Origin of the sequence: Chengkuizengella sediminis, from assembly GCF_010078385.1 — a bacterium.
Taxonomy (GTDB): domain Bacteria; phylum Bacillota; class Bacilli; order Paenibacillales; family KCTC-33759; genus Chengkuizengella; species Chengkuizengella sediminis.
The window spans coordinates 115,344-173,014 of sequence record NZ_SIJC01000008.1; the positions used below are offsets into that span (position 1 = coordinate 115,344).

Consider the following 57,671-nt stretch of genomic DNA (forward strand, 5'->3'; position numbering starts at 1 on the left):
AACATTTATCCAAAAGTAAAGAAAAAGTATTATTTGGTACAAAATTTTGAAACCGATTTTTATGCACACGGCCAATCAACGAAGATATATGCAAACAGAACTTATAATTCTTTCAACAACTTGAAATATCTAACGATATCCAAGTGGTGCTCTAGTTGGTTATATGAAAAATACAAGAAACAATCAAAATATGTTCCAAACGGAATTGATCTTGCTATCTTTAAGTATAAAAAAAGAAATTTTAAAGAGAAAAAAATAAAAATTTTAATAGAAGGTAACTCCGAAGACAATGGTAAAAATGTAGATGAGAGTTTTAAGATTAGTAATCAATTAGATAGAGATAAATATGAAATATGGTATTTATCATATAAAGGAAAACCAAAAGATTGGTATATGGTTGATAAATTGTTTCATCAGATTCCTAATGATGAGGTCTATAAAATATATCAAGAATGTCATTTATTGATTAAATCAAGTATATTAGAGAGTTTTTCATATCCACCTCTTGAGATGATGGCAACTGGTGGTATTGTACTTGTTGCTCCTAATGAGGGCAACAAAGAATATCTAAAAGATCGAGAAAATTGTCTTATGTATAACCAAGGTGATATTAACATGGCTATCAGTTTAATTGAAGAGGTTATTTCTGATGAGTCTTTAAGGGGAAAATTGATTTGTTCTGGTCTAGAAACATCAAAAGGAAGAGAGTGGAATTGTATGAAAGATCGTATTGTTGAATTGTATGATTAAAATTGATCAATAAGTTAAAATGTTCTTCTATTGTAGTATTTGTGCCTATAGGAGTATGTTTCAAAACAAATGTCTGTTAAAGTTCCATAGAGGGGGATAGACATCCCTTTTTTCTATAACATCGGCATGTGTCAGCATGCCGATGTGTATGGTTCGAACTTTTCTGTATATAAATCAAATCCCTATCTGTTTTAAGGTGGGGATCATTTGACGTTTACGTTTTCTCCAATATACACTATGAGGATCAATTCTAATAAGTGGCTCATTTATTTTGTTTTGTTGACGAAAATCATGCACCGCTGGTTTACATGTTGGTAATTCGTAATCATCAATAATTATAAATCCATCTGGAGAAACCTTATGATAAAGATTTGTTAAGCTATCCATGGTAGATTCATATAAGTCACCATCCAGTCTAGCGATAGCAATTTTACCAAAGGGTGCCGATGGTAAGGTATCTTTAAACCAACCTTTTAGAAATTTCACTTGATCATCAAGTAAATCATATTTTCTAAAATTTTGTTGAACTTGTTCTAAAGAAACACTTAAGTAATCACTGGTCCATAGTATATCACCTGCATCATGTGGATATTTCTCTTCATTAGGTACAGGTAATCCTTTAAATGAATCAGCGACCCAAACATTACGGTTTTGTATACTGTAAGCTTTTAAAAATCCACGCATGAAAATGCAACTTCCCCCCCTCCAGACACCTGTTTCAATGAAATCTCCTTTAATGTTATCTTTTATAACACTTTCCATTGCGTCGTGTAATTGATCCATTCGGGGGCGTCCAATCATGCTATGTGCAATGGTAGGCCAATTGTGAGAATTTAAGAATTCATTTAATTCTGAAGGTATGGGACGGCCTGTAGGTGAATATATTTCTTTTTTTGACCAAATCTCAAACAATATTGTCTTTTTTAGTAACTCAAGATATAAATTTATTTCACGCTTTGCTTTCATTAATATTCTCCCCTTTAGCATTCGAACATCAGTTCGATAATTTCACTCATGCTTAAACATGTATACTTCTTATATTATTATTTTTCGTTATAAATTGTGACAAATGAAAGAAGATGAGCATTTGCACTCATGAAATCTGAAAATGTTAAAAAGTCTCACTGGAATCGAACAAGATGAATTTGGAGAGAAATTCTTAAGTTATAATTAACACTTTTTAGATATTAAATCTCCTTAATATGATTTTCCTTGGGAAAATAAAGATATATATGGATATTCGCCTCATTTGGAACTCTATTCCATCATTTTTCATATATATAACAACATACATTTGAGAATGAAATTGTATCTTAAGGATATGATTTTATTGTTTTGTCAAAAGTGAAATCATGGTTTAGAGGCAGGGGAAGATAATATGACTATGGCAACAATAAGTCTTTGTATGATAGTGAGAGATGAAGAGGAAGTACTTGATCGATGTTTAGCATCAATTGCTGACTTAGTAGATGAAATCATAATTGTAGATACAGGTTCAACCGATCAAACGAAAGAGATTGCTAAGAAGTATACCGACAAGATTTTTGATTTTGAGTGGATAGATGATTTTTCAGCAGCGAGAAATTTCTCTTTTTCAAAAGCAACAAGTGAATTTATTATGTGGCTCGACGCAGATGATATTGTACCTGAAGAAAGTCGCAAACAAATTTTAAAACTGAAAGGCAAACTTATTCCACATAACATGGAGTGTGTCATGATGGAATATGAATACTCCTATGATGAGGAGGGGAACCCCACATTTGCTCATCGTCGCGAACGTATTGTAAAAAAAGAGTGCAATTTTCAATGGGTTGGATTAGTTCATGAAATACTTGAAGTTACAGGGGTTGTTTTCGTAACGAATATTGTTATAAAACATTTAAAAACCAAACCAAATACAGATCGAAACATAAAAATTTATGAAAAAGCGATTGAAGAGGGCAAGGACTTAACTGCAAGAGACGTGTTGCATTATGCGAATGAATGTTTTGATCATAAAAAACATAGAGAAGCGATAGAATGGTACCAGAAATTTTTGAAAGAAGATTCTGAGAACGTTGATGAGCGAATTTATGCATATTTAAAACTTGTTGATTGTTATATTCATTTTCAACAATATGATCAAGCGTTGAAGTATGGTTTGTACACGTTTCAATTGGATACGCCTAGGGCGGAGATTTGTTGTAGATTAGGTTACATTTACGAATTTAAAAAAGAAATAGAAAAAGCAATTAGCTGGTACAAAATAGCTACTGTCATTGATATTCCAGGGCAGAGTGTGTATGTGCAACAACCATGTTATACATGGCTTCCACATATACAAATCTGTGCCTGTTACATGTCTTTGGGTAATCTTGAAAAAGCAAAAAAACATAATGACATGGCAGCAAAGTATATTCCTAATAGTTCTTACGTAACTAATAATGAAAAGATTTTAGAAGAAATGAAATCAAAAAACAATGCAGCCACATAGTGAGTGAGATGTGTGAAAAATATGATTATAAATCATTTGATTTCGTTTTGGTTTGATGATGGGTAACCTATAAGGGTTACCCTATTTGAACGTTGGGGAATACTAAATTTGTTCATTTCTTGTAATTTGACAGGTGGATATGGCAAAATTAAGCTGTAGAATTCCACTATTATCAGTGACATCAGTTATATAACAATCCCATCTCTTGGGCATATTGTGTAACAAGTGAGATTGAGTACATTAAACAAAAGGAATATGAAAATATATGAGAAATGAAAAAATTAAACACCTATGCATTTCTGGTTTAGACGGAACTTTATTAAATAATAAAACACAACTATCTGAGCCTTCTTGTCACCAATTGAATATACTCATACGTAATGGTTTGCTCTTTACAGTTGCGAGTGCAAGAAGTATTTTTTCCATTCGACAAACTTTAAAGGGTTTATCTCTTACATTACCGGTAATAGAGTTTGGTGGAGCTTTGATAACAGATATGGATACGGGACATCACCATGTAATAAACAACATTGAACCAAATTTAACGAATGAGTTATATCATTTATTTTCTGAAAGCGGATTTACACCTCTAATTACCAGTTTTAATGGAAAAGAAGATTGTCTATATTATGAAACCATCTCAAATGAAGGGGTAAATTGGTATATAATAAATAGACAACAAATGAAGGATACCCGCTTAAAGAAAGTTGAATTAAAGAGTATAATGAAGGATCAAATTGTATGTTTTACAATTATTGAACATTATGAAATATTAAGAGAACTTAGAAATAAGATCCTTGATATGTATTCCAATCATGTAGAAGTATACTTAAAAGAAAATCCCTTTACAAAAGGATGGTTTTGGTTAACCGTTCATGATAAAAAAGCAACAAAAGAACACGCAATCCACTACTTATTAAAAGAATATGGAGTTAACAAAGAACAACTAACTGTTTTTGGCAGTAAAACGAGTGATCTAAACATGTTCAAAATTGCAAAAAATCGGATCGCAGTTTCTAATGCAAAACCAGAACTAAAAGAGGCTGCTACAAAGGTCATAGGAAGCAATAATGAAGATAGCGTGGTGAATTACATCTTAAATAGTGTATAAGCCTCGGGCGATTAATCTAAAAACGTATAAATAAATATATCATAATTTTACTTGGAGGTTTGTATGAATCGAATTGCAATTATATCTGATATTCATGGCAATATTCCTGCTCTTGATGCAGTAATGAATGACATAACAAAAAGAGATATACATAAAATCTATTGTTTAGGAGATATGGTAGGAAAAGGACCTCATTCAGAAATAGCGGTTGATCGAGTTAGAGAACATTGTGATGTGGTCATTAAAGGAAATTGGGATGATTCTATAACTTTGAAACATGAGCATGAAACAATGTTATGGCATCAGAAACGATTAGGAGTACATAGGTTAGATTATTTAAGGAGTTTACCTTTTTCAATTCATTTTTGGATGAGTGGGAAGTTAGTTCGATTATTTCATGCATCTGCAGAAAGTGTGTATAAAAGGGTTCAACCTTGGGATTCAATGGAAGAAAGGCTTGCTATGTTTAATAATACGGAAAGTACGGGTTTTCCTGAAATAGAACCTGATATGGTAGGATACGGAGACATTCATAATGCTTACATTCAAAACTATAGAGGCAAAACATTGTTTAATGTAGGAAGTGTCGGTAATCCTTTAGATCTTAAACTAGCATCATATGCAATTATTGAAGGAGAATTAGATAGTGGAGACCAGGGTTCGGTTTCAACCCAAATTGTAAGAGTTCCTTATGATATTGAACTTTCAATAAAACAAGCTGTTGATGAAAACATGCCTGAACTTGAAGCTTATATTAAAGAATTAAGAACTGGTAAGTATAGAGGGTTAAAGGATTAGTAAGAACTTTTATTAAAAGGGGAGATAACTTTGAAGAAACTAACTGAACATTGGAATGGGATATACAAAAAAACGGAAGATGAAAATTTAGGGTGGTATGAGGAAGGTTTTTCACAAACATTAAAGATATTAAATCTAATCCCAACATGGAAAGAATCTAAAATGTTTGTTTCAGGTGTTGGAACATCGGGTTTAGTGGATGAACTTTTACAATCTAAGGCAGATTTAGTATTAAATGATTTAAGTTCAGAAGCAATTGAGAAATTAAAACTCAAATATATGGATATGGGTAACCGTATTGAATGGCTGTGTCAGGACATTTCTGAACCACTGCCAACAGATTTGAAAGAGATAGATATTTGGATCGATAGAGCAGTGCTGCACTTTTTAACGGATGATGTTTCTATTGGGCAGTATTTCAAAAATGTAACCACTAGTCTGAACGTTGGAGGTTATGCAATTTTTGCTGAGTTCTCAAAAAAGGGTGCAACTAAATGTGCGGGTCTTGATGTTAGAAGATATGATATTCAAGATTTAAAAGAATATCTTCCTTCTTTTGAATGTATTGCAGAAGAAGAATATACATTTATCAATCCTAAGGGGGACACACGTCCTTACATATATGCTTTATTTAGTAAAATTAAATAAGGAGATTCAATAATTTATATTCAACTTTAAAACAAACGTTAGAATAGGAGCAGATGATATATCATCTGAGTGATTTACTTATGATTTTTTTTGATATAGACGAAACGATTTTAGATTTTAAGGGAGCGGAATATCAAGCAGTAAAAGAATTTTATAACAAATTTACTGATATTTTTAAAATTACAGAAGATGAATTTTATGATCAATGGTGTACAATTGGTAAAAATCATTTTACTAGATTTTTAAAAGGTGAATTGACATTCGAGGAACAAAAAATAGAAAGAATCAAAGATATTTTTCATTTAGTTGAATCAACACTTGATGATTTAAAAGCTGAACAATATTTTCAAATCTACTTAACTTACTTTGAAGAAAGTTGGAAAGTTTTTGATGATGTTTTTCCATGTTTAGATCAATTAAAAGATTATCGATTAGGGATTATAACCAATGGAGATGCACAGCAGCAAATTCAAAAACTTAAAAAAATTGGAGTTTATGATTACTTTGAAATCATAATATCTGCTGGGGATTTAGGAATAGCAAAACCTAACACAGAAATTTTTAAAATAGCTTGTAACAAAGCCAATACTAGACCCTCAGAGTGTTTTTATGTTGGAGATGATTTAAATACGGACATACTGGCTTGTGAAAAAGTGAAAATGAGAGGAATTTGGCTAAATCGAAAAAATCAGAAAGTTGAAACTCAAGTATCTTGGATAAACAACTTGTATGAATTAAAAGATAAAATAAAAGAATTAGAACTTGAAAGAATACATGAAGAGGTTTATAAAAAAATGGAAATGGAGGAATAATATGCAAACAATTGAAACAAAACGTGGTTTTGGATTCATGTACATCATAATTCTTATATTTCTAATGTTTCCAATTAATGTGTTGGCTTATTATAAGATAGAAGTATTACCAATGATATTCAATGGTTCATTTCCTATTTTGATTAGTCTATCAAAATTATGGAGTTTTATCGTATTAATTGATTTTATTTTAATGCCTATTATTATAATGCTTTCCTTTGTTATTATAGTTTTATTTTTTAAACGAAGTAAGTATGTACCAAAATTAATAACTTTGACACTTATCGGATATTTAATATTACTATTAATAGATTTGGCAGCTAATAACTTTCTGTCTAATTATGCAAATGGAGAATATTTGAGTGCAGTAAACGATAGAATTCTAAAAAGTATTTTTAGAACTTTTTTATACATATTAGTTACTATTCCGTATCTGTTTATTTCTAAAAAAACAAAAGAAATATTTATACGATAAATGATCAGAATAAAAGGGGGATCAATATGAAAATAAACAAAAAGAATGCTGAACATTATATTTGGGAATCGAGATCCTCCCTAACACTCCTCATCAAATGATGAACAATTCCTCTAGTAATGTTGAATTCTTGGTTTACCAACAAGTAAAGGTGATAGAGTTGCGGTTGATATAGCTAAGTGAACAAACGCTAATTAGAATCGGGATTATTTATAGAAAACTGCTTAAATGATATTCAAAGAGCAAATTTATTATCAATGTTGGTTATATCATGGAAATAAATTCATTTTTACTTAGGAGTTAAAAATTATGGGAAAACAGAATATAGTAATTTGTAATCTTGATAAAGGTGATGGCCCTTATTTATATGAGCTTGACAAATTGGTATGGAATGAAGAAAATTCACCAATGGTTTTTAATTTGGATAGCTTAGAAGAATTTGAAAATATCATCCATTCAGATAAATATTTTGGATTCTTGGTTGTTGAGAAAGATTGTATAAATTGATTCCATAAAAACCTGTATGTAAGAATCCCTGTAAAAATTATAAGGACGTTGTTTTTCGACACAAAAAGGGAGGATATGAATGATAAAATCCGTGATTTTTGATTTAGATGGTACATTACTTAACAGAAACGAATCATTAAGACGTTTTATTGACGATCAATATAATAAAATAGATGCATTGAAGAAAATAGACAAACAAACTTATATTCAACGGTTTATTGATTTAGATGATCATGGATATGTTTGGAAAGATAAAGTCTATGGCCAACTGATAAAAGAATATCATTTGTCTATAACTGTAGAAGAGTTGTTGGAAGACTATATCAACTCCTTTCAACATCATTGCATTGGTTTTCCTGGACTTATGGAAATGTTAGCTGCATTAAAAAACAAAGGGTTAAAGTTAGCAATTATTTCAAACGGTTATGGAATGTTTCAATATCAAAATATACAAGCACTAGAAATAGAAAACTATTTTGATTTCATTGTTATTTCTGAATGGGAGGGCATAAAAAAACCAGAGCCTGAAATATTTCGAAATACATTAAAAAAATTAGGTGTAAAGGCAGATGAAGCTATATATTTCGGGGATCATCCAGATAATGATGTTATTGCAAGTCGAAATGTAGGTATGAGGGCATTATGGAAGGAAAGTAATTTGTATGACGTTCCATCAGAAAATGATGGGATTATTCGTGATCTGTTAGATGTGAACAAGATTATTAATGAGTTACAAAAACAAAATGATTGATTATTTGCAAATAATGAATTATGGGGTGAAAGAATATGCAAATACGTTCTTTAAAACCAACTGATTATGAAATAATTAGTCCATTAATAGACGAATGGTGGGGTGGACGAAAGATGAGGCACTTACTACCAAAACTATTTTTTAATCATTTTAATCAGACTAGTTTCATTGTAGAAAAGGATGAAGAAATTATTGGATTTTTAATCGGATTTTTATCACAAACATTTTCTGACAAAGCCTATATTCATTTTGTTGGTGTTCATCCAGAATATAGAAAATGTAATGTAGGGAAACAACTTTATAATGTTTTTTTTGATATAGCAAAACATTACGATCGTAATACTGTACATTGCTTAACCTCACCTGTTAATAAAACTTCCATTTCATTTCATCAAAAAATGGGGTTTAATATCGAAGAAGGTAACATTGAAATTGAGGGTGTATCTATACATACAAATTATGATGGGACGGGTCAAGATCGGGTTTTATTTGTTAAAAAGATATAAAGAAATATTAATTATTTTGGTGTGTGATTTGATAGTTTTGAAAGAATTAAGGAGAAAAGTTAATGGTTGAATCTTTGATAACGATGTTAAGCCATGCGGAAAAGACATTTGAATTTAAAACGAACTGCTATAAAGAAGTTAATGGGGGTTGGTTAAATAAAAAGTGGTGTATCTCTACAAATAAAGGAGACTTTTTGATAAAACAGTTCAGTAATCAACGATACAATCAACAAAGTTTTACTTTTATTGAACTTGCATTGCAAAGACAGCTTAATTTGAGAAATCATGGCGTTAACTGTCCCTATATCTATACAAATAACACTCAAATTATTCAAACCCCTACACTTGAACTATGGTACATGTTAATGGAATATTGTGAAGGTTCTTCTATGAGTCCTGATTCAATCAAAGAGGATCATATGTATTACTTGGGTAAAACATGTGCGATGATGCATAAACAATTTAAAGAGATATCTACAGAAAAAGAAATATTTCATTTTGAAAACAGTCGTGAAGTGTTATTTAAACACTATCAAACACAATTAGAAAATGTTGAAAAACTTAATCAGATCCAACATATTCATTTGATAAAAAAGTTAGAAGCCATTATTAAAAGTTTTGATGATCAGTTTTTTAAACAAATTCCAAAAGGGTTTACCCATTCTGATTTTGCATCTGACAATGTATTGTTTAACAATAATGATGTGATTGTTTTGGATTTTGACCGCAATTGTTATTCATATCAATGGCATGATGTAGGAAGAGCAATCATGTCCTACGCATTTAACAATGATTCAATTGATATATCCCTTTTAACTTCATTTGTTAAGGGCTATAACTCCATTTATTCGTTATCTATTTCAGAAATTGTTAAAGCAATTAAACTTGTTTGGATAGTAGAAGTTACTTGGTGGATCAAATCGGACTTATTGTTGCAAGAGAAAGCACTAAAAGTAAAAAGATTCATAGAGGAATTAACATGGCTGACAAATCATTGGTTTGATCTAGAATCCTATCTTATGGTTACTGAGCCCTGATTTATGGTGGATATTTAAACATTCTATAATTGAATAGAATCATTCTATAATACTTTACTCCAAAAAAGCATTATAATTAAAACCGTAATGTTTAGAATGCTTGAAGGGAGTGATAAAAGTGAATAAAACGATAGGAATTATCGGCGGAATGGGACCCATGGCAACCGTTGATTTAATGGAAAAAATTATTAAGAATACGCCTGCAAAAGATGATCAAGAACATATCCATGTTATAGCTGACAATAATGCACAAATACCAGATCGTTCTTCTGCTATTCTGGGCAAAGGAGAAGACCCAACTCCATTATTAGTACAATCAGCACAACGATTACAAAATGCAGGAGCCGATTTACTTGTTATTGCATGTAATACGGCACACTTTTTTTATAATGCTGTAAAGAAGACAATACAAATTCCGATCTTACACATTCCTCTTGAGACAGCTTATCATTTAAAAAAGAATAATTTTAATAAGGTTGGATTATTAGCAACAGAAGGAACAGTCAAATCAAAATTGTACCAGAGATATTTTCAAAAGTATGATATTGAATTTATTCGAACTGATTATACATTACAGGAAAAAGTAATGCAGGGAATATACGATATCAAAGGTGGGAAGCTAGATACAGGTTATATGCACCTTTCGTTCGTGGCTGAACAATTGAAAAAAAGTGGAGCTGAAGCCATTGTAGCTGGTTGTACTGAAGTTCCTTTGGTATTGAAATCAACAGAGGAAATGTGTGTGATTGATCCAACAGATATCATTGCCAAAAAAGTCATAGAAGTAGCTACTGGAATCGATAAAGAGAGATTTAAAATTTCAATATAACTTTATAACTTATTTGTTATTCATAAGTTCCAATAATGCATGCTAACTTATCACTATTCCACACGTTTTGATATAAAGGGAGATTTCTCTCATTGTATATCATATTTAAGTTATTACTAACTTTTAATCAGGTGTGAGATATAGTAAAATCAATTCAAGTAGGTGAGTATGTAAAGGAGTAAATTATGAATATCGAAAATATTGAGGCATTTATTTATGTCTGTCAGTTAGGAAGTTTTAATAAAGCAGCAGAAGCCCTATTTTTAACTCAGCCTTCTGTCACCGCTAGAATTCAATCACTTGAACGTGAAATGAACTTAAAGCTTTTTAACCGGAATGGAAAGAATATTTCATTAACAGATAAGGGTGAGTATTTTTTTCCTCATGCTCAAAAAATATTGCAGTCCTATCAGGATGCAAAGTATGGCATGCAGCAAGTAGTTTTACCAAATGAATTAAATATAGGCAGTGCACTATCTATTTCTAACAATGTTTTGCCTTCAATATTACCTGAAATAAAATCAGAATTTAACAATGTGCGAATTAAGATTGTTACAGGTCACTCTAAAGACATACTGAATAAAGTCATAAACAAAGAAGTGGATTTTGGTATCGTTAGAACAGAAACACATCCTCAAGTAGAGTCTATTTTGTTATATGAAGATCCAATTCATTTGTTTGTTCCTCCAGGTCATGAATTGTTAAATCAAAATAAAGTAACATTAGAAAATGTCGGGAAACAACCGCTTATTTTTTTTGATTATGGTTCAATGGACTGGTTATATATCCATCGTCTATTTTCAAGTAATCATATAACGCCTAATATCGCGTTAGAGGTAGACAATATGGAAACAGCAAAAAATTTGCTGTTGCAGGGAATGGGAATTAGTTTCTTACCCGAACATTGTGTAAAAAAAGAGCTTGAAAAAGGTCAACTTTTTCGAGTTGCTTTGACACCGCCTATTAAAATGAATATCAATATTGATTTAATTTATTTGAAAGGGCGTTCAAAAACTATTTTTATAGATTTTTTTAAAAATAAATTTAAAATATAGCTAACACTTGATGTAACAACGATTTCAGCAAGTATAAATATACAAAAAAGTTTGTTATTAATCACTAAATCATATTTTTTCATTGACAATGAATATTTTATTATATTAAACTAAACTAGCATTGCGCGTAATACTACAAACTCCGTCTTACAGAGTCTTATAGCCAAGCTAGCTTAAGACAAAACATAATAATAATTAAAGAGGTGAATTTATGTCATTAACAAAAAAAATATTAATCGGTATGGTTTTTGGTATTATTGTTGGTTTATTATTTAATTTTGCCATTCCACAATGGTTTGATGTAGCAGAAACATATATTTTAAATCCACTTGGAAAAATCTTTATCGGATTAATTAAATTATTAGTAGTTCCCATTGTTGTTATTTCCATTATTTTAGGTACTGCTGGAATAAGTGATCCAAAAAAATTAGGTCGAATTGGAATTAAAACCGTAATCTTCTTCTTGATTACTACTTCTATTGCTTTAATGATTGCATTATCTGTAGGTAATATTATTGAACCTGGCTATGTAGATGGATTAAATTTTGATACTGATTCTACAATAGAAAGAAAAGAAGCACCTCCAGTAATGGAAACATTGATAAATATTATCCCTACGAATGCATTCCAATCTATGGTTGAGGGCAACATGTTGCAAATTATCTTTTTCTCCATATTATTTGGATTTGCGTTAACTCAATTGCAAGGCAAAGTAGAAGCTGTCAAAACATTTATTGAAGAAGTAAATAAAATCTTAATGTTCTTAGTTGATGTTGTTATGAAACTGGCTCCGATTGGTGCATTTGCATTAATTGCAATTGCAATTGGTGGACAAGGGGTCGAAGCAATAAAGGCAATGGGTTTTTATTTTGGTGCTGTACTACTCGCATTATTTATACATTTAGGTTTTACTTACGGTTCAGTGATATACTTTTTAGGCAAGATGAATCCGTTTACATTCATTAAGAACTTTTTCCCTGCGATTGCAGTCGCTTTTAGTACATCAAGCAGTTCAGCAACATTACCTGTATCTATGGATACGGCACAGAAGAATTTGAAAATACCAAAAAGTATTAGTGGTTTTGTTCAACCATTAGGTGCAACGATCAATATGGATGGAACAGCAATTATGCAGGGTGTTGCAACTGTATTTATTGCACAACTATATGGTGTTGACTTATCCATGGCTGATTTGGCAACAATAGTTCTAACAGCAACGTTAGCTAGTATTGGTACTGCAGGTGTTCCAGGTGTAGGTATTATCATGTTAACGATGGTATTAACTTCAGTTGGATTAAGCTTAGATGCAATAGCGCTTGTACTTGGAGTAGATAGATTACTTGATATGACAAGAACAGCAGTGAATATCACTGGAGATGCTGCGTGTGCACAATACATTGCGAAATCAGAAGAAAAGTATGACAAAAGTGCTGCAACAACTGGTAAAACCGCTACAAAAACAGTTTAATTTAAATAGCCGACCTTTATGGTTGGCTATTCTATAGAATAATAGTCAAAACTATTTATTAAAGAATGCAAAAGCTCCAGTTGGGGCTTTTGTTATTGACCCACATATGATCATAATAGGAAACCATTTTAAAGGGGAATAGAGAAATGTCAACAAAACAATTTCGTACAGAAAAAGATTTTCTTGGTACAAAAGAAGTGCCTGTAGAAGCTTATTATGGGATTCAAACCTTACGTGCGGTGGAGAATTTTCCAATTACTGGACACCGAATGGATGTTGAATTAATTCGTTCAATTGCTGTTGTGAAAAAGGCAGCTGCGATGACAAATATGAATATTAAACGTTTACAGCCTCAGCATGCTAATGCTATTGTGCAAGCAGCAGATGAAGTGTATGAAGGGAAATTCGATGATCAGTTCATCGTTGATTCTATTCAGGGGGGCGCAGGTACATCCTTTAACATGAATGCGAATGAAGTGATTGCCAATCGTGCGATAGAACTTATTGGGGGATTAAAAGGAGATTATACGGTTTTAAGTCCAAACAGTCATGTGAATATGGCTCAATCTACCAATGATGTTATGCCTACTGCCATTCGTATTTCAGTACTTACTTTGATGAATAAGCTTTTATCAACGATGGAAAATCTACAGAAGGGTTTTGTTGCAAAAGAAGAGCAATTTGATCATGTTATTAAAATGGGTCGAACACATTTACAAGACGGGGTTCCAATTAGACTAGGACAAGAATTTGCAGCCTATGCGCGAGTTTTGAAAAGAGATATTGAGCGTATCACTCGTACTCGTTCACATATGTATGAGGTAAATATGGGCGCTACTGCTGTAGGTACTGGTTTAAATGCAGATCCTCGTTATATTTCCGAAGTAGTAGAAAGATTAGCTGAGTACACTGGATTTTCCCTAAAAAGTGCCGAAGACTTGGTGGATGCGACTCAAAATACGGATGTATTAACTGAAGTATCTGCATCGTTAAAAGTTTGTATGATTAATATGTCTAAAATAGCTAATGATCTTCGTCTCTTAGCTTCCGGACCTATTACAGGAATAAATGAAATTTCTTTACCTCCACGTCAGCCTGGTTCATCTATTATGCCTGGAAAAGTAAATCCTGTTATGTGTGAGGTTGTGAATCAAGTAGCATTCCAAGTAATCGGAAACGATCATACGATTAATCTGGCTTCTCAAGCAGGACAATTAGAATTAAATGTGATGCAACCTGTACTCGTATTTAATCTTTTACAGTCTCTAAGAATTATGAATCAAGTCTTTACAGTATTTAAGGACTATTGTCTTGATGATATAGAAGCCAATGAAGATATTTGCCGAGAAAATGTAGAAAAAAGTGTAGGTGTCATTACAGCTTTGAATCCTCATTTAGGATATGAAATTGTATCAAGGATTGCTAGACAAGCAATTGAAGGAGATCGTTCAGTTCGTGAATTATGTTTACTTCATGACGTGTTAACTGAAGATGAGCTTAATGTTATTCTTGATCCTTACGAAATGACAAATCCGGGAATAGCAGGAGCGCATTTATTGGAAGATGAGTATCAAATGAAAATGTCGAATAAACCGCAAGGTGTAAAAAAATAATAAGCCATGTTTTTAATAAATAATATATTGTTTTACTTAAAAGGATAAAGCGAAGCTACAGGTTGAAATAATGGACCTGTGGCTTTTTTGGTCGCTTATGAATCCAGAAATGTACTACAAGCCTTGAAATACATAAAAGGTTAGGATTGTAAATCAAAGGATCGATAGGTATTCAATTTTAGATGGTTTTTCTTATGGTAAATTTGATTATAAATTATTTTTTCTATTTATAAAAAACAAGTAATCATCTATTATTTTAATAAACCTAACAAAGAAGTGATAGTATTATATTCATTGTCATAATGACAGGAATAAACTCGTTAAAGAGGCAAAATTATTATCTCCATATATTAAATAAAGTACCTTTGTCTTTTTATTTTTTGAAATATTAGTTAATATGAAAAGAGTAATAAAAATGAGAAAGCTAGATCAGTTGAGAGGTGAAAGAAATGATCAGACTGATATTAGAAAAAGACTACCCACAAGTTTTTCCATTACATGAATATGCATTCCAATACCAATTAACTGAAGAGAAGAAAAAAATAAAACAAAAACGTAAAATGATTGGCTATTTTAATGACAATAAACTGTTGGCAAAGCTTGAAATGATCGACTTTAAAGTATGGATAGATGATAAAGTGTGGAGTATGGGAGGTGTTGCTGGAGTAGCTACATGGCCAGAACATAGACGTGGTAATAAAGTAAAGGAATTATTACATATCTCATTACAAATGTTGAGGGATCAAAAAATTTCAATATCATTTTTACACCCATTTCAAATTGGATTTTATAGAAAGTATGGATGGGAGTTATTTTGCAATGAGTTGCAAATCAATATCCCTGTAAATGATCTTACATTTTTGAATCTTGTAGAAAGAGAAGGGCATGTAACAAGAGTAGATGTAACTGAAAACTTATTGATTTTGAATGAAGTTTATGAGCAATTTGCTAAAAAGTACAACGGTATGCTTGAAAGAAGTAAAGAGTGGTGGAAAGATTCAGTTTTACCAGATCAAAACTGCGCTGGTTATTATAATCATGATAGTCAACTAATGGGTTACATTTTATACGAGATAAATAATGGAAAATTGATTGTTCAAGAATTCATTTCACTCAACGTAGAAGCAAAAAAAGGGTTATGGAATTTTATCTGTCAACATGATTCTATGATTACTGAAGTGGAACTTACATGTTCAAATCATGATAACATATTATTTATGCTTCCTAATCCAAAGGTAAGATCAAGACTGGACCCCTATTTTATGGCTCGTATTGTGGATATTGAATTATTTTTAAGTCAATACCATTTTAATGAATGTGATGAGTCGGTGATCATTCATTTAACAGATGATTTTGCATTATGGAATCAAGGAACCGTTATCATAAAAAAGGGTAATGCCACATTCTATCCTGTTAAAGAAGGAAGCAATTGTACTCATCCTCCCAAAAAAGGACTTCATATTAATATTGGTCCTTTCACCGCACTTCTTTTGGGATATAAAACTGCATTTGAGCTAAGTGAAATAGGTATGATTCATGGAACTGATAAGGAGATGGGCATACTGCAATCTGTAATTACTAAGAATAAAACATTTTTCTATGATTACTTTTAATAATTAATTTAGTAAATGGAAAGGGAGAGATATCATGCAATTTTCTGAATACACGTATACACGACCAAATATGGAAGAAATTACTTCGAAATTTGATAAAGAGCTAAAACAATTTTCAAATGCAACATCATGGCAAGAGCAGAATGAAACTATGAGGGACATATATATTATTCATAATGATTTTTATTCCATGTTTGAATTAGGAAGTATTCGTCATTCTATAAATACAAAGGATGAGTTTTATAAAACAGAGCAGAATTATTTAGATGAGGTGGAACCTCTATTTAAAGAGTTGTTTACCAAATTCTATAAAGCATTGATAGGGTCAAAATATTGTGAAGAACTAAAAAAGAAATGGGGAAGTCATTTATTTGACCTAGCTGAAGTAGAAATCAAATCCATGTCCTCTGAAATTGTAAAAGATTTACAGAAGGAAAATAAATATACAACAAGGTATTCTGAGCTTATTGCTTCTGCTGAAATTCCTTTTGATGAAAAAAAATACACTTTAGCTCAATTGTTTCCTTTCACCATATCTGATGATCGAGAAATAAGGAAAAGAGCAAATGAAGCAAAATACAAGTTTTTCTCAGAAAACGAAGAAGAGTTAGATCAACTTTATGATGATCTTGTGAAGATACGAACAAAAATTGCTAAAAAGCTAGGGTTCAAAAATTTTGTAGAGTTAGGTTATGCTCGTTTAAAACGCACAGATTATGATGCTAGGGAGGTTGCTGCTTTTAGAGAACAGGTGCATCAATATATAGTCCCCATCGCTACACAATTGAAAAGACGTCAGCAAAATAGATTAGAACTGCAGCATCTAAAATATTATGATGAAAATTATAAATTCAAATCTGGTAATGCGACACCAAAAGGAAACCCTGATTGGATTGTGGATAATGGTCAAACGATGTATGAACAATTATCTAAGGAATCGGATGAATTTTACCGTTTTATGAAAGAACGAGATCTCATGGACTTATTAGCAAAAGATGGGAAAATGGCAGGGGGTTACTGTACGTATGTACCTAATTACAAATCTCCTTATATTTTTGCAAATTTTAATGGTACTTCGGGTGACATTGATGTTTTAACGCACGAAGCAGGTCATGCATTTCAAGTGTATAACAGTCGTCATTTTGAAAATCCTGAATATGTATGGCCCACCTATGAAGCTTGTGAAATTCACTCTATGAGCATGGAGTTTTTTACTTGGCCTTGGATGGAGTTATTTTTCAAAGAAGATACGGATAAGTATAAATTTTCACATTTAAGCTCAGCATTATTGTTCATACCATACGGTGTAGTTGTAGATGAGTTTCAACATTTCGTTTATGAAAACCCAGAGTCTACGCCAAAAGAACGTAAACAAATGTGGAGAGAAATTGAAAAGAAATATTTACCTCATCGTGATTATGATGGAAATAATTATCTAGAACAAGGTGGATTTTGGCATCAACAAGGTCATATTTTCGAGGACCCATTTTATTATATTGATTATACGTTGGCTCAGGTTTGTGCATTTCAATTTTGGAAAAAGATGCAAGAAGATAGAAATCGTGCTTGGGATGATTATATTCATCTTTGTAAGCTAGGGGGTAGTTTACCATTTTTGCAACTCGTTAAAGAGGCTAAATTACATTCACCATTTGATGAAGGGACGATACAATCCGCGGTAGATGAAATTGAGTCATGGTTAAATCATGTTGATGATAAAGCGTTTTAAATAATAAGTATTATATTTTAAAAAAACACACTCACTCCTTTTTTAGGGATGAGTGTGTTTTTTGATGTTATAGATTAGACCAGTTTTAAACCATTGGTAATAAGATTTTTTAATGATAAATCTCGTTCTTTTAAATCAATTAAATCTTTACGCAACTTTTCTTGTTCTTGTTGATGTATGTCATGTTCTGATAATATTTCTAATACTTCTAATCGTAACAACCAATCATTAGGATAGGAATGATTCAGTTCGGCCACAACTTCTAGTAGAGTTTCTCCAACGATCATGATGTCGTATTTTGATTCTCGTAAATCACGTACTTTTTTATAAAGTTTTTCTAATGGTTTTAATGAGATTGGTTGCTTTTCCTCTATTACTTCTTCTTCTACTGTAAAATAAGCTTCAGGATCAGCTGCTCCTGCATAGACGGATGTAATACTTGCTCCTACAGCCATATCATACATACCCCACTCAGGTTTGAATAGGTCAACATGATCATATGTTACTACAGCATTCTTAAGACGAATGAGAGTAATTGTATTGTTTTTTCTAACTACTTCGTGAACTAATCCTGTTACTGTGACACCGCTTTCATATTGAAGGTTGCTCTGTTGTCCTACAACAATGCCACATTGAACTAATTCAATGTTCGAAAACTCTTCTAGAGGTTTTTTCTCACCCTTCAATAGTCCAATCGGTGAACCAAATCCATCAGCATGAACATCTTTACCATGGCTTTCTAGTACCTGATTATCATTTGATAATGTAGTTGCACCAGACGTTTGTAAATAGATGGCTTCCTGATTTTGATCTTTGATGATTTTAGAGATCGTTCCAGTGACTTGTAAACCAGAGCTATATTCAGCCGTTGCTGTTGCACCAGATCCTATTGCTTTCTCTAAGCTTTCAGTACCACCAACGGTAAACGCCATACGTTTTGCATATTCTTTAACTGCATCGATTAATTGATCGAAGTCTTTACATACAAACAATTGGGGTTGTTTTGTCGTTATATCAAAGCCTGTAGAAATTACCTGCTCTAATTCAAATGGTATTTTTTTAACTTCATCTGTTAAACAACTACTACTTTCGCCTACTGATGATAATAAACCAGCACCGTAAATTTTAGGGTTTGATACATCCCCAATTAAACCGTACTCCACTGTCCACCAGTATAGTCTAGAAATCTCTTCAGCCTCAGATAAATGTTTAACAGCTCGTTGTTTTTCTTCAAGTACTCGTTCGGCTTCAGCAATTTCTTCTTTAGTAGAGCTGCCTTTTTCTAACAGATTAGATAATGTACGAACAGCTTCAAATACTTCATGCTCTTCTTTAGTAGCAATCGCTCTGCGACCGATTTGACCAAATAACTTTACGTATTCTGCATATTTCTCATCACAAAGAATAGGTGCATGTCCTGCTGCTTCATGTATGATATCAGGTGCAGGGGTATATTCAATGTTTTCTAATTTTCGAATATCAGTACCAATTGGAAGTAATCCGTGGGCTTGAAAATCAAAAAAGATCACACCAGGAATGTAACCATCTATAGCTACAGCCCCCCAGTTAAACGGTTTCAAGCTAGTATGCATTTCCTCAACTCTTGGAATTCTCTCAATATCCATACCTGAAGCCGTTACACCATTTGTGTATGCTTCATGAGCAACATTCTTAAAAAAATTAACATTTTGTCTCATAACATATCGCCAAACTGCGTGATTAATAGGTGTATATTCCTCATATTGTTGATCAATAACATACTCTCTTAAATGAGCGGGAATATCACTTTTTTTTAATAATTCCATTATAAATCCTCCCTAACAAGTAATCATACTCCAACTAGGAATAAATCGGTGAGAAAAAATACTATTCTCAAACGCTTTTTAGCCTTTGTTATTATATCATACTTTATTATCCATTGTATGTACTTATACTTGTTTTAAGTAGTCAGTCCAGCTACGAAAAATAATCATTGATTTCATTATTATTTTGATGTATAGTATGGAAAATAATGAATCAAAGGAAAGCAATGAAAAGGACAATAGTTATTTTAACGGTTATACAGAGAAGGAAGAAAAGCTGAGAACTTCCTAACGCAGTAAGATAACTTACCGCCTTTGAGCTGTATTGGGGAATGAAAAACCAATGCCGTTTTTGCGACGTTACAGCAAATAGAGCCATTGATGAATCATTGATGGGAATCTGGGTGGAACCACGGATGTATAACACATTCGTCCCTCTTGTAGGGATGAGTGTGTTTTTTGTTTTTAAAAATTTATAAGAGCACAAAAGCAATGAAAAGGACAATAGTTATTTTAACGGTTATACAGAGAAGGAAGAAAAGCTGAGAACTTCCTAACGCAGTAAGATAACTTACCGCCTTTGAGCTGTATTGGGGAATGAAAAACCAATGCCGTTTTTGCGACGTTACAGCAAATAGAGCCATTGATGAATCATTGATGGGAATCTGGGTGGAACCACGGATGTATAACACATTCGTCCCTTTTGTAGGGATGAGTGTGTTTTTTTATACAAACTATTCAAAATGAAATGGAGTGTTATTCATGAGTGAAAATCGTATTCAAATCGTTTTTCCAGATGGACAAATGAAGGACTTTGATAAAGGGATTACTTTAGGGGAAATTACACAATCAATAAGCCCTAGTTTAAAAAAGAGAGCAGTAGCAGGGAAAGTAAATAACCAAATTGTAGATTTGAATAGAAGGTTAACTTCTAATGCAAAAATAGAAATGATCACTATAGATTCTATAGAAGGAATAGATATAGTAAGACATTCGTCTGCACATGTATTAGCACAAGCTGTAAAAAGAATTTATGGGAATGTGAGATTAGGAGTAGGTCCAGTGATTGAACATGGATTTTATTATGATATAGACCTCCCCCAAAATATAACTTTAGAAGATTTGCCAGAAATAGAGAAAGAAATGCAAAAAATCATAGATGAAAACTTAGACATTCAGCGGATAGAGATGAGTAGAGATATGGCAGAGAAATTATTTCAAGATATGGGTGACGAATTAAAATTAGAACTGTTAGAAGATATTCCTTATGATGAGAAAATAACAATTTATAAACAAGGAGAATTTATAGATCTGTGCCGTGGTCCTCATTTGCCTTCAACTGGGTTGATAAAAGCATTTAAATTGACAAAGATTTCTGGAGCATATTGGAGAGGGAATAGCAATAATAAAGTATTGCAGCGCTTCTATGGTGTATCATTTCCCTCAAAAAAGGAATTGAAAAGTTATCTCTTTTTTCTTGAAGATGCATCAAAAAGAAATCACAAGAAGCTTGGTCAGCAACTTGAGTTATTCATGTTCTCTGATGAAGCTGCTGGAATGCCTTTTTACTTGCCAAAGGGACAAATTGTCAGAAATGAACTTGAAGCAATGTTAAAAGATTTTCAAAAAAAATTAGGTTACCAAGAGGTACGTACACCATCAATGATGAAACAAAAGTTATGGGAGGATTCAGGACATTGGGAGCACTATAAAGAAAATATGTATTATTCAGATGTAGATCATACTCGCTTTGCTCTAAAGCCAATGAATTGTCCTGGTCATATGTTAATCTTTAAAAATAAACTACATTCCTATCGAGAATTACCACTTAGATTGGCAGAATTTGGGCAAGTCCATCGACATGAATTTAGCGGCTCTTTAAATGGACTATTAAGAGTTCGTACATTTTGTCAGGATGATGCACATATTTTCGTGACACCTGAACAAATCAAAAGTGAAATCAAATCGATCATAGTATCTATAGATCATGTTTATAAAGTATTTGGTTTTGAATATGAGCTTGAATTATCCACTAGACCAAATGATTCTTTGGGTGATGATGAATTAAGGAATAAAGCTGAGGGGGCATTGATAGAAGTATTAGAAAGTTTAGAGTATAAGTTTAGGATTAATGAAGGGGATGGGGCTTTTTACGGACCTAAAATTGATTTTCATATAAAAGATGCTCTAAAGAGAAGTCATCAATGTGCAACAGTACAATTGGATTTTCAAATGCCAGAAAAATTTGATCTAAGTTATATAAATGAGAAAAATGAGAAGCAACGTCCGGTGGTGATACATCGGGCAGTACTTGGTTCTATAGATCGATTTTTAGGGATATTAATTGAACACTTTGCTGGAGCATTCCCAACTTGGATCGCGCCAACACAAGTTAAGATAATACCAGTTTCTATTGAAGCACATCATAATTATGTAGAAGAAATTAAAAGTCAAATGAATTCTGCAAATATAAGAATGGAAGTAGATTGGCGGGAAGAAAAACTCGGATATAAAATCAGGGAGGCTAAGATGCAAAAAGTTCCGTATATCATCGTCGTAGGGGATAAGGAGGTACAGGATAACACTGTAAATGTACAACAATTTGGCAATGAAGGATCAGAACAATACATTTTAGAAAAATTTATTTCCAAAGTAGTCAATGAAATTAAACTACGAAAGCTCTAATGTACTAGATGCTTAAACCCATATCGTCTATATTGATATGGGTTTTTATGATATACTTCTAGCTATTATATTTTTAATGTTATCAATGAAATGAGGAAAACAAGATGATCCAAACAAAGACTAAAAAAGCAAAGCTTTTTCAATTTAACGCCATATTATTACCCATACTTATTAGTCAACTTGGTTTATTTTCCATGAATTTTTTTGATACTGTGATGTCAGGGCAAGTGAGTCCAACAGATTTAGCTGGGGTAGCTATTGGTTCTAGTATATGGGTACCTATATTCACTGGATTATCAGGTATTTTAATGGCATTAACCCCTACAGTTGCACAATATGTTGGTGCTAGAGAAAATGATAAAATCACAAAAGCTGTAATCCAAGCCATCTATTTATCACTTCTGATCACGTTAATAATCATTATATTTGGTTTGTTTTTTTTGCAACCCATTTTACAATGGATGAACTTAGACTCTGATGTGAGATTTATTGCATTCAATTATTTAAAAGCTCTTTCGTTCGGTTTAATCCCATTGTTTGTATACAACGTATTAAGATATTTCATAGATGGATTAGGAGAAACGCGAACGACGATGATCATTACATTGCTGTCGTTACCTATCAATTTATTTCTTAACTATGTTCTAATATTTGGGAAATTGGGATTCCCTCAAATGGGTGGTGTTGGAGCAGGTTACGCATCAGCCATTACTTACTGGTGTATTTTGTTAATTGCTTTATTTGTGATTATGAAATTTCAGACTTTTTCTCATTACAGATTGTTTAGTCGTGTAGAGAAGATATCATTTGAAGTTTGGGGCAGGCTGATGAAAATTGGAATACCAATTGGTTTTTCCATCTTTTTTGAAACGAGTATTTTTGCTGCAGTTACGTTATTGATGAGCGAATTTGATACAAATACGATTGCCGCACATCAGTCTGCATTAAATTTTGCGTCGTTTCTATATATGATCCCATTAAGTATTTCCATGGCACTTACCATTTCAGTAGGATTTGAAGTTGGAGCAAAACGTTACAGAGATGCTGTTCAATACAGTTATATAGGGATTGGTTCAGCCATTCTTATATCCATCATAAGTGCAATTGGCTTGTTTATATTTAGTGATCAAGTCGCAGGAATTTATACAAAGGATTCAACTGTATTATTGTTAACGAAACAGTTTTTATTTTTCGCTATTTTCTTTCAATTATCTGATGCCATTGCCGCACCGATTCAAGGGGCTCTACGAGGATATAAAGATGTGAATTCTACTTTTGTATTAGCATTTGTTTCATTCTGGGTCATTGGGCTCCCAGTTGGCTATTGTTTAGCAAACTTTACAACTTACGGTGCTTTTGGATATTGGATAGGATTGATATCTGGATTGGCAGTTGGAGCTGTATGTTTAATATTACGACTAACTTATATTCAGAGGAAAAAATATGTGAGTTTATAAAATAAAAACAAGCCTCTATATTTTGATTAGAAGCTTGTTTTTCATCTCTTTAATAAACAAGGATTTGTTCTGTTTTATCAAGGTTTAACCTATTTTATTTGGTTTTTTCATTTTCTGAATCCATAAGTTCATTTGCTCCATTTCGAAATTCTTTAATTGTTGTGCCAATCGCTTTTCCTAACTGTGGTAATTTAGAAGGACCAAAAAGTATCAGTGCAAGTACTAAGATTATTAACAAACCTGGAATACCAATACTTGCAATTCCCATGTATATCACCTCTCTATACACATATTTGTTTAAAACTTCACTAAAAATGCTGTAACATACATGAGCAAAATCCCCAACGTTAATCCACTAAAATTCAACCATGATACTAGAGGGTATTTATTACTTTGAGACTCCTTCCAGATCATTTTACAAATTACAAAAATAACTTGTAAAATAGCTCCTGCACCGATACCAAAAAATAATGCTGAGAGTGTTGGATTAAAAATAAACCCTCCGATCCATGTACCTAGTATAGCTGGAGTACCGGCAACTGCAACAAGTGAAACAAATGTTTTAAAAGTAGGACGTTCCCTTAGTAGAGGAGCAGCTATACCCACTCCCTCTGTAATATTATGAAGTGTAAAGCCGATCACTAAAAATGTACCTAAAGCAGCCTCACCTACAGCAAAAGCTGCACCTATAGCAAGACCTTCACCTAAGTTATGCAATCCGATCCCAGTAGCAAGTTTATATGATACTCGTTTTCCAGAATCAATATGTGGGTTTGTTTTTCTTTGGTTTGCCTGATCTACTGCAATTAAAAATAAGAAACTTAAAACAAGACCAAACCATACTAATCCTGAACCTTGAAATACGCCTGGTACTTCTGCAGCAATTTCAAAACCTTCTTCGACAGTATCTATAACAAGGAAAAATAGTAATCCAACAGTAAATGCTAAAACGGCATGAATACCACGAGTCGAAAATCTTCTCATAAACGGATACCAAAGCATTCCTAAACTAACTGGAACAATCCCGACATAAAAACCAATCAATGCATATTGTAAAAAAACATTTGTGGTTAGTACAGGTGTTTTCGTAGCGACTTCAACTTCACCTGTGAACAGCAATCCATTTGTAGTGATAAATTTAATTTCATGAGGGTCGCCTTCAACCCATGGATAAGGGATGTAAACTGTTGCATTTTCAAATCGATCTAAAGAGGAGGCGGGATCGAAAGAAGCATTCCAAAAAGAATCATCCACCAATACTTGAGCAATTTCAATTTGCTCAGGTCCAGAATTAAATATTTTAACTTCAAAACCCGCATCTGTAATCGTTATTTTTTCTACGTTTAATATTTCAATCGGTGCCACAGATTCATTTTTTATTCCCGTACCAAATAAAGCAATTAATGTGACAATACAAATCAATAAAATAATAGGGATAAGTCCAAAACCAATCCATTTAAGTTTAGAATCTTTTGGTTGATAATTCGCATTTGTTTGTATTTGAGCCATTTTATTCACTCCTCCTTTACTCTGCTAAAAAGAATCCCATCCAACCCAATTCAGCAAATTCACTTTGGTGTGCGTGAAACATATAACGTCCAGGGGCTGGAAAAGTTATTTCTAAAATCCCACGTTCACCTTGGCACTGCATAATTGTGTCAGTGTATTGAGGACGTGCTTCTGGGTCTGAACCTGTGGCGTAATAATGAAAGTAATTAGCATGTAGATGGAATGAATTAATTAAATCAAATTCTGTAAAATTACTCAAATATATTCTTACTAACTCTCCTACCTTTACTTTTATAGGTTCTTGTTGATAAGCGAATGCATATCCATTAACTGCATAAACTTCATTTTCCCCATCTAAATCTAGATCAAAACCGTTCATTACCATATTAAATTCTTTTGCTTTAGCTCTAGGTTTTTTTGGATCAATGATTAAATTTCCATATAACCCCTTGTGTATGTGTCTTGCCAGCGGAAATACGTGACAATGGTAAACTTGCATTCCATGAGGTTTTGCTTCAAATTCATAAGTAAATGATTGACCTGGCATAATGGGGTCTAATCCGTCCATATTTGTGGGATGAATACCATGGAAATGAATAGAATGCGGATGTGATGCTCCATTTGTAAATTTAACACTAATGATATCCCCTTCGGTACATCTTAAAGTGGGACCTGGGATTGTACCATTAAATGTCCATCCTGGAAATTTCACACCTCTTGCAATTTCTATTTCTGTTTCATATGAGACGATTTCAAATTCCCTAAGTGTTTTACCATCACTTCTTTTACTGACTTTTCCGTAATCAAATTCTGTCAAAATTTTTCGTGCCATCTTTAAACCTTTTGTAACTTCAGTTCCAGGATCATAACCATGTTGCATTCCCATGTGATTGTCCATGACTTTCTTGGTTTGTAAACCTGATGCATTGACGGAGCCGTTTAATATGGATTTGGGATTTAATAGTGCACCCCCAACATAAGATAGAGCTCCAATTGCACTAATTTTTAATAAATCTCTTCTTGAAAATTTATCTTTCATTTTTTAAACCTCCTTTGTTCATATAAACTATTTTAAATACCTCTAATTTTAAAATTTTGAAAATTTAAAATTAACGATATATGATTATCTTCATTCTGAAAATAGTGAAATTTAGGTTTGAATTTCATCAATAAAGGTATGTAATTCGTTTTTCCTAAGAGACAAAAAATTTGTTGTATGAAATTATTTTGTACAAAGGAAACATTTGAATTAATAATACTATACATTTAAAAAAATGAAAACTATTTTTTGGGCTTATTTTACTCTTTAAGAATATATAATTATATTTAAAGCCAATCGGCGAGTTTTCTTTAACGGATCGAAAAGTATAACTTTGAACACAATGCCTTATCTCCCCAAATGACATCATTTTTTCAGCAAATAACAATAGACAAATCCTTTTTAAATTAAAACATACGTGTTTCGCGCGGTAATAAAGAGAAAGTGATTTTGGTAATTTATGATTTTCTCATGTGTTGTAAAGCGATTTTATAATGACAAAATAATGGTTACATAATTATTGTAAACAACAAAAATATGATACAATGAGTTCTTAAATTTTTAAGGGGGGATAAGAGTTATGGATTTTATAGTAGAGTATTTATCATTTTTTGTGATACAAAATGAAGAACGGGATAGTGGGGCATCTCTTTCCTTTCGTCATTTCCAAACTTTAGATCGGGAAGAGTATCATCAAAGTGAAATTAAGAGCTTTTTAAATGAAGAATATATTAGAATTATAAAACGAAAAGTTGAGAAACATCCTCAATCGAATCAAACTCCTACAAAAATTGGTTATTTTATCGTTGAACCTAGGCATGAACTTACGAGCAATCCCAACTACAATTTGTTTCAAAGGTTGCTTCAAGCACAAGGTAAACAGGAATATTTAGATTTCAGTGATGAACTAGTCCGAATGTACATGGATACAAGCTCCGTGCGGGGAGGAGCACTAGTGATTGCTAGGGCTAAAATAGACAAATATGGAGATGAACCATTTGTTTTTGTAATGAAGTGTGATTTTGAACCAAAAATAGCTCGTATCTCAGATGAAAAGAGTTTGATCTCACAGGTAGAAATGGCGATTAGTGCAAGAAATATTAAATCGATACAATATCCATTTATGCCTGAACCAGGAATACGAGAGGAATATGAACTGAAAATTCATCAGGCTTCTCATGCTAGGTATTTTGAAGACTTCCTTAAATATGTCACCTATGAAAAATCAATGCCAGAAATTATGAATGAACAGATGATTACGATGGTAAACCAATATGTTGAGGATAAATGGCAGCATAAAGAAGGACAGATAGAGCAGGAAGAACGAAAAAAAGAGGAAGAAAGCTTAGAATTATGGGCTGCATCTGAAAAAAGAGAATTACAACAAAGGTGGAGCCATGAACAGGTCATGCAAGCTGCTAATCAACTAGTGGAGCAGAAAGATGATATTGAACTTAAGTTTAAGTTAGATGGTATTCAAGTAAAAGGATTATTGGAACAGTATGGAGATCAAATACATCTAGCCAAACTGAATGGTCGTTATGTCGTGTTGATAGAGGGTGATTCTTTTCAGTTTGAAAAAGGTGTTTCACCAATTGAGTTGCTTCATCCAGATGATTTTGAATCTGTGATTGAAAGAATAAGAACAAGACCGAATTCGATTAACGAAGAATTTGAACCGAATTCAACTTTGGTACCTAGACAGAGCGCTCAATATAATTCTCCTCCTTGGGAATAATGGATTTTTTAATAAGAGTTAATATTTCTTTTTGATTTTTTCCATATGCTATATAATGGAAATATACCAAAATCATAAGGGGGTGAATTACATAATATGTAAAACCGATATATGAATATATAAAGGTTTTGAAGGAATTCGAAATCTAGTAATAGGAGGAAGTAAATATGGAAGAGATTATGACAGGAGCAGAGGCAGTAGTACAATGTATAAAAAATGAAGATGTAAATCATGTTTTTTGTGTCCCAGGGGAGAGTTATTTGGATATCATGGATGTAATTTATGATACACCAGAAATAGAGCTGATTTCTGCAAGACATGAAGGTGGAGCTTCATTTATGGCCGAAGCGTATGCCAAGGCATCAGGAAATGTTTCTGTAGCAATGGCAACAAGAGGGGTTGGTGCTGCAAATTTATCAATAGGTGTTCATACAGCTCATCAGGATTCTACCCCAATGGTCGTTTTTTTAGGACAGGTAGATCGGAAATTTAGGGGACGAGAAGGGTTTCAAGAGGTTGAATTAGATCGTTTTTTTGAACCGATTAGCAAATGGTCTGTTGAAATACGTGATGTAGAAAGAATACCTGAATTGGTTCAACGTGCGTTTAGAGTTGCTAAATCAGGTAGACCAGGTCCCGTTGTTGTATCTCTTCCAGCAGATATTTTATCTGAAAAAGCAACTATGAAATTTTTCGATCCTACTAAACAAGCAAGACATGCTCCTAGTAATGTAGAGTTGACAAGTTGTATCCAAATGATTGAACAATCTGAAAAACCATTCATTTTAGCTGGTGGGGGAATTAAACTATCTAATGCGGAAAAAGAACTACTAGAGTTTGCAGAGCTTTTACATATTCCTGTGATAAGTTCCTTTAGAAGACATGATATTTTTCCAAACACAAACCATTTATATTTAGGTCATTTAGGATTAGGTACATTTAATAATGTAATAGAAACTGTGAAGGAATCAGATCTGATTATTGCAATAGGAACACGTTTTTCAGAAGTAACGACTCAAAGTTATACTTTAATTGAATCACACCATAAACTCATTCATTGCGATATTGAATCGACTACGATTGGAAAAGTGTATCCTCCAGATCTATCTTTAATCGGTGATGCAAAAACAACACTAACCACTTTTAATCAAAAAATAAAAAATGAAAAACGAGTATCAATTGGGTGGAAAAAGTGGGTAGAGGAACGCAGAAAAAGTTATGAAAATAATTCATCTTTAGATTCAATAGATGAAACTTCAAAAGGGATAGAAATGAAAGGGATCATTAAAACTCTCCAGGAAAACCTCCCTAAAGATGCAATTCTCACAAATGATGCGGGTAATTTTTCTGGTTGGTTACATAATTATTTTCAATTTACTCAACCAAATACATATATAGGACCAACCTCAGGTGCCATGGGTTATGGTTTACCTGCTGCAATTGGAGCTAAATTAGCTTGCCCTGAAAAAGTAGTTGTATCTTTATCTGGAGACGGTGGGTTTATGATGACTTTGCAGGAACTAGAAACGGCAGTTCGTTATCAAACACCAATTATTTCACTCGTTTTCAACAATAATATGCATGGAACCATTCGAATGCATCAAGAAAAACATTTCCCTAGACGTGTAATTGGTACTGAATTAGGAAACCCAGATTTTATGAAATTGGCAGAATCAATGGGGGTATTTGGTCAAAAGGTAGAACATAACCATGAATTTGAAAACGCTTTAAAACAAGCCTTAGACAGTCAAATACCTTCTCTTATTGAAGTTGTTTGTGATCCTGAAAAAATATCAGTAAAGTATACGATTGAACAACTCAGAACATTAAAATTACTTAGATAACATCGATCTATGTTAAAGAAAATTAAGTTAAAGGAGCTTAGAGTTTCAAGCTCCTTTTTCATGCAAGTTCTAATTCAACCAATATATCATTAATCTTATATAAAATTTGATCTATATCATCTATCGTTGTACAAAGTGGAAGCCATACATAAATCGTATCTCCTAGTGGACGCATAACCAAACCATGTTTTAATCCTGTCAAATAAACTTGATATCCCGTTCTTTTATTCGCTGCATAACTTATCCCCTTAGTTTTATCTTCAAAGATATCCATCGCTGCAATCATGCCGATGCCTCTCACGTTTCCGATATGTTTCAACTTACCAAATTCACGAAACCGATGTTGTAAATATTCTGAAGTTGCTTGTATCGAGTCTATTACTTTGTTATCTTCAAATATTTGCAAGTTTTCAAGTGCAACAGCACAAGCTAGTGGATTGCCTGTGAAACTATGTCCGTGGAAAAAAGTTTTATATGTTTCATATTCATCATAAAAGGCATCAAATATTTTAAGTGTACTTAACGTAACTGAGAGTGGCATGACACCTGCAGTTAAACCTTTCGATAGACACATAAGGTCTGGAGATATTCCAGCATGTTCGCATGCAAACAACCGACCTGTTCTACCAAATCCAACAGCTACTTCATCAGCAATAAGGTGGATGTCAAATTCATCACATAATTGACGAATACCAATTAAATAGGAAGGAGGGTATACAATCATCCCACCTGCAGCTTGAACTAAAGGTTCGATAACGAATCCAGCAATCTCCTCTGACTTTTCTTCAAACAATGTTCTAACTTCTTCTAAACAAATAGAAACAGCTTCTTCTTCAGAGGCACCTTTTTGCTGTGACCAAACAAATGGATTTGGAGATGAAACCTTGTATGAGTCAAAAAGAAGAGGTTTAAAAACGGAATGAAAAAGTTCCACACCACCAACACTTACCGCTCCAATCGTATCCCCATGATAGCTATTATCTAAAAAGACGAATTTATTTTTTTCTTTTTTTCCTAAATGAAGCCAATATTGAAATGACATTTTTAACGCAACTTCTACTGCAGTTGAACCATTATCCGAAAAAAATACTTTATTTAAACCTTCAGGAGTAATTTCAACTAGTTTTTCTGAAAGTTCTATAGCAGGTCTATGAGTAAACCCACTAAACATCACGTGATCCATCTCGGACATCTGTTTATCTATAGCTGCACGAATACGAGGATGTGAATGTCCATGGGTGTTAACCCACCAAGATGAAACCGTATCATAATATTGGTTTCCATCCGCATCATATAAATAAATGCCTTCGGCCTTTTCTATCAGGACATGGTCTTGGTTCTCGTAATCTTTCATTTGTGTAAAAGGGTGCCACACATAATCTCTATCATTTTTCAATAGTTTATTTTTTAATTGAATGTCCAACGGGTTTACATCCTCCTAACGAAATACTATATTTCAAATTTAACAATCCCCAATAATGATAACATATAATAGTGTGTGTTTAACAAGTACAATTTACAAAATCTATTCAAAAGTAGAATCCATTTATTATAATGAGGTTATAAGAAGTATTTGATAGGATATTGAAAAATGATTTTTTTAATAAAGGAATGAAATTAGGATGTTAATTAGAAAAGCAACTCAACTGGATACAGAGGGGATAGCAAAAGTTCATGTAGAGAGTTGGAAAACAACATACAAAGGAATTATTTCAGATGATTATTTAAACAATCGATCTGTGGAATTTTATAAAACACGTTGGAATGAATTCCTTATGTATAAAAATCAATTTGTATATGTAGCTGAAACGAAAAAAGGTGAAATTATTGGATTTTCAAATGGGGGGCGAGAAAGAGACAATCATTCCAAATATAAAGGTGAACTATACGCGATTTATATATTAAAATCCTATCAAAGAAAAGGGATAGGGAAATTACTTGTTAAACCTATATTAAATGATCTAAACAAAATGAATATAAACACTATGTTAATATGGGTTTTAAAAGAAAATAAATCACGATACTTTTACGAAAAACTAGGTGGAAGGGTTGTAGGTGAAAAACCTATTGCTATTTCAGGTAAAGTATTAGATGAAATAGGATACGGTTTTGAAGATATTCATAAAGTTTTAAAAAAACTTAAAAAATTATAGAGAATTGTTATATCTACTAAATAGAATACAGCATGTTAAAAAAATATCGTATCAGCATAATTAATAATTTAATAAACTGATAATGGAGGTTTTGCACAATGAAAAAAGTGCTCTTAACTGGATTTGTGCCCTTTTTAAACTATTCTATCAATCCAACTGAACAAATTGTAAAGCAATTAGATAGGCAAACAGTAGGCAATTATGAGGTGTTTGGACATGTTTTATCAGTTGATTATACAAAGTCAGGTCAAGAAATTATAAAACATTATGAAGAAACGGAGCCCGATGTTGTTCTATCTTTAGGATTAGCAGCAGGAAATTATAAGATCACTCCAGAAAGAATTGCAATTAACTGTAATGATGGGGAGGCAGATAATAAAGGGAATAGAAAACAAGATCAACCCATTGTATCAAATGGTCCAGATGGTTTATTTTCAACATTACCCATTCGCAAACTTGTAAATGGTTTAAAAGATGCAAATCTACCAGCTACAATTTCAAATACAGCAGGTACGTATTTATGTAATCATGTGATGTATACGATGTTGCATCACATCAAAAAAGAGGAAAAAACTACTCGTTCTGGTTTTGTCCATATACCAGCATCTCATGAACTTGCCATTCACAATCCTAAACTTCCAAGCTGGTCTGAACAAGATTTGCTTAGAGCAGTGACCGTAATGATTGAATTGTTGGATTGATTTCTACAATGCGAAGATCATTATTTTAGAATCATGGTTATTTTTAATTTTATTAACAGTATTACTAATCATGATCATAAAAATGTCTATTGATACGAGGGTTCATTAATGTATTACAATATATTGTATGGATAAATCACTTTAAACTTATATCGTTTTTTTGACTTGTTTCGGGAAGGGATGATTTCATGCAAGTACCCTCTATACCTTATAAAAAAGGACTTGTTTTTGACAGAAGTTTAATTATATTGAGTATGTGTTTTGTATACATTGTACAGTTTTTTTTCCAATTGGATGCACTTTATGTATTATTATCTTTTTTTGTTATTTTTGTTTTTTTTAATAGTCTTTTTTATGCAAAAAGTTTTGCTCGATTCTGGGCTATAAGTTTCTTTTCATTAGGATTACTCGTCAATGTGACTAAGGGTGCAAGTCTAACAAATATTATCGATGGTATGTTGGTAAATCTACCAATCATTGCTCTTTTAATACTAACTCCATTAATATTAATTCCTCTAAAAATAAGTAATTACTTTAAATCATTGTCATTTTTTTTAGTAAGATTAGTACAAAAACCAAAGAAGTTATTTGGAGGACTAACAGGTTTCATTTTTTTATTTGGTCCAATCCTCAATCTGGGATCGATTCGTTTGATCAATGAAATGATTCAGCATTTGAATCTATCACCTAAATTCTTATCCAAAGTTTATTTTATAGGATACTCTACAGCATTTGTCTGGTCACCATTTCTCATCTCTGTAGCAACAGCAACTTATTATTTGGATGTACCATTGATAAGTTATATTCCATATGGTATTCTTTTTGCTATTATTCAATTGCTAATTGGCAATCTTTTGTTTATGAAAATGACAAAGCAGTCATCCAAAGTAGAACAAAATAAAGTTATAAAAGTAGAAGGTTATCATGGAAAAAGGGTACTGGAACTTTTCGTTCTTACCATCCTTTTGGGAGTTACTATGTTTGTTATTCAATATATAACAAAATGGTCGATGTTGTTCGTTGTAAGTCTGGTTTCCATTATTTTTCCTCTGTTATGGAGTATTGTATTTCAAAAATTCAGAGCGTTTATTAAACACTTTCAAACATATAAGAACAATTCAGTTCCAGTCATGAATAATGAGATTATTTTGTTTATCAGTGTAGGGTTTTTAGGGGATTCTTTGATTGGTACATCATTTTCAAAACAAGTTCAGTATTTAATGATTGACATATCTAATTTTTCCTTACTTTTATTTGTTGTATGTATTTTAACCTCGTTGATTGTATTAACATTCATCGGTGTTCATCCTTTAATTATCGTCACTGTACTGGCTACACAGTTTGATCCATCTCTCATGCTTATCAAAAAAGAAATCTTTATTCTCATCATGATGATGGGGTGGTCCATAGCTACCATACTAAGTCCTGTCACTCCTTTGAATATTTTAGTGAGTGGAATGGTTGATGAGAAGCCTTTGATCGTTGGTTTGAAATGGAATGGATTTTATTTGGCTCTAATTTTTATGGCGAGTATTTTATATGCTTATGCAATGATCCTTCTCACTTAAACAAATTAGTCATAGAACTTATTTAGTCACCATATTTTATAAAGTGTGAGAGTTAAAGCATTCAACTTTCTATGACAGAAAAAGAAAGGTGGTATTATGATGTCTTCGACAAAAACATTAACGAATTTGGAGCTTGAAAGAAGAGAGCTTGGAAGAGTACACATTGTACCAGAAGTTATAGAAATCATAGCTGGGTTGGCAACGATTGAAGTTGATGGTGTGGCAAGTATGAGTGGAGGGTTAGCAGGTGGTATAGCAGAGTGGATCGGACGCAAAAATCTTTCAAAAGGGATTAAAGTGGAAGTTGGAGAAAGAGAAGTTATTGTTGATGTTTCTATTATTGTTGAATATGGCAAAGAGATCCCTGTCATAGCTTCTAACATTCAGGGGAATGTAAAGGAATCTATTCAATCTATGACTGGCCTTGTAGTAGTAGAAGTTAATGTAAATGTACATGGGATTGATTTTGATCAAGAGGATAAAAAGGATATTGTAGAAGAAACACAAACACATAGAATCAAATAAGGTTTTGGAAAAGGTGCTGCAATCATATTAGTACTTTTTATTCTTGGGTCAATATAAAAGCCGAAATCTCCTTAGTGTAGGAAATATCGGCTTTTTCAATTGTTTTTTTTAGGGTGTAACTATTAACCACAAGAACAGTTCAATACTGGTTTTCGTGCTGCTGTTGTTTCATCTAAACGTTTTACAACCGTATCATACGGAGCATTAATGACCATTTCAGGGTTTTCTTCAGCTTCTTTAGCAATTTGAATCATGGTGTCAATGAATCCATCAAGTGTTTCTTTACTTTCTGTTTCCGTTGGCTCAATCATAATACATTCTTCAACATTAAGAGGGAAGTATATTGTTGGTGGATGATATCCAAAATCAAGTAATCGTTTAGCGACATCTAGTGTACGCACACCGTATTGTTTTAATTTTCGACCAGATAAAACAAATTCATGTTTACATACCCCTGGATAAGCAACCTCGTAATATGGGGCTAAACGATGCATCATATAGTTAGCATTGATGACAGCTACTTCAGAGACACGTTTTAATCCGTCTGGTCCATATGTGCGCATATACGTGTATGCACGTACGAGAATACCAAAATTTCCATAGTATGCTTTTACACGACCGATAGATTGAGGACGATCATAATCCCAATAGAATGAGCCATCTTCGTTTTTATTAACAATTGGTTTTGGTAGGAATGGGATCAGTTTACTCTTCACTCCAACTGGACCAGAACCAGGACCTCCACCTCCATGAGGAGTACTCATTGTTTTGTGAAGATTTAAATGTACTACATCAAACCCCATATCCCCTGGGCGAGTAATTCCCATTATGGCATTTGAATTTGCACCATCGTAATATAACAATCCGCCTGCTTCATGAACGATATTTGCAATTTCTACAATTTCTTGTTCGAATAATCCTAGTGTACTTGGATTAGTAAGCATCAATGCAGCAGTATCGTCACCTACAGCATCACGTAAAGCATCCAAATCAACCATTCCACGCTCATCAGATTTAATCGTAATGGTTTCATATCCAGCAGTTGTTGCACTTGCAGGATTCGTTCCATGAGAGGAATCTGGAACAATTACTTTTGATCTTTTTTCGCCACGGCTTTCATGATAAGCTCGGATCATCATAAGTCCTGTCCATTCACCATGTGCACCAGCAGCAGGTTGTAATGTTACTTGATCCATACCTGTTAATACAGCTAAATCATTTTGAAGTGTATAAAGCAATTCAAGGGCGCCTTGAATACTTTCTTCTGGTTGGTGAGGATGGATCTTTGCAAATCCTGGAAAACGAGCAGTATCTTCATTAATTTTAGGATTGTACTTCATAGTACAAGAACCAAGTGGGTAAAAGCCATTATCGATCCCAAAGTTTAAGCGAGATAATTCAGTGTAGTGCCTAATTACGTCTACTTCAAATACTTCAGGTAACTCGGCTGCTTTGCTACGAATCATTGTTTCTGGTACAACTTCATTTAGAGATACTTCAGGAACATCACATTCTGGTAAAGAATATGCAACACGTCCAGGTTTACTAAGTTCAAAAATCAATTTTTTTTCGGGTTTCATATGATTTCCTCCAGTTCACGGATGAATCCATCAATTTCATCTTTCGTTCTTCGTTCTGTAACAGCCAATAACATATGTCCTTCTAACTCAGGATAAGAAGCTCCTAAATCAAAACCACCGATATAACCTTTTTCAATTAATTTAGAATTGATAGCTTTTAAGTCCGTTCCTTCAGGAAGTTTTACAACAAATTCATTGAAAAATGGAGCTTTAAATGCAAGTTTGCCAGACTCAGAGAACTGCTGTGCTGCATAATGTGACTTGTTTATGTTTAACCCAGCTACTTCTTGCATTCCAACTTTACCCATAGTGGACATATAAATAGATGCACATAGTGCAAGCAAAGCTTGGTTTGAACATATATTAGATGTCGCTTTTTCACGACGAATATGCTGTTCACGTGCTTGTAAAGTTAATACAAATCCTCGTTTCCCATCTATATCTGTTGTTTGGCCAACAATTCTACCTGGTATACGTCGCATTAGCTTCTCAGTTACTGCAAAAAATCCACATGTTGGACCACCAAGTGCTGCAGGGATTCCCAGTGGTTGTGCATCACCAACTACAATATCTGCACCAAGTTTACCAGGAGATTCTAACAACCCAAGGGATATTGGGTTCACACTAAGTGCAAGTAATGCTTTTTTCTCATGAACAAAAGGTTCAATGCTTCTAACATCTTCAATACAACCAAAAAAGTTTGGAGATTGAATCAAAACAGCAGCAGTATCTTCATTAATTGATGTTTTAAGTTCATCAACATTTGTTACGCCATTCGTAAATCCAACTTCTACGACTTCAAGCCCTAAACCATGTGCAGTTGTCTGTAATATTTCACGAGCTTCAGGATGAACTGTTTTGGAAACGACAATACGTTTGCGTCTTGTAGCTCCACTTGCTAAGGCTGCCGCTTCAGCTAATGCTGTGGAACCATCGTACATACTAGCGTTTGCAACTTTCATATCCGTTAATTCACAAATATAGGATTGGAATTCAAAAATGGCCTGTAATTCCCCCTGACTAATTTCAGGTTGATAAGGTGTATACGCCGTGTAAAATTCAGAACGAGAGATCATATGGTTGATTACAACTGGAATATGATGGTCATAAATACCAGCACCTAAAAAACTAGGATATTGTTCAAAGTCCGCATTTTTCTCAGCTAATTCACTCATATGTTTTAATAATTCTGGCTCACTTAACGCTCCAGACATTGGCATAGTCCCTTTATATTGAATCGATTCAGGGATATCTGAAAATAATTCTTCGACGGAATTTGCACCGATCGTAGCGAGCATGTCACTTTGATCTTGTTCTGTCATCGGTATATATCGATGCTTTTTCATAAGTTATTCTCCTTCTTTCGTCACTTTTGGTCTTTTATAAAATGGGGCTTTAATTACTTTGGCCTTTAATTTTTTACCACGAATTTCAACCCAAATTTCAGTATCTAATTTTGTGTAATCGATATCTAAGATAGCTAAACCAAGATTCCTTTTTAAAGTTGGAGATTGTGTACCTGTAGTTACTTTTCCGATGTTGTCATCACCAACAAATACGGAATATCCATAACGAGGAATTCCTCTATCTATCATTTCAATGCCTACTAATTTCCTTGTTAGACCTTGTTGTTTTTGTTCTGCCAATGCATCTCTTCCTATGAAATCACCTTTATCTAATTTAACGAAGAAGCCGACACTTGCTTCTAATGGTGTGATGTCTTTAGATAGTTCTTGGCCATAAAGTGGAAGTCTTGCTTCAAAACGGAGGGTATCACGAGCACCTAATCCAACAGGAGTAAGTTCTTCAGGTTCACTCGTATTTAATAAACCTTCCCATACTATAGGTGCATCTTCTGATGAGCAATAAATTTCAAAACCATCTTCACCAGTATACCCAGTTCGAGAAAGTAGTACCTCTACGCCACATACTGTCGCTTGATGAATGAAGTGAAAGGGGGACAGTGAACGAATGTCATTGTCAGTAACACGAGATAAGATTTTTTCAGCATTAGGTCCTTGAAGTGCTAATAATGCCGTTTGATCTGATTTATTTTCAATGATAACATCGCCTGTGATGTGTTTTTGTAACCACTCTAAATCTTTGTCTATGTTTGAAGCATTAACAACTAACATGAATTCGTTTTCGCTGATTTTATAAACTAATAAATCATCAACCACTCCGCCATCGGGATAACACATTAATGTGTATTGTGCTTGGTTCAAATTCAACTTTGTTATATCATTTGTTGTCATATGTTGAATAAAATGCTCAGCATCCTTACCGGTTACGATAAATTCACCCATATGAGAAACATCAAAGAGTCCTGCTTGGTTTCGGACAGCTTCATGTTCTTTTTGAATCCCGAAAAATTGAACAGGTAATTCCCAACCTCCGAAATCAATGCAACGTGCAGATGGGTACTTTTCATATAAGTTAAACAAAGGGGTTCTTTTTAATTCACTCATTTCTTCACCTCTTCTATAAGATTGAAAACACAAAAAAAGACAGACATAAGAATGTACCTATGTTAGCCCAAATATTGAAGCGTTCATAGTTATTATCCCCATGCTCTGTCCTTTGTACCTGAGAGTTGTCTTACACAAAAATATGTAAAAGATTAAAAAATAGTTTTGCATAAGTTTCCCCTTGGGTGATCCTTTAAGAAACAGGATTCTCTCCAGAGGTGCGTCAAGTAAAGGTCCTTTTGCCTGAGAGATTCACCTGTGAAGGCTTACTCCTTCGGCGTTACCTGCAATACTATGGTAATCTCTCCCGCTACCATCATCCGCATATTATGTTGTTGTTCCTGACATGTATATCAAAATTATATTCTTCTATAGTGAAAGGTGTCAATAATAATTTTTCAAACTATTTTTTTAATCTGAATATTGACATAGCCTTACATACTGTTTTATGCTGTGTTAGACAGCAAACTTTGATGCGGATGATGACAGATAAAACTGTCTGATGTGTATCATAACCATACATAATTCAGTTTTTAACCATGAAAGTTCGATTTTAAAGTCAGTACAATGGATTGACCAATGAACTAACTACCGACTTAGAATAGAACTCACATATTTTAACAATAATAATGATTGAAGTGAGGCGTTGAAGATGAGTGAATTAAGAGAGAATTTAGCGTATAGTGAAGACCACGAATGGACTTTATCAGTAGAAGGACAAATTGTGCGTATTGGAATTACTGATTATGCACAAGAACAGTTGGGAGACATTGTATTTGTAGAGTTTCCGGAAGTTGGAGACAGTTTTTCTGAAGGTGATGTAATGGGTACTATTGAGTCAGTAAAAACGGTGTCCGAAATTTATTATCCCGTATCTGGAAAAGTAACAAAAATTAATGATGTCTTAGAAGGTGAACCAGAAAAAGTGAACGCAGAACCATATGATAGTGGCTGGTTAGTTGAAGTGGAAGTTGAAGGCGATGTGAAAGAAGCATTGAGCAAGTTACTTACTGCTGAAGGTTATCGTGCTGTTATTGAATAGGTTGATGTAAAAAATTAGAGTACTATTCCGTTGGAATAGTGCTTTTTTGTTATATGATCCAACTGAACTTATTTCCATATTATGCTAATCAATAAAAATATAGTTTTAAAATGGACGAACATTCCATGTCGTTAACACAAGCACTTCCTCTCAAAAAGCATATTATATAATAATCCTTTTAGAGAGGAGGTGTCATATAATGAAAGCGATGAGCTTCAACATTTTGGCTGATCGAAGAACTTGGCGCGATAGAAGAAGTGGAATTGTAGATATCATTTTAGATTTGGATGCAGATATTGTAGGACTTCAAGAAGCTTTAGATACACAAAGAGCCTACCTAGAAACAGCATTATCTAACGATTATGAACTAATTGAATTTAACATTTCAGGTAATTATGACAACCCTATTTTACTAAAAAATAATCGTTTTATGATCTTAGATCAAGGTACTGTGCTTGGATCAATATGTGGTGGTTTTGATCGTTATATCACATGGTTACTTCTTTTTGACAATGAAACAGAGGAAGAATTTTATTTTTATAATAATCATATTTGCTTTACTCCAGAGTCAACTAAGGAAAACCACGCGATTCAATTAGCACAGCTAATTGACCTACATCAATCAGGTTCATCCAATTGCACTGCTATAGCGGTTGGTGATTTTAATGCGAGAATTAACACGAGTGTCATGCGTTATTTATTAAATCAAGTACCGATTAATGGAATATCCAACCCAGTAAATTTAGATGATACTTGGGATATTACGAATCCAAATGTAAATAGACCTTCTACAACTGAAAGAGGTGCTAGTATCGATTGGATCATCACATTATCTGGAACAAATGTAACGGATGCATTTGTGGGTGATTCGAATGGATACTCAGACCACTATCCATTAACTGCGACCTTTAATTTATAGAGTTATGTCATGTCGAATCATAATAAGTGCTTGAAAAGCCCCATTTATGTTGGTGATATTGTTGGAGATATAAATGCAGCAAAAATTGCAGGAATTCCTTTCATGTATGCCTCTTATGGATTTGGAAATGTTGAACAATATGATTATAAAATTGATAGATTTGATGATATTTTAGATGTATTATAACTGTCAAAAATTACTTGTATTTGTTGTAGTGGGTAAACATGACTTTCTAATTCTTTCTGACCATAGTGATTAAAGTGCTTAATGACCTTCAGACTTGGAAATAATATACTTTATCATCTTTAGTTATTTTCTGAGATTAAACTAAGGCAGGTAAAGAGATTGGATTATCTTAAGGATTTTTTAATTGTTTCATTACGTGTTGTCACAATTTTTCCCCTCCTTTTAATCATGGCACTTTATATGGGAAAGAGGTCTGTAGGCGAGATTCCTGTGTTTGATTTTGTCATTGTAATTGCGATAGGTGCTGTAGTCGGAGCAGATATTGGAGATCCTAATATAGAGCATTTACCAACAGTTTTGGCAATAATATTAATTGGTTTACTGCAGCGTATAGTAAGTACCATAATGATAAAAAGTAGGACATTTGGTAAATGGGTTACTTTTGAACCTACTGTAGTCATTCATAATGGAAATTTATTAAAAGATAATTTGAAAAAAGAACGTTATTCTATTGATAATATTCTTCAAATGTTACGGGAAAAAGATATATTTAATATTGAAGATGTTGAGATGGCAATATTAGAACCAAGTGGTAAGTTATCTGTTTACAAGAAACCAATGAAATCAGCCGTCACTGTTGAGAATCTTAATCTAGATTTAAAACATGAAAAATTTTCTTATCCCATTATTTTAGATGGAGTCGTTTCTGAAAAAGTATTATCTTATATTCAAAAAGACATGAAGTGGTTAGAGACCCAGCTTCTTAATCAAAGTGAAAGAAAAGAAGAGGTATTCTTTGCTTCTGTGAATGAGAATTTAGAAATTCATGTGTCTAAAAATTTACCCACGCAAATTCCTCCAATAGAGCATTAAGAAGATCCCAGCAAATGATTTCGTAAATGCTGAGGATCTTTTATTTTTGATCTTCTGCATCATTCGCAGATAAAATGCCATTCCCCAAAAATAAAAGGCTGCATATGATAATAGAACATCTTTTAAAAACCAACATAAAATTTGTAATTTGAGTGAGAGGGGAACTTTATGAAAAAAACAGAACAATTAAAACAAATCCTCACTTCAGAAGAGCTGGATTTTATTATGGAAGCGCATAACGGTTTATCAGCAGCCATTGTACAAGAAACAGGGTTTAAAGGAATATGGGCAAGTGGATTATCGATCTCAGCTTCGATGGGAGTTAGAGACAATAATGAGGCTTCTTGGACCCAAGTGTTGGAAATTTTAGAGTTTATGAGTGATGCTACGAACATTCCAATCCTATTTGATGGAGATACAGGTTTCGGTAATTTTAATAATGCAAGACGGCTCGTTAAAAAATTAGAACAGCGTCACATTGCAGGAGTATGTATAGAAGATAAACTTTTTCCTAAAACGAATTCATTCATTAATGCTGCTACTCAACCGCTTGCAGACATTGATGAATTTTCAGGCAAAATTAAAGCAATGAAAGATGCTCAAACAGATGATGATTTCATTGTAGTAGCCAGAGTGGAAGCTTTTATAACAGGTTGGGGCTTAGATGAAGCTCTGAAACGTGCAGAAGCATATCGAGAAGCAGGAGCGGATGCTATACTCATTCACAGCAAAAAGTCAGATTTTACAGAGATCGAATCGTTTATGAAAGAATGGTCGGGAAGAAGTCCAATTGTACTTGTACCTACGAAATATTATACTACACCAACTGAACTGTTTAAGGATGTGGGTGCTAATTTAGTGATTTGGGCGAATCACAATTTAAGAGCCTCCATTGATGCAATAAAAAATATTTCAGGAATGATCTATCGTGATGAAAGTATATTTCGCGCTGAAAACCTGGTAGCTGCCCTTGAAGAGGTCTTTAGGCTGCAAAATTCTAATGAGCTTCATTTAGCAGAACGTAAATATCTCCCTAGAAAAAATACAACTGAAAAAAATTACAGACAGTAATTTATTTGAAATTAACTTTTGAAAAAAAGGAGGTGTTTACGCTGGGGAATATAAGCAAACACAAATGGGCGAAATATCAGTATATGATGAATAATGAAGCCTTGATTCCGTACGTACCTGAAACATACTTGATGGATAAAGGAGATTTATGGCTGTTACTCGATAAATATGAGCATGTGATATTAAAACCTTCCAAAGGGAGTAGAGGACGTGGAGTTATATTAGTGTCTACAGAGGGAAATAATCAATATAAAATTCATAGTGAAGATAACATTGTTACAAAAAAGGGGAAAGAAAAAACTTATAAGTATTTGAAAGATAAAATCGATAATTATATTATTCAGCAAAGTATCTTCAGACCTACAATCAATCAATGTCCTTTTGACTTAAGAGTTATAACTCAAAGGAAGAAAGGCTCTAATAAATGGGTGGTTACAGGAAAGGTAGCAAAGGTTGCTGGGGAAGGATTTATAGTCTCCAACATAACAAGGAGTAAAGGGCAAGTTTTACCAGCCAGTTCAGCTATTCAGATGTCTACAATTAAAAATCTATCATATAAATCACTACTAAGGAAAATTGATAGAGTTGCTTTAACTACAGCTCACCACTTAGTTAAATATTATAAGAAAAATCGTATATTTGGGTTAGATATAGCTTTGGATCAGGAGGGTCATGTATGGATTCTTGAAGCAAACTTAAAACCATTCACCTCACATTTTAAGATGCTTGAGGATAAAAGAATGTATCGGAGAATTAAGAGATATGCAAGAAGTTAATGTTGAGATCATAGTGCCCTACTAATTATAGTACGGGCATTTCTTCATAACTTATTTAGTTGCAGAAGGTAAGGTGAGAGTGTTTGATTGAAACAAAAATGTTTGGTGATGAATTAAAAAAATTGAAATTTTTAAAATATATAGGAGTTCCATGTTCTTTCCTAAAAAGTTTAATTAATTTTGCAGCGAATGAATGTGAATATATTACTGCAACAAATGAAGGTGAAGCAGTAGCGATAGCATCAGGAATTTCAATAGGAGGTATTAAACCTGTTGTTCTTATGCAAAATTCTGGATTAACAAACGCCGTATCTCCATTAACCTCTCTGATATTTCCATTTCGAATCCCTTTTCTTGGTTTCGTGAGTTTACGAGGGGAGGAAGGGATATCAGATGAGCCACAGCATGAATTGATGGGTCAGATAACAACAAAGATGCTTGATTTAATGCAGGTCGAATGGCAATATTTGTCCTCAAATTTAGATGAAGCGATACAGCAATTATACCTTGCAAATAAGCATTTGGACAATAATCGTTGTTTTTTCTTCGTTGTGAGAAAAGGTACTTTTACTGAAGAAAAATTAAAAAAAGAGCATTTAGTTACTCATGTAAATCATCATACAATGAACTATCATTCAATGAATCAGATTCCTTCTAGGTTCGAGGCTTTGAAAGTGATTAATGAACTGAAAGATCATCAAACTATTCAGATTGCTACAACAGGAAAAACCGGTAGAGAATTATATGAAATCGAGGATGCAGAAAATAATTTATATATGGTTGGCTCAATGGGATGTGTTAGCTCAATAGGATTAGGTGTAGCTTTGTCTAGACCTGATAACAATGTAGTTGTCCTTGATGGTGATGGTTCGTTACTTATGAGAATGGGATGTTTAGCTACGAACGGTTACAATCACCCGAAGAATATGCTTCATATATTATTAGATAACCATGCTTATGAATCTACTGGCGCGCAAAGTACAGTATCTCATAATATTGATTTTATTAATATAGCTGCTTCATGTGGATATGTAAATTCAATATATATACACAACTTAAATGAACTAGTGAATGAAATAAATAAGTGGAAAGAAAACAAAGGATTAACTTTTCTATATTTGGAAATTTCCAAAGAATCTAAAAGTAAGTTAGGTCGTCCTTCGATTAAACCTTATGAGGTTAAAAAGAGATTAATGCAATTTTTTAGTAAATAAAGGGTGAATCATAAATGAATAGTATTAAGCGAAATATTTTATTAAATCCAGGTCCGGCAACAACTACAGATAGTGTCAAATGGGCGCAAGTCGTGCCAGATATTTGTCCTCGTGAAGTTGAATTTGGTCAACTTATGAATTCTGTCTCCACAGATCTAACTCAATTTGTTGCTGATCCTACTGACTATGTTACCGTTTTATTTAGTGGATCTGGTACCTCAGCAGTGGAATCCATTTTATGTTCATGTGTGTCTCAGGATGATTCTCTACTCATTATCAATAATGGTGCATATGGTGAACGGATGGTTAAGATTGCTAATACTTATAAATTGAATGTTGTAGAGTTTAAAAGTGTTCCCTATCATGCGATAGACTTAAACCTTTTAGAACAAACGATTCAAACTTGTACAAGAAAAATTACTCATCTTGCTGTAGTGCATCATGAAACAACAACAGGTTTGTTAAATAATGTGAAATTGATTGGAGAGATTTGTGTTAAACATGAAATTGATCTTATTGTTGACGCTATGAGTTCTTATGCTGCAATTCCAATTCAGATGAATGAAATGAACATATCATATTTGGCAGCAAGCTCCAACAAAAATCTTCAGGGAATGGCTGGCATTTCGTTTGTTATTGCAAAAGTAAGCAAATTAGAACAGTTAGAGAATGCAGATATTAGGAGTTATTATTTGAATTTGTATGAGCAATACAAATATTTTTCCAAAAACAAACAAATGCGATTTACACCACCTGTTCAAACGATGTATGCACTAAAACAAGCTATTATAGAATTACAAGAAGAGGGTATTACTGAACGATATATTAGGTATACTCGTTCATGGGAGAGGTTAATTAGTGGAACATACCGTTTAGGATTATCATACTTAGTACCAGAAGCTCACCACTCCAAAATCATTACTGCAATCATAGAACCAGACATTTCTCAATATAACTTCCCCAATATGCATCAATATTTCTACAAACATAATATAATGATTTATCCTGGAAAATTGGATGAATTCAATACGTTTAGAATAGCAAATATCGGCGCTATTACTTACAAGGATATTGATACTTTTTTAGATTTGTTAGAACATTATCTTACAAGTATATCGGTTGAAATATGAACTCTGAATGATGTAAAATCATTGGATTCTCAGTGAAAACATTCAAAAAATAGACGCTTTACCATGTTAAGCAGTCCATACCATTTTTGATCACCTGCATAAAATACAGTATATGTAGTTGGAGGTGATTACGATCTCAATTGATAGAGTTATAGCTAGTAAATGGGAGAAGACTGTTGTACTATTACAAAATCGTACTTTAAGAAAATTTGTTCCTGAGACTGAAAGGTTAAACTCTCAAAAACTCCAAAGGATGCTAAAGAGACATAAGATGGTGTATGTTAAACCAGTCAAAGGTGGCGGAGGAGTGGGGGTTATGAAAATAAATAAATTGTCAAATAGAAATGGAATAAGATTCAAGCTCCAAAATACCACCAGCGTAAAACGATTTAAAACCTTTGGTGGATTATACAAATCATTGCAGAAACAAATGAAGAGTAGAGATTATATCATTCAAAAGGGAATTTCTTTACTTAAATATCAAAATAAATTGATGGACCTTCGCATTATGGTGCAGGAAAATTTAAAGAACCAATGGGAAGTGACGGGTTCTGCTGCAAGAATAGGTCCAACAAAAAAAATAGTTACAAATGTAAGTAGTGGGGGTATCACCGTTGATTTTAAAAAGATGTTAAACCATTTTTATGAAGATAAAACAGAGCAAGATCAATTTTTAGATTCATTACATCAAATGAGTTTGGAGATAGCAAAGCAATTGCAAAAATATAATCCTAATTTAAAAGAAATTGGAGTGGATATCGGACTAGATGATCAAATGCACCCATGGATATTAGAGGTAAATACAAAACCTGATCCACGTATATTTTTTAGGGATAAGAGTACTATTGAGAAAGTTGTTCGATATGGACGTGCATATGGTAGAAAATATGACCTGACACCTAAGTTTAAACATGAAAAAAAGTACGCTAATAAATTAGGGGAAATCACATGATCAACTCACAACTTTAGCTAGTTGTGTTTTTTTGTTAAAGCAATTTGAAATTTTATTTGCATATTTTTGCAATATAATGCTATGATAATCTATATACATAAGTTTTCTAGGTAGGTGATAAAATGTTCAATAGAGAATTAGTAAAGGGGAGTACCTCATTAGTTGTTTTACAGCTGTTAAACGAGAGAGATATGTACGGTTATGAACTGGCTAAAGAATTTGGACGTCGGAGTGAGCAGCTTCTTCAAGTAAAAGAAGGGACTTTATATCCTGCTTTACATAAACTAGAGAAGCAAACATACATCGAATGTTATTGGCAGGAACAAAAAAAAGGACCCGCCCGTAAATATTATAGAATAACTGAAGAAGGTAAAGAAATGCTGCTTACGAAAACTTCAGAATGGGAAAAATTTGTAAGTGTAATGAATAAAGTATTAAGTGAGACAAAACATGACTTATCATAAAGTGAAAAAGCAGTACTTAGAAGAATTGGGGAATGAGCTAAAGAAACACGCTGAAAAAGATGAAATTCTTCTTGATTATGAACAACATATTTCGGAGTTAGCAAATGATTGTAATATTGAGATTCAAACAGAACAAGAATGGATGTTTTACATTACAGACCGATTAGGAACACCTAAAGGAGTGGCTAGAATTTGGCGAGAAGAATTAGCTGTCTCTCATAATCGAACACTTATCTATTTTTTGTTTGTTAACTTATTGTTCTTTTTCATAGGAGGATTATTAACTGTATTACATTTCACACTTGGCTTGCAGTGGCTTACCGAAGTTTGGCGGTATTTAACTTCAATTCCATCTTTATTAATGACTTTATATATGTTCTTCTGGGCATTGTTAGGATATGAGATTGGTAAGAGTTTCGGTGCAAATGGGAAAAAACTATTAAAGAAAACGTTCACCATTGCCATTATTCCTAATCTTTCCCTTTTGATATTCGTCTTATTTCAAATTATACCTCATGAATGGTTTTATCCTTTACTGACTGAATCATTTATTTTACTTTGTATCACATCTACGATTTTCCTCTATCCCATAAGTTATTTAGGATTTTGTTGGGGGAAAAAGAAGTCGGTGTAATTTTTTTGAATTGCTACATAGAAATTCTATATACTTTAATTTTCTTATAAGTTGGAGGGAATGTATGATGAGTTCACAATTGCAAAAGTCAGATTTAAAATTACTAGCTGCATGTCTGCTTTTAGCTGTATTATTTGAACAAAGTTTTTTTCATGGAACAGTAGGGGTATCGTACATCATTTTTGTTGTTGCTTTCTATTGGTTATATTATTGGCGGTTTCGCAAATTCCCTTTATCAAATCATCGATTGGGATTTTTACTTTTAATATGCATTTGGTTATTAGCATTAAGTTATTTATTATATTCAAATCCATTTTTTTACGTAATGAATGCGTTTATCATTCCTTGCTTGATTATTATTCATATTGTACTCATTTCAAATCAAAGTAAAATACAATGGTATCAATTGAGGTTTCTTTCGCTCATTTTTAAAAGTATTTCTGATTCTTTTTCATTCCTTGGACAGTTTTTTAAATTAGGTAAAACTTCAATGTTAACAAAGATGGATGAAGGTCATGTTCAGATGTTTAAAAAAATAAGTCTGGGGCTTATGATATCATTCCCTGTGTTAGTCATCGTCATCGGCTTACTTTCATCGGCAGATCAAAGATTTAGTAGTTTAATGAGTAGCTTGCCTAATATGATGATTGATGTACCGTTGGCCGAATGGATTGTTAGAACCATCATCATTATCGTATATACTTTAGCCGTATTTGGTTTTATTGGAAGTTTAAGAAAATCTAACACTGTTGTTGCTTCTAATGTAGTTGAGAAGAAATTAGTTACACTAGATGGTATTATCATTGCTACAATTTTGATTCTATTGGATGTTGTGTATGTATTATTTGTGTCTGTACAGTTTCAATATTTCTTTAGTGACACTCTTCATTCTGGTTATACCTATGCGGAATATGCTCGTCGTGGATTTTTTGAATTGCTGCTTGTATCTTTGATCAATTTATCAGTGTTAAGCGGAGTATTAACATTTACGAAGGTTGACTCTAGAAGGATGAAACGGTTAATACAAATTTTGTTATCGATACTCATCACTGCAAGTGGTATCATGCTTGTTTCAGCCTTTCTTCGTTTAAATTTATACGAAGAATTTTACGGATATACATTTTACAGAGTTTTGCCACATTCATTTACGGTCTTTCTCGGAATCGTTTTTGCCTATACTTTAGTTAAGGTATGGATTGACAGATTAACGATCCGACATTTTTATTTTATATCTGCATTAATTTATTACACGTTTTTGAATGTCATGAATGTAGATCAATTCATTGTGAATGAAAATATGAAAAGATATGAGGAAACAGGGGTTATTGATGTGCATTATTTGAGTCAGTCAGATCCTGGGATCATCGAACTAATTGATTTATATGAAACAAATCCTAAAGATATAGAATACGAAATAAAAGAACAACTGCAAATACGTAAAAATGAATTAATTGAGAATGAAATGTCTTGGCAATCATTCAATTTTACTAGATATACAACTGAAGAGCGATTAAAGAACCTTAACTTAGAGTGAATTTTCACAGAAGAATGACTAATTCCATGTTACGACAATACTTACAAATACGGGTGAAATGATGAATATTGAAGTCAAATCAATCGAAAACGAAAAGGAATTTATGATAAAACAAATACTGATTTTCGATGAGCAGAGAATGAAAGGGACCATCGTTCAATTCACACCACATTCTGATAGTGAATCCATCTATGAATACCATGATTATTTTAGCAATTCCCTTTTTGATGATTTAGTAATAACTAAAAATGAAGCGATTCAACTTTTTGATCGATTTAATGGAAAGTGGGAATTTAAAATCGCAGTTTTAAAAACTAATCGTTTAAACATACAATTTTGGCGATCAACGATATCTAGTTATACAGAAGGTGATTTTGAAGAATACATTGAATTAGCTCAAGATGGGGATTTTCAAGTTTTCAAGTTTTATAATGATTGTTATCGTTATTACATGAAACCATTATTAAAAATTTATGGGTATTAATAATAGAGCAATTTAGAATCATCTATTAAATGTTATAATATGACAATAGGTTAAGTTAAGGAGTCGATGATATGAGTGAAAAAGACCAACAATATACAATGGAGGAATTTCATAAGAAATGCGCTGTCAATTTATTTAATCAAGTATGGGATCTGTTACAAAAAGATTCTCGAAATACGATGGAAGACGATACTATGATACATGCTGCACACGCATCAAGATATCATTGGGGAATTATCGGTAAAGAAGAGAATTTAGCACGAGGTGAGTGGCAAATTTCTAGAGTTTATTCCGTACTAAAAAAGTCTGAAAGAGCGATTTATCATGCACAAAGATGTTTAGATATTTGCTTAGAAAATCAAATCGGTGATTGGGACCTGGCTTTTGCCTATGAAGCACTTGCCCGAGCATATAAAGTAACAAATGATATTGAAAAAACTAACAAATATCTTAAATTAGCAAATGAAGCTGGAGAAAATATACAAGATCCAAGGGACAAAGAAGTGTTGATTAAAGATCTACAAACGGTATAAAGATTATTCTACAATTCGATATAGGTATCATGTGGACGATTTTTCTTGTGAAAGGAGAATCGTTTTTTTTTGTCAAAAAAAGTTTATTCCGAAACATCATGCATATTTATTTTGCATAATATTAGCAATATGTAGTGGCTTTTAATTTCGAGGTATAACTGCATCCAATTCATAAATAAACCTTATTGTAGGTGAAGAAACGGAGGATGCTTAACGTGAGTTTTCATTTACTGAATCAACAACAAATGCTTAATATCATTAGAAAAGGGATTGAAAAATCACAATCTCCAAAACATATTATTGTTGTTGGAGCTGGATTAGCTGGTCTCGTCGCAGCATCTTTATTAAAGGAAGCTGGGCATAAAGTCACCATTCTGGAAGCGAATAATAGAGTGGGAGGACGTGTTAATACTTTGCGCTCTCCTTTTAGTAACGGGTTATTTTTCAATGCGGGAGCAATGCGTATTCCTAATTTCCACTACCTATCCTTAGAATATGTTAAAAAGTTTGAATTGCCTATGAATTTATTTATTTATCAAACTCCTATGGATATCATTTACGCAAATGGCGTCAAAACACGTCGTGGTATGTTTGAACGTAATCCAAGAATTTTAAATTATCCAGTGAATCCAAATGAAAGAGATAAGACAGCTGAATATCTAATGCTTTTAGCACTTCAACCTTACTTTGATTTCATCAAACAAGATCCAGAAAAAAATTGGGCTATAGTAGAAAAAAACAATAGAAAACTCTCGTTTAGGTTTCTCTTAAATTCGATTTATTCAGAGAGTGTTGTTGATATGATTGGTACACTTCTGAATATGGAAGCATTTTTGGGGGTATCTTTAAATGAGGTATTACGACAAATGGAGTTTTTCAAATCAACCACTTGTTATTATGAGATATCGGGAGGTATGGACCGATTACCAATGGCATTTCTACCACAACTAAATGAAAATATAAAATTTAATCATAAAATAATAAAAATAGAAAACTTAAATAACAATGTAAATATCCAGTCCATTAATCAGAAAAACTCAAAGTCTTTCAATATAACTGGAGATCTTGCTATAGTGACTATACCATTTTCAACATTACGATTTGTAAAAATTGAACCATACGATTCTTTCTCCTATCATAAAAGAAAAGCCATACGTGAACTCAACTATATGACCTCAACAAAGATAGCAATCGAATTTAAAAGCAGGTTTTGGGAAAAAGAAGGTCAATTTGGTGGTAAAACCGTAACAGATTTGCCTATACGTTTTACATATTTTCCAAGTCATGGACTTGGAACAAAAGGACACGCCATAGTTTTAGCAAGTTATACGTGGGAAGATGATGCTTTAATGTGGGATAGTCTCGATGAAGGAGAACGCGTTCAATATGCTTTAATGAATTTAGCAGAAATTTATGGGGATCAGGTATATAGAGAATTCGTAACAGGTGCTTCCTTTAGCTGGAGTCAGAATTCATATTCAGCGGGAGCATTTTCGGCTTATAGTCCTGGACAGAAAATAGAGCTATATCCTTACTTAACTATACCTCAAGGAAGAGTACACTTTGCAGGAGAACATACTTCCATTACACATGGTTGGATCCAGGGAGCAATTGAATCGGGAATACGAGTGGCGTATGAAGTAAACGAACTACCAAAATAATATGGGGAATGAACGTGTATGATAGATGATGCATATAAAATAAGAGTTTCTTCTCTATTAAGGGAAGAAACTCTTATTTTTTCAAGATACCATGAGTGTTTTTAATAGAAACATCTGTGAATGCTTACTTTCATCTTATTACATTACACCACGTGTTGACACAGACAAATGCGGATTTTATATGAAATTCACATTCTTCTAGGCATTCGCACAATCTAGGGGAGTGCTTATAACATAATATAACAAGAATTGATGTAGACCGGAGGTGAGAGCACATGGGTAAATTCGATAGAACGATCTGTGATTGTTGTGTATGTCCAATGCAATCTGTTATGCAACAATTAGTGGGCCGTAATGATGTGGCAATTACCACCACTGCTTTTTCTGATGTCGACACCTCATCTATTACAACAATCGATTCTGCTGACAATTTTATAGTAGAAACAAGTAGAGGATCGTATCCAATATGTAATGTCACTGCAGTTGGAGTTCAAGGTGGTGATTTTAACCTAACATTAAAACCAATCCAATTAGATAACAAAGGGGAGTGTAGCTGCTGTGAAGATCCTACTACAAATAAATTAAAATCATTAATTAAAAAGACGGTGGAGATTGAATATGACGGGGACGGATCCCTTTTTTTTGAGACTGGAATCATTGAAAAAGTGGGAGAAGGTATTGTGACTATAGAAAATCCTTCACCCAGTATGAGTAGTCTTACTCATATTGCAATCTCAACTTGTCATATTGGAAGGGTGAATCCTGTATAATTATTTACCGGTATAACCACATTAATGAATAGAAAAAACTTGATATAAAAATATTCCCTAAAGACATGTAACCTGAATGCTAGACATTTCTTAATGTCTGACATTCAGGTTTTTGCATCCCTTGAAGCAAAAGACGATTACCCCTTACTTAAGGGCTTAATGACAGGATGTGATGCCAATTCCATCAATAGCCTCTCATTATCCTTCACGTAAGAACTGTCGGGAATATATTTTGACGCAATATCATTATGCTGTTTGGCTTCTGCATAAAGGCCTAATGACATGTAGCAAGTACATAAATGTACATGCGGGAGCCATGTATAACAAGGAGTTTTTATATATGCACTATTCACTGGAATATCAATATGAGAAGCTGTTTTATACCAACCTATCGCTTTATGAATCTGTTGATTTAGTGCATAAATATGGCCTAGCTTGCAACAGGCTTCTCCTCTAGGTGGGTCTAACTCAAAAGTTTTCAGGCAATTTGCAATCGCATGGTCAAATTCATTATACTGAATATGGCAATCGGCAAGTTTTAAATACGCATAAATTCTTTGATTATGATTTAAGGATTTTTCATTTGAAATTTCTTCATATAAATCCACTGCCTTTTGATATTGTTTATGTTTGAAGCATTCATTCCCATAGTGGAGCTTATCTCTTAAACTTAACTTCTTTCCTTGCTCAACCGCTTTTTCAAAAATTTTTATATACTGATCTGAGTGCGTTTTCTTCTTCAAATGCTTAATTTTAATATTCGTTATAAATGCCTTTCCTGAAACATCAAGTATCTCATGGACTAACCCGATCCATTTGAAATTGCATTTTCTTTTTATTATACGCTCCCTGAGAAGCGTAGAGATTAATATACCCTGAGCATCAAATCTATATTGATAATCCATCATAATGCACTCCATATTGTGAGCAAGGATCTGACTCCTCTTAAGTTCCAATATTTGTAACCGACTTTCTTCTGGAACAATATCATCCGCATCCAACCACATAATATAGTCTTTTGTTGCTTTTGAAAAAGAGAAGTTTCTCGCTTTAGAAAAATCATCTACCCACTCAAAATCAAAGATCTTGTCCGTATATTTTCTTGCTACCTCTTTCGTCCGATCCGTTGAACCTGTATCCACTATAATGATTTCATCTATGAAGTCAGTGACAGAAGATAAACATCGACCAAGGACTTCCTCTTCATTCCGCACTATCATACAAAGGCTTATTGTAACACTTTCCATATTATCTCCCCTTACCTCTAAACCGTAATTTCAAAAACACTTTTGAAAATAACATAAAATCGTATCCAAAAGATTACAATTCAATTCATAAAAAGGTAGTATCAATATATGAAAAATAATTCATTAGGTACCAGTTTACACAGATAAATGCTGATATAACGTAAACTAAGACATAAAAAGGGGATCATCCCTATGGGACATTTCAATGAATCCATCTGTGCTTACAATATCTATTTTTAACGAGACAGTAGGCGGCACTTAACCCTTTTTATCTTTGACAAGTCGAGATGTGGTAATAGTTTGTTTTCCATTTGAAGACATTTTTTGATCCTTGCAAGGACGACCAAATGCATATTTGGCATAGCAGACAAATCCCTGCCGTACTAAAATACTTTGACTGTATGCCTCTGATGATGGTTAAAATCCGTTTTACGGATTTTTTTTATTTTAAGCGTGTGATGCAAAGTTTGTTTCAGCATCCGCCCACTCTACATCCCCTCTATTCTAAATGTTTTTTCTAGATCACTCCTTGCTTTAAGAGAAACATAAAGTCCATTTTACGATGGATGTATTTTCATGGATTATATCTCTAACGGATATTCTTGTTTGATAAAAGATCACAGCGATTAGGAGATTTAGGAATGGAGATAAGATTACCTATTCTTGTGAAACATCGGTAGTTGTTTAGATTCTTTGTGTTCGCAAGGAGGAGCTTCACGTATTGGATGACGTTAATACTTATGTACATAACAATGAAAGCGTTGTTCTATTTAGTTTGAACGAAGTCTTTTCATTTTTCGGATAGAAATGGATAATTAAGTAATAATAAGATTAGCACCGGTAGTAGTGCTAATTTTTATTTTCTTTTTTTCTTTTATAGTGGTTTTATTTTTACGTGAAAACTTGAATGTATTAACTACTTAGGGGGGAGCAGTATGAGGTCTATCATTAAATTTCGCTGGGGCATCGCAATCTTCTGGATTATTGCAATTTTTCTTTTTGTTTCAACGATGCCGAATATGGATGCCTTAGTCAGGGAAAAGGGTCAGGCGAAAATTCCAGAAGACTATTCATCTTTGGTGGCGGTTGATTTCCTCAATGAATTAGAGGGTCAGCCAAAAGATGTTCAGAGTATAAATGTTGTTGTCATTTTTAATGAGGCAGAAGCTCTTACAGAAGCGCAGATGACCAATATCAAAACGGAAATTGAAGGTCTTAACGAAAAAAAAGATGAGCTAGGAATCAATCAGATAACAACTCATTTTAACAATGAGGAATTAACTGACCAGTTTGTTTCTAAAGATATGACAACCGTAATGGCCGTTCTGTCAATGGATAGGGCGGGACGAAAAGTCAGTGAACTGAGAGATGAGCTTGAAGTTGAGCTTCAAGATATTGAAGTGAAGACATACTTAACTGGAAACCAATTCATTAATGAAGACCAGCTATTGACGACTGGTAAAGGTGTGAAAAAAACAGAATTATTTACAGTTCTCTTTATCGTTATTGTTTTAGTCCTTGTGTTTCGTTCACCAGTTACACCAGTCATATCTTTACTTACAGTTGGAATCACATACGCCTGTTCACTAAGTATCATTGCTCATCTTGTCGATAAACTAAATTTTCCTTTTTCATCAACAACACAAACATTTTTGATCTTAGTATTGTTTGGAATTGGAACGGACTACAATATTTTATTCTTAAGCCGTTTTAAAGAGGAACTAAGTAGAGGATTAGAAATACCAGATGCGATTGTCCAAACCTTTAAAACCGCAGGAAAAACTGTATTTTACAGTGGGTTGGCAGTTTTTATAGGGTTTAGTATTTTAGGTTTTGCGAAATTTTCAATTTTCCAATCTTCGGTTGCGGTTGCGGTTGCAATCGCTACCTTACTTGTCGCCCTATATACGTTAATGCCATTTTTTATGATGGTAATCGGTCGTTTTCTCTTTTGGCCTGTAAAAGAGTCTCATGGACATGGAGAAAGCAAAATTTGGCTGTACTTAGGTAGATTCTCGCTAACGCGACCTTTTGTCTCTCTTTTGATAGTCGCTGTTGTAACGGTCCCATTTTTGCTAACATACACTAATCAAGTGTCATACAATAGTATTGACGAAGTGAGTGACTCTTACGAATCAGTTCAAGGGTTTAAGTTATTATCAGAGAAGTTTACACCAGGTAAAGCGTTACCATCAACGGTTGTGTTAAAGGCGAAACAACAATTAGATAATAATGAGCAATTAGATTGGTTAGACGGACTAACGGAGAAGATTTCACGAATTGATGGTGTTGAGACAGTTTATGGACCAACAAGACCAAAGGGTGAAAAAAATGAAGATTTATATTTGGAAGAACAGGTAGGTGACGTTGGTTCAGGAATATCGGATGCAAATGAGGGAATTGATCAAATATCCGAGGGGATATCGGAAGTAAATGAAAAAATTTCACCATCAGACCCAGATCAAGTTGATGCACTAATCAATGGAACAGAGGAAATCGCAGCTGGTTTGAATCAAATGGAAACGGAGGTTCGCAAATCGAATGATCAGCTCAATACACAGACGGCAAAAGTTGAAGCAACTATAAAAAAAGAAATAGACGCATTAAATGAGAAATGGGCTGATTTCAATCAACTTGCATTAGATAAGAAATCCGAATTAGAAAGGTACCGTACTGTCATTGCGAAAGCAGAAGATCTCCAATCCCAGTTGTTGCGTGTACAGACAATCCTTGATACAATCATTGATTCTGTGACAGAACTATCTGAGAAATATCCTGAATTTCATGGAGATCAAGACGTTGCTAATCTAAAAGCTGCATCGCAGCAGATTACTGAATTAAATAATGCACTTACAGCAGCAATCAATGGTGCGAAGAGTAGCTATTATAATGCGGTAAACGAGTTAAGTAACTTGCAATCGCTACAAGCGGAGATGT

52 protein-coding genes, 1 riboswitch and 2 other annotated features (2 of these 55 cut by a window edge) are annotated in these 57,671 nt (G+C 33.3%); of the genes, 42 read left to right on the plus strand and 10 right to left on the minus strand.

Annotation, left to right across the window (positions count from 1 at the left end; all coding sequences use genetic code 11):
- Positions 1-750 carry the 3' portion of a glycosyltransferase gene (locus EPK97_RS15895; protein WP_162037607.1) on the plus strand. The gene continues 1,551 nt to the left of window position 1, outside the view, so 750 of the gene's 2,301 nt are visible here — the last part of the coding sequence; the start codon falls outside the window, past its left edge; the stop codon is at positions 748-750.
- 174 nt (positions 751-924) lie between these two features.
- On the opposite strand, the gene EPK97_RS15900 is transcribed toward EPK97_RS15895, so the two are convergent.
- Complete coding sequence (locus tag EPK97_RS15900; protein ID WP_162037608.1) at positions 925-1,716, minus strand: TylF/MycF family methyltransferase; 792 nt, start codon at positions 1,714-1,716, stop codon at positions 925-927.
- 412 nt (positions 1,717-2,128) lie between these two features.
- On the opposite strand from EPK97_RS15900, the gene EPK97_RS15905 reads away from it, so the two are divergent.
- From EPK97_RS15905 to EPK97_RS15980, 16 genes are all read left to right on the plus strand, one after another.
- Entirely contained in the window at positions 2,129-3,223 is a 1,095-nt protein-coding gene (locus EPK97_RS15905; RefSeq protein WP_240903849.1) for a tetratricopeptide repeat-containing glycosyltransferase family 2 protein, read from the plus strand.
- 265 nt (positions 3,224-3,488) lie between these two features.
- Positions 3,489-4,334: an HAD-IIB family hydrolase gene (locus EPK97_RS15910; protein ID WP_162037609.1), complete on the plus strand. Its 846-nt coding sequence runs from the start codon at positions 3,489-3,491 to the stop codon at positions 4,332-4,334.
- A gap of 63 nt (positions 4,335-4,397) precedes the next feature.
- Positions 4,398-5,132, plus strand: a complete 735-nt coding sequence (locus tag EPK97_RS15915; RefSeq protein WP_162037610.1) for a metallophosphoesterase family protein — start codon at positions 4,398-4,400, stop codon at positions 5,130-5,132.
- A gap of 30 nt (positions 5,133-5,162) precedes the next feature.
- The gene (locus EPK97_RS15920; RefSeq protein ID WP_162037611.1) at positions 5,163-5,780 is read left to right on the plus strand and encodes a class I SAM-dependent methyltransferase; all 618 of its coding nucleotides are present in this window, start codon (positions 5,163-5,165) and stop codon (positions 5,778-5,780) included.
- Positions 5,781-5,860: 80 nt separating this feature from the next.
- Entirely contained in the window at positions 5,861-6,592 is a 732-nt protein-coding gene (locus EPK97_RS15925) for an HAD family hydrolase (RefSeq protein WP_162037612.1), read from the plus strand.
- A 1-nt stretch (position 6,593) separates the two neighbouring features.
- A complete protein-coding gene (locus EPK97_RS15930) occupies positions 6,594-7,067 on the plus strand; it encodes a DUF2569 family protein (protein WP_162037613.1) in 474 nt (157 codons plus the stop codon).
- Between the two features lie 309 nt (positions 7,068-7,376).
- The gene (locus tag EPK97_RS15935; RefSeq protein ID WP_162037614.1) at positions 7,377-7,574 is read left to right on the plus strand and encodes a hypothetical protein; all 198 of its coding nucleotides are present in this window, start codon (positions 7,377-7,379) and stop codon (positions 7,572-7,574) included.
- 79 nt (positions 7,575-7,653) lie between these two features.
- On the plus strand, positions 7,654-8,325 hold the full coding sequence (locus tag EPK97_RS15940) for an HAD family hydrolase (RefSeq protein WP_162037615.1): 672 nt from the start codon (positions 7,654-7,656) through the stop codon (positions 8,323-8,325).
- 35 nt (positions 8,326-8,360) lie between these two features.
- Positions 8,361-8,831 carry a GNAT family N-acetyltransferase gene (locus tag EPK97_RS15945; RefSeq protein ID WP_162037616.1) on the plus strand — a complete coding sequence of 157 codons (471 nt, stop codon included), beginning with the start codon at positions 8,361-8,363 and terminating at the stop codon, positions 8,829-8,831.
- Between the two features lie 62 nt (positions 8,832-8,893).
- Entirely contained in the window at positions 8,894-9,868 is a 975-nt protein-coding gene (locus tag EPK97_RS15950) for a phosphotransferase (protein ID WP_162037617.1), read from the plus strand.
- A 118-nt stretch (positions 9,869-9,986) separates the two neighbouring features.
- A complete protein-coding gene (gene cuyB / locus EPK97_RS15955) occupies positions 9,987-10,697 on the plus strand; it encodes a cysteate racemase (protein WP_162037618.1) in 711 nt (236 codons plus the stop codon).
- 185 nt (positions 10,698-10,882) lie between these two features.
- Entirely contained in the window at positions 10,883-11,752 is an 870-nt protein-coding gene (locus EPK97_RS15960; protein ID WP_162037619.1) for a LysR family transcriptional regulator, read from the plus strand.
- A 211-nt stretch (positions 11,753-11,963) separates the two neighbouring features.
- On the plus strand, positions 11,964-13,220 hold the full coding sequence (locus EPK97_RS15965; RefSeq protein WP_162037620.1) for a dicarboxylate/amino acid:cation symporter: 1,257 nt from the start codon (positions 11,964-11,966) through the stop codon (positions 13,218-13,220).
- A gap of 146 nt (positions 13,221-13,366) precedes the next feature.
- Positions 13,367-14,833: an aspartate ammonia-lyase gene (gene aspA / locus EPK97_RS15970; protein WP_162037621.1), complete on the plus strand. Its 1,467-nt coding sequence runs from the start codon at positions 13,367-13,369 to the stop codon at positions 14,831-14,833.
- Between the two features lie 449 nt (positions 14,834-15,282).
- Complete coding sequence (locus EPK97_RS15975) at positions 15,283-16,446, plus strand: GNAT family N-acetyltransferase (protein ID WP_162037622.1); 1,164 nt, start codon at positions 15,283-15,285, stop codon at positions 16,444-16,446.
- A gap of 34 nt (positions 16,447-16,480) precedes the next feature.
- Complete coding sequence (locus EPK97_RS15980; protein WP_162037623.1) at positions 16,481-18,175, plus strand: M3 family oligoendopeptidase; 1,695 nt, start codon at positions 16,481-16,483, stop codon at positions 18,173-18,175.
- Positions 18,176-18,249: 74 nt separating this feature from the next.
- On the opposite strand, the gene EPK97_RS15985 is transcribed toward EPK97_RS15980, so the two are convergent.
- Complete coding sequence (locus EPK97_RS15985) at positions 18,250-19,980, minus strand: aromatic amino acid hydroxylase (RefSeq protein ID WP_162037624.1); 1,731 nt, start codon at positions 19,978-19,980, stop codon at positions 18,250-18,252.
- Between the two features lie 215 nt (positions 19,981-20,195).
- Positions 20,196-20,417: a binding site (T-box leader), on the plus strand.
- A 43-nt stretch (positions 20,418-20,460) separates the two neighbouring features.
- Positions 20,461-20,682, plus strand: a binding site (T-box leader).
- A 57-nt stretch (positions 20,683-20,739) separates the two neighbouring features.
- Between EPK97_RS15985 and thrS the strand changes: the two genes are divergently transcribed.
- Both thrS and EPK97_RS15995 read left to right on the plus strand, forming a co-directional pair.
- A complete protein-coding gene (thrS, locus tag EPK97_RS15990) occupies positions 20,740-22,662 on the plus strand; it encodes a threonine--tRNA ligase (RefSeq protein ID WP_162037625.1) in 1,923 nt (640 codons plus the stop codon).
- Between the two features lie 104 nt (positions 22,663-22,766).
- Entirely contained in the window at positions 22,767-24,119 is a 1,353-nt protein-coding gene (locus EPK97_RS15995; RefSeq protein ID WP_162037626.1) for an MATE family efflux transporter, read from the plus strand.
- Positions 24,120-24,213: 94 nt separating this feature from the next.
- On the opposite strand, the gene tatA is transcribed toward EPK97_RS15995, so the two are convergent.
- The 3 genes from tatA to EPK97_RS16010 are packed head-to-tail and all read right to left on the minus strand — an operon-like array spanning position 24,214 to position 26,526.
- Entirely contained in the window at positions 24,214-24,387 is a 174-nt protein-coding gene (gene tatA, locus EPK97_RS16000; protein WP_162037627.1) for a twin-arginine translocase TatA/TatE family subunit, read from the minus strand.
- Positions 24,388-24,416: 29 nt separating this feature from the next.
- A complete protein-coding gene (locus EPK97_RS16005; RefSeq protein WP_162037628.1) occupies positions 24,417-25,628 on the minus strand; it encodes a ZIP family metal transporter in 1,212 nt (403 codons plus the stop codon).
- Between the two features lie 16 nt (positions 25,629-25,644).
- Positions 25,645-26,526, minus strand: coding sequence for a multicopper oxidase domain-containing protein (locus EPK97_RS16010; RefSeq protein WP_420826799.1), 882 nt, complete (start codon positions 26,524-26,526; stop codon positions 25,645-25,647).
- Between the two features lie 721 nt (positions 26,527-27,247).
- Between EPK97_RS16010 and EPK97_RS16015 the strand changes: the two genes are divergently transcribed.
- Positions 27,248-28,405, plus strand: coding sequence for a DUF3900 domain-containing protein (locus EPK97_RS16015; RefSeq protein WP_162037630.1), 1,158 nt, complete (start codon positions 27,248-27,250; stop codon positions 28,403-28,405).
- Between the two features lie 167 nt (positions 28,406-28,572).
- Positions 28,573-30,249, plus strand: a complete 1,677-nt coding sequence (locus EPK97_RS16020) for a thiamine pyrophosphate-dependent enzyme (RefSeq protein WP_162037631.1) — start codon at positions 28,573-28,575, stop codon at positions 30,247-30,249.
- Positions 30,250-30,307: 58 nt separating this feature from the next.
- On the opposite strand, the gene bioA is transcribed toward EPK97_RS16020, so the two are convergent.
- Positions 30,308-31,672: an adenosylmethionine--8-amino-7-oxononanoate transaminase gene (gene bioA, locus EPK97_RS16025; protein ID WP_162037632.1), complete on the minus strand. Its 1,365-nt coding sequence runs from the start codon at positions 31,670-31,672 to the stop codon at positions 30,308-30,310.
- A 199-nt stretch (positions 31,673-31,871) separates the two neighbouring features.
- On the opposite strand from bioA, the gene EPK97_RS16030 reads away from it, so the two are divergent.
- From EPK97_RS16030 to EPK97_RS16045, 4 genes are all read left to right on the plus strand, one after another.
- Positions 31,872-32,402, plus strand: a complete 531-nt coding sequence (locus tag EPK97_RS16030; RefSeq protein ID WP_162037633.1) for a GNAT family N-acetyltransferase — start codon at positions 31,872-31,874, stop codon at positions 32,400-32,402.
- Positions 32,403-32,500: 98 nt separating this feature from the next.
- A complete protein-coding gene (locus EPK97_RS16035; protein WP_162037634.1) occupies positions 32,501-33,103 on the plus strand; it encodes a pyroglutamyl-peptidase I in 603 nt (200 codons plus the stop codon).
- A gap of 188 nt (positions 33,104-33,291) precedes the next feature.
- Positions 33,292-34,671: a hypothetical protein gene (locus tag EPK97_RS16040; protein WP_162037635.1), complete on the plus strand. Its 1,380-nt coding sequence runs from the start codon at positions 33,292-33,294 to the stop codon at positions 34,669-34,671.
- A gap of 99 nt (positions 34,672-34,770) precedes the next feature.
- Positions 34,771-35,196, plus strand: coding sequence for an Asp23/Gls24 family envelope stress response protein (locus EPK97_RS16045; protein WP_162037636.1), 426 nt, complete (start codon positions 34,771-34,773; stop codon positions 35,194-35,196).
- 122 nt (positions 35,197-35,318) lie between these two features.
- Here the strand turns inward: EPK97_RS16045 and gcvPB are convergent, their stop codons facing one another.
- From gcvPB to gcvT, 3 genes are read right to left on the minus strand one after another with little or no spacing between them, the layout of a single operon-like run.
- Positions 35,319-36,776 (minus strand): aminomethyl-transferring glycine dehydrogenase subunit GcvPB, encoded by a 1,458-nt coding sequence (gene gcvPB, locus EPK97_RS16050; RefSeq protein WP_162037637.1) that lies wholly within the window; start codon positions 36,774-36,776, stop codon positions 35,319-35,321.
- Entirely contained in the window at positions 36,773-38,122 is a 1,350-nt protein-coding gene (gcvPA, locus tag EPK97_RS16055) for an aminomethyl-transferring glycine dehydrogenase subunit GcvPA (RefSeq protein WP_162037638.1), read from the minus strand. The genes gcvPB and gcvPA overlap by 4 nt, the downstream gene beginning before the upstream one ends.
- Before the next feature lie 3 nt (positions 38,123-38,125).
- Complete coding sequence (gcvT, locus tag EPK97_RS16060; protein WP_162037639.1) at positions 38,126-39,244, minus strand: glycine cleavage system aminomethyltransferase GcvT; 1,119 nt, start codon at positions 39,242-39,244, stop codon at positions 38,126-38,128.
- 221 nt (positions 39,245-39,465) lie between these two features.
- A riboswitch (glycine riboswitch) is annotated at positions 39,466-39,564 on the minus strand.
- Between the two features lie 332 nt (positions 39,565-39,896).
- Here gcvT and gcvH point away from each other — a divergent pair.
- From gcvH to EPK97_RS16140, 16 genes are all read left to right on the plus strand, one after another.
- Positions 39,897-40,286 carry a glycine cleavage system protein GcvH gene (gene gcvH / locus EPK97_RS16065; protein ID WP_162037640.1) on the plus strand — a complete coding sequence of 130 codons (390 nt, stop codon included), beginning with the start codon at positions 39,897-39,899 and terminating at the stop codon, positions 40,284-40,286.
- A gap of 199 nt (positions 40,287-40,485) precedes the next feature.
- Positions 40,486-41,205 (plus strand): endonuclease/exonuclease/phosphatase family protein, encoded by a 720-nt coding sequence (locus EPK97_RS16070; RefSeq protein ID WP_162037641.1) that lies wholly within the window; start codon positions 40,486-40,488, stop codon positions 41,203-41,205.
- Between the two features lie 9 nt (positions 41,206-41,214).
- Positions 41,215-41,391 carry an HAD family hydrolase gene (locus tag EPK97_RS16075; protein ID WP_205690277.1) on the plus strand — a complete coding sequence of 59 codons (177 nt, stop codon included), beginning with the start codon at positions 41,215-41,217 and terminating at the stop codon, positions 41,389-41,391.
- A 159-nt stretch (positions 41,392-41,550) separates the two neighbouring features.
- Positions 41,551-42,264 (plus strand): DUF421 domain-containing protein, encoded by a 714-nt coding sequence (locus EPK97_RS16080; RefSeq protein ID WP_162037642.1) that lies wholly within the window; start codon positions 41,551-41,553, stop codon positions 42,262-42,264.
- Positions 42,265-42,432: 168 nt separating this feature from the next.
- Complete coding sequence (aepX, locus tag EPK97_RS16085; protein WP_162037643.1) at positions 42,433-43,335, plus strand: phosphoenolpyruvate mutase; 903 nt, start codon at positions 42,433-42,435, stop codon at positions 43,333-43,335.
- Between the two features lie 32 nt (positions 43,336-43,367).
- Entirely contained in the window at positions 43,368-44,111 is a 744-nt protein-coding gene (locus EPK97_RS16090; protein ID WP_338075724.1) for a YheC/YheD family protein, read from the plus strand.
- Between the two features lie 86 nt (positions 44,112-44,197).
- Positions 44,198-45,325: a phosphonopyruvate decarboxylase gene (aepY, locus tag EPK97_RS16095; protein ID WP_162037678.1), complete on the plus strand. Its 1,128-nt coding sequence runs from the start codon at positions 44,198-44,200 to the stop codon at positions 45,323-45,325.
- A 14-nt stretch (positions 45,326-45,339) separates the two neighbouring features.
- Positions 45,340-46,455 carry a 2-aminoethylphosphonate aminotransferase gene (locus EPK97_RS16100; protein WP_162037644.1) on the plus strand — a complete coding sequence of 372 codons (1,116 nt, stop codon included), beginning with the start codon at positions 45,340-45,342 and terminating at the stop codon, positions 46,453-46,455.
- A 124-nt stretch (positions 46,456-46,579) separates the two neighbouring features.
- Complete coding sequence (locus EPK97_RS16105) at positions 46,580-47,407, plus strand: YheC/YheD family protein (RefSeq protein WP_162037645.1); 828 nt, start codon at positions 46,580-46,582, stop codon at positions 47,405-47,407.
- A gap of 122 nt (positions 47,408-47,529) precedes the next feature.
- Complete coding sequence (locus EPK97_RS16110) at positions 47,530-47,871, plus strand: PadR family transcriptional regulator (RefSeq protein WP_162037646.1); 342 nt, start codon at positions 47,530-47,532, stop codon at positions 47,869-47,871.
- On the plus strand, positions 47,858-48,505 hold the full coding sequence (locus EPK97_RS16115) for a DUF1700 domain-containing protein (protein WP_162037647.1): 648 nt from the start codon (positions 47,858-47,860) through the stop codon (positions 48,503-48,505). Before EPK97_RS16110 ends, EPK97_RS16115 begins: the two co-directional genes overlap by 14 nt.
- A gap of 67 nt (positions 48,506-48,572) precedes the next feature.
- Positions 48,573-50,039: a DUF4153 domain-containing protein gene (locus tag EPK97_RS16120; RefSeq protein ID WP_162037649.1), complete on the plus strand. Its 1,467-nt coding sequence runs from the start codon at positions 48,573-48,575 to the stop codon at positions 50,037-50,039.
- 61 nt (positions 50,040-50,100) lie between these two features.
- Positions 50,101-50,523 carry a hypothetical protein gene (locus EPK97_RS16125; RefSeq protein ID WP_162037650.1) on the plus strand — a complete coding sequence of 141 codons (423 nt, stop codon included), beginning with the start codon at positions 50,101-50,103 and terminating at the stop codon, positions 50,521-50,523.
- Between the two features lie 71 nt (positions 50,524-50,594).
- Positions 50,595-51,056 carry a hypothetical protein gene (locus tag EPK97_RS16130; RefSeq protein ID WP_162037651.1) on the plus strand — a complete coding sequence of 154 codons (462 nt, stop codon included), beginning with the start codon at positions 50,595-50,597 and terminating at the stop codon, positions 51,054-51,056.
- Positions 51,057-51,301: 245 nt separating this feature from the next.
- Positions 51,302-52,717 carry a flavin monoamine oxidase family protein gene (locus tag EPK97_RS16135; protein ID WP_240903854.1) on the plus strand — a complete coding sequence of 472 codons (1,416 nt, stop codon included), beginning with the start codon at positions 51,302-51,304 and terminating at the stop codon, positions 52,715-52,717.
- A gap of 275 nt (positions 52,718-52,992) precedes the next feature.
- Positions 52,993-53,487 carry a hypothetical protein gene (locus tag EPK97_RS16140; RefSeq protein WP_162037653.1) on the plus strand — a complete coding sequence of 165 codons (495 nt, stop codon included), beginning with the start codon at positions 52,993-52,995 and terminating at the stop codon, positions 53,485-53,487.
- A 137-nt stretch (positions 53,488-53,624) separates the two neighbouring features.
- On the opposite strand, the gene EPK97_RS16145 is transcribed toward EPK97_RS16140, so the two are convergent.
- Complete coding sequence (locus EPK97_RS16145; protein WP_162037654.1) at positions 53,625-54,734, minus strand: tetratricopeptide repeat-containing glycosyltransferase family 2 protein; 1,110 nt, start codon at positions 54,732-54,734, stop codon at positions 53,625-53,627.
- Between the two features lie 935 nt (positions 54,735-55,669).
- Between EPK97_RS16145 and EPK97_RS16150 the strand changes: the two genes are divergently transcribed.
- A protein-coding gene (locus EPK97_RS16150) for an MMPL/RND family transporter (RefSeq protein WP_162037655.1) crosses the window boundary here: on the plus strand, positions 55,670-57,671 show its 5' portion. It continues 1,061 nt past the right edge of the window; only the first 2,002 of its 3,063 coding nucleotides appear in the window; it begins with the start codon at positions 55,670-55,672; its stop codon lies off the right edge, out of view.

What these genes read in the sequence shown, in the direction of transcription:
- EPK97_RS16100 (WP_162037644.1), top strand. Translation starts at nt 45,340, where the DNA reads ATGAATAGTATTAAGCGAAATATTTTATTAAATCCAGGTCCGGCAACA.
- EPK97_RS16130 (WP_162037651.1), top strand. Translation starts at nt 50,595, where the DNA reads ATGAGTGAAAAAGACCAACAATATACAATGGAGGAATTTCATAAGAAA.
- EPK97_RS15945 (WP_162037616.1), top strand. Translation starts at nt 8,361, where the DNA reads ATGCAAATACGTTCTTTAAAACCAACTGATTATGAAATAATTAGTCCA.
- gcvPA (WP_162037638.1), bottom strand. Translation starts at nt 38,122, where the DNA reads ATGAAAAAGCATCGATATATACCGATGACAGAACAAGATCAAAGTGAC.
- EPK97_RS16005 (WP_162037628.1), bottom strand. Translation starts at nt 25,628, where the DNA reads ATGGCTCAAATACAAACAAATGCGAATTATCAACCAAAAGATTCTAAA.
- EPK97_RS16075 (WP_205690277.1), top strand. Translation starts at nt 41,215, where the DNA reads ATGTCGAATCATAATAAGTGCTTGAAAAGCCCCATTTATGTTGGTGAT.
- aepX (WP_162037643.1), top strand. Translation starts at nt 42,433, where the DNA reads ATGAAAAAAACAGAACAATTAAAACAAATCCTCACTTCAGAAGAGCTG.
- EPK97_RS15935 (WP_162037614.1), top strand. Translation starts at nt 7,377, where the DNA reads ATGGGAAAACAGAATATAGTAATTTGTAATCTTGATAAAGGTGATGGC.
- EPK97_RS15960 (WP_162037619.1), top strand. Translation starts at nt 10,883, where the DNA reads ATGAATATCGAAAATATTGAGGCATTTATTTATGTCTGTCAGTTAGGA.
- EPK97_RS15975 (WP_162037622.1), top strand. Translation starts at nt 15,283, where the DNA reads ATGATCAGACTGATATTAGAAAAAGACTACCCACAAGTTTTTCCATTA.
- tatA (WP_162037627.1), bottom strand. Translation starts at nt 24,387, where the DNA reads ATGGGAATTGCAAGTATTGGTATTCCAGGTTTGTTAATAATCTTAGTA.
- EPK97_RS15985 (WP_162037624.1), bottom strand. Translation starts at nt 19,980, where the DNA reads ATGGAATTATTAAAAAAAAGTGATATTCCCGCTCATTTAAGAGAGTAT.
- thrS (WP_162037625.1), top strand. Translation starts at nt 20,740, where the DNA reads ATGAGTGAAAATCGTATTCAAATCGTTTTTCCAGATGGACAAATGAAG.
- EPK97_RS16120 (WP_162037649.1), top strand. Translation starts at nt 48,573, where the DNA reads ATGAGTTCACAATTGCAAAAGTCAGATTTAAAATTACTAGCTGCATGT.
- aspA (WP_162037621.1), top strand. Translation starts at nt 13,367, where the DNA reads ATGTCAACAAAACAATTTCGTACAGAAAAAGATTTTCTTGGTACAAAA.
- EPK97_RS15995 (WP_162037626.1), top strand. Translation starts at nt 22,767, where the DNA reads ATGATCCAAACAAAGACTAAAAAAGCAAAGCTTTTTCAATTTAACGCC.
- EPK97_RS15965 (WP_162037620.1), top strand. Translation starts at nt 11,964, where the DNA reads ATGTCATTAACAAAAAAAATATTAATCGGTATGGTTTTTGGTATTATT.
- EPK97_RS16045 (WP_162037636.1), top strand. Translation starts at nt 34,771, where the DNA reads ATGTCTTCGACAAAAACATTAACGAATTTGGAGCTTGAAAGAAGAGAG.
- gcvPB (WP_162037637.1), bottom strand. Translation starts at nt 36,776, where the DNA reads ATGAAACCCGAAAAAAAATTGATTTTTGAACTTAGTAAACCTGGACGT.
- EPK97_RS16030 (WP_162037633.1), top strand. Translation starts at nt 31,872, where the DNA reads ATGTTAATTAGAAAAGCAACTCAACTGGATACAGAGGGGATAGCAAAA.
- EPK97_RS16125 (WP_162037650.1), top strand. Translation starts at nt 50,101, where the DNA reads ATGAATATTGAAGTCAAATCAATCGAAAACGAAAAGGAATTTATGATA.
- EPK97_RS15925 (WP_162037612.1), top strand. Translation starts at nt 5,861, where the DNA reads ATGATTTTTTTTGATATAGACGAAACGATTTTAGATTTTAAGGGAGCG.
- EPK97_RS16040 (WP_162037635.1), top strand. Translation starts at nt 33,292, where the DNA reads ATGCAAGTACCCTCTATACCTTATAAAAAAGGACTTGTTTTTGACAGA.
- EPK97_RS16015 (WP_162037630.1), top strand. Translation starts at nt 27,248, where the DNA reads ATGGATTTTATAGTAGAGTATTTATCATTTTTTGTGATACAAAATGAA.
- EPK97_RS16010 (WP_420826799.1), bottom strand. Translation starts at nt 26,526, where the DNA reads ATGGACAATCACATGGGAATGCAACATGGTTATGATCCTGGAACTGAA.
- EPK97_RS16070 (WP_162037641.1), top strand. Translation starts at nt 40,486, where the DNA reads ATGAAAGCGATGAGCTTCAACATTTTGGCTGATCGAAGAACTTGGCGC.
- EPK97_RS16140 (WP_162037653.1), top strand. Translation starts at nt 52,993, where the DNA reads ATGGGTAAATTCGATAGAACGATCTGTGATTGTTGTGTATGTCCAATG.
- EPK97_RS16035 (WP_162037634.1), top strand. Translation starts at nt 32,501, where the DNA reads ATGAAAAAAGTGCTCTTAACTGGATTTGTGCCCTTTTTAAACTATTCT.
- EPK97_RS15930 (WP_162037613.1), top strand. Translation starts at nt 6,594, where the DNA reads ATGCAAACAATTGAAACAAAACGTGGTTTTGGATTCATGTACATCATA.
- EPK97_RS16110 (WP_162037646.1), top strand. Translation starts at nt 47,530, where the DNA reads ATGTTCAATAGAGAATTAGTAAAGGGGAGTACCTCATTAGTTGTTTTA.
- EPK97_RS16145 (WP_162037654.1), bottom strand. Translation starts at nt 54,734, where the DNA reads ATGGAAAGTGTTACAATAAGCCTTTGTATGATAGTGCGGAATGAAGAG.
- EPK97_RS15900 (WP_162037608.1), bottom strand. Translation starts at nt 1,716, where the DNA reads ATGAAAGCAAAGCGTGAAATAAATTTATATCTTGAGTTACTAAAAAAG.
- EPK97_RS15905 (WP_240903849.1), top strand. Translation starts at nt 2,129, where the DNA reads ATGACTATGGCAACAATAAGTCTTTGTATGATAGTGAGAGATGAAGAG.
- EPK97_RS15980 (WP_162037623.1), top strand. Translation starts at nt 16,481, where the DNA reads ATGCAATTTTCTGAATACACGTATACACGACCAAATATGGAAGAAATT.
- EPK97_RS15910 (WP_162037609.1), top strand. Translation starts at nt 3,489, where the DNA reads ATGAGAAATGAAAAAATTAAACACCTATGCATTTCTGGTTTAGACGGA.
- EPK97_RS15950 (WP_162037617.1), top strand. Translation starts at nt 8,894, where the DNA reads ATGGTTGAATCTTTGATAACGATGTTAAGCCATGCGGAAAAGACATTT.
- EPK97_RS15940 (WP_162037615.1), top strand. Translation starts at nt 7,654, where the DNA reads ATGATAAAATCCGTGATTTTTGATTTAGATGGTACATTACTTAACAGA.
- EPK97_RS15915 (WP_162037610.1), top strand. Translation starts at nt 4,398, where the DNA reads ATGAATCGAATTGCAATTATATCTGATATTCATGGCAATATTCCTGCT.
- EPK97_RS16115 (WP_162037647.1), top strand. Translation starts at nt 47,858, where the DNA reads ATGACTTATCATAAAGTGAAAAAGCAGTACTTAGAAGAATTGGGGAAT.
- gcvT (WP_162037639.1), bottom strand. Translation starts at nt 39,244, where the DNA reads ATGAGTGAATTAAAAAGAACCCCTTTGTTTAACTTATATGAAAAGTAC.
- EPK97_RS16020 (WP_162037631.1), top strand. Translation starts at nt 28,573, where the DNA reads ATGGAAGAGATTATGACAGGAGCAGAGGCAGTAGTACAATGTATAAAA.
- gcvH (WP_162037640.1), top strand. Translation starts at nt 39,897, where the DNA reads ATGAGTGAATTAAGAGAGAATTTAGCGTATAGTGAAGACCACGAATGG.
- EPK97_RS16135 (WP_240903854.1), top strand. Translation starts at nt 51,302, where the DNA reads ATGCTTAATATCATTAGAAAAGGGATTGAAAAATCACAATCTCCAAAA.